Genomic DNA, 57,671 nt, shown 5'->3' with positions numbered 1-57,671 from the left:
CGCAGTTCATCGACGCGCCGGGGTTCTATCCGGCGGGTCGGCTCGATTACGATAGTGAGGGCCTCATGGTTCTCACCGACGACGGGCGGTTGCAGGCGCGCATCGCCGATCCGCGCTTCAAGCTCGCGAAGACCTACCTTGCGCAAGTCGAAGGGGAACCGGACGACGCTGCGCTGGAGGCACTGCGGCGCGGCGTGCGTCTCAAAGACGGCCAGACCCGGCCCGCGCAGGCCGAGCGGATAACCGAGCCCTCGCTTTGGCCGCGCGACCCGCCGATCCGGTTCCGCAAGTCCGTGCCCGACAGCTGGCTGCGCCTGACGATCACCGAAGGGCGTAACCGGCAGGTCCGCCGGATGACCGCCGCGGTCGGCCATCCCACCTTGCGCCTCGTCCGCTGGTCGGTCGGCGAATGGACTTTGGACGGGCTGGCCACCGGGGAATGGCGGCGGGCTTGACGGCGACCGTCAGTCGGGGTCGCTCACGGCCAGCGCGCCGCGATTGACGAGGTCGGCGATCAGGTGGACGATTTCCGGAGGCGCCAGGTCTTCGGCTTCCGCGACGAAGCACGGCCCGGCGCACAACCGCTCCGCAAACGCCGCCGCCGGGCCGTGGCAGTGATAGGAAGCGCCATCGACGAACAGGGTCACCGCTTCGCCCGCCTGCCGGACGAACGAGAACCGGCTTGCGGGATTGCGGTCGAGGGTGACGCCAGCGCCGCCCCCAGCCAGGTCGGCGGCGGTCATCTGCTCGTCGGGTGCCCAGTCCAGCCGATCGTCCTTTGGCTGCGTGACGTACCGGCCGAACCACGACGCGAACGCCGCCCGGTCCGCCAGCGCGCCCAGGGCCATGTCCTGCAAGCGCGCCAGCGCCGTGGCGGAAATCTCGCCGGGATGGGCATCGGCGGACAGGTCGGGATCGGTGTAGCGATCGTCCTCGCCAAGTGTGTCGATCACGTGATCGGCCCATGCGGAAACGAGATCGCCGCGCGACGGCGCACGGAAGCCGACCGAATAGGTCATGCAGTCGTCCTCCACCGCCACCCCGTCGTGCGCGAAGCCGGGCGGGACGTAGAGGACGTCTCCGGGTTCGAGCACCCATTCCTCGTGCGCCTCGAATTCGGCGAGCAGGCGCAAGCCGTCGTGCGGAAGCAAGGGAGCGGTATCGTCGCAGCGCGGACCGACCCGCCAGCGCCGCCGGCCCAGTCCTTGGACCAGGAACACGTCGTACTGGTCGAAATGCGGGCCTACCCCGCCGCCGGCGACCGCATAGCTGACCATCACGTCGTCGATCCGCCAGTCGGGGATGAAACGGAAGGGCTCGATCAGCGCGGCCACTTCGGGCACGTGGTGGTCGACCGCCTGGAGGAGCAGGGTCCACGGAGAGCCGCCGAGCTCGCCGAACCGGGTCGCAGCGATGGGGCCGTGCTCCAGTTCCCACTCGCCCGGACCCGGTTGCCGCACGAGCCGCGATTCGACCTCGGCCTCGCAAGCGAGGCCCGCCAGTTCGTCGGGCTCGAGCGGATTGGACCAGTCGGTGAAGGCATTGCGGATCAGAAGCGGGCGCTTCTGCCAGGTGTCGCGCAAGAACGCGGCAGCGTCGAAATCGCGCAAGGCGGGCATCAAGGCTCCAGCCGCTCGTCGGCCGCCGCCATCAGGTCCATGAAGTTGCGCGCGGCAGCGCGGTCGCTGGGGTCGGGAAACGCCACGTCGAGATCGGGCGACGCGCCGAGCATGTAGAGCACGGACCAGAGCGCGAACCGCTGACCGCGATCGCGCGACAGGCCGAAATCGACCTGCATCTTCTCGACCCCCGCATCGCGTGCGCCGGCAGGCAGGGTTTCGACGCTGTCGGTGCCGAAATAGCGGTAGAAAAGGTCGTCGAAATTCATCACATTCCCGCTACCACGACCGCGCGGCAGGGTCACGCCGGTGCGCTCGGCGATCACAATGAATGTAGTCAGGCCGCGGCCAGCACCAGCCTGAGCCGGTTTCGCCCTCCCTCGCGCGCATATGCGAATTCGCGGGACCACGCGCGGACGAGCGCAAGGCCGGTTCCTCCTCCGGATTCAGGATCCGGCCCTGCGAAACCGCGATCCGCCGTCGGATCGAAGGCGATTCCGTCGTCCTCGAGTTCGATCTGCACGCCGTCTGTCTGCAAGCTCAGAGTTAGCGCGATGGCCACACGTCCTTGTTTCGACCCGTGCCTCGCCACATTGCTCACGAGCTCTTCGATCACGATCGCCAGCCTGTCACGGTCGTCTTCCGGCAGGCCTGTCGCCTGGGCAAATTCGGCCGAGAACGCCAGTGCACTCAGGATGAGGGATTGCGGCTGGGCGCCCGGAGTGAGTTCCGACGAAAAGCGTTTTCCCGTTCCCATCGCGGTGGTATGACACACACGGTCGCATGCGGGGAGATATTCATGCGTACTTCGATCGTCGTCGCAGCCTTGGCGGTTTTCGTAACCGCCACGCCCGTCATGGCGGAGGTCGGCCGGATCAAGAGCCATGTCGGCGACGTGTCGGTGCAGCGCGGGAATCGCGTTCTGGCGGCTACCCCGGGTTTCCAGCTCGACCAGGGCGACGTGATCGTGACCGGCAAGACCGGGCGCGTCGGGATCGCTTTTCTCGACAACACCCGCATGGCGCTTGGACCCAACAGCCGGATCCGGGTGAACGAGTTCGCCTACGACCGCGCAAAGCAGACCGGTTCCTTCGTGACCAGCGTCGATCGCGGCTCGCTCGGGGTGGTTTCGGGCAATATCGCAAAGTCGAAGCGCGACGCGATGCGCGTGCGAACGCCGACCTCGATGCTCGGAGTGCGTGGCACCCGGTTCGTGGTCGAGGTCAAGTGATCCGCGGGGGGATCGCGCTGGGGGCGGCGCTGCTTGTCGGCGGCTGCGCGACCGACAGGGTGACTCTGCTCGAGAATGAAGGCGGCAACGAGACCGGATCGGTCGCGGTGCTCGCCTCCGACGGGCGGGAGACCGTGATCGATCGCGCCAACTCCCAGGCGGCCTTGCGTGACGGCGCGACGAGGGTCCGCTCGGTGAGCGAGATCAAGCCCGAGTACACCGCGGTCCTCGATTCCCTGCCGCCGCCGGTAAGGACCTTCAGCATTCCCTTCGAGTCCGGCCAGTCGGCGATCCGCGATGACCAGCGGCAGGTGCTGGAGGAGATTCGTACGGAGCTTGTCCGGCGCCCGGGCGCTCAGGTCGAGGTCGCGGCCTTCACCGATTCGATAGGGAGTGAAGAGCTCAACGCGAAGCTGTCGCTCGAGCGCGCGCAGAATGTCGCGGGCGAACTTCGCGGATACGGGTTTTCGATCGACGAAGCCGATGCCATCGGACGTGGCGAATACGAAGCCAAGGCGAAGTACGGCGACGAGGTCGAGCGCGCTGAGTTTCGCAGGGTAGACGTTATCGTCAGGTAAGGTCCGGCTTCCGACTGCCGCAGTAACGCAGCGCAACTATCGTCAGGTCGTCGCTTGGCACGGTATCGCCCTCAAATTCCCGCACCCGGTCGGCGAGGTCCTCTGCCCGCTCGCCGGCGCGCATATCACCTTCCTTCGAGAGAGCCGCGATTACCCCTTCGATGCCGAAGAACTCGAGCGCCTCGTTCTGTGCTTCGGTCGCCCCATCGGTCAGCAGCACGATGGTTTCGCCGGGGGAGAGTTTAACCGCTTCCTCGGGATAGGCGAAGTCGACGACGCAAAGCGGCGGGCCGCCGCGTAGCGGGACCGTCTCCACCGTACCGTTTGTCCGCACAAGCAAGGGATTCTCGTGGCCTGCGTTGACCAGCACGAGCGATCCGGTCGAGCAGTCAAGCATCGCGACGAGAAGGGTGACGCCCATCTCCTCGTCCGCTTCGTCCATCAGGTTGCGATTGAGCTCCTGCATCGCTTTGCCGAGTGCGCTGCCGCTGCGTCTGAGAATGCTCTTCGACAGGGCCTTCGACAGCGCCATGTAGAGCGCCGCCGGCACTCCCTTGCCAGTGACGTCCCCGATGACGATCAGCATCTGGTCCGGCCCTACCATCGCCGCGTCGTAGAAGTCGCCTCCGACCGACTTGGCCGGACGCAGGACCGCTCCCACTTCGACCCGCGGATCGAGTCCGGCGAGCCGCTCCGCGCTGGGCACCATGCCGAGCTGGATCCGCCGCGCCGCTCGCAATTCGCCTTCCTGTTCGGCGGCCGCGACCCGCTGGTCGACGAGGGCCGCCGCGAGCCGCGTGCGCTCCGCTCGGGCCAAAAGGTAGAGCGTAGTCCACATCGCGATCGTCGCGCCCGCACCGGTCAGCAGCGGCCAGACCGGGTCGAACAGCAGGTTGGCCCGATCGAACAGCAGGTAGGCGGCGAACGGGAGCGCGATCGCAATCGCGCCCGCCGGTGCGAGCAGCCAGTATCGCCGCGTGCCGCCCGCGAACAGGACGAGGACGAGCAAGGTGAGGGCCGCTCCCAGTTCGGCCCACCAGATCCACCCGGGGCGAGACAGCCAGCCTCCGGTCAATATCGCATCGACGGCCTGCGCCTGGACCAGGACGCCGATTTCCGTCGTCGACACAGGGGTTGGGACGATGTCCGAAGTGCCGTCCGCCGAAAGCCCGACGAGTACTACTTTGTTCCGCAATGCCTCGACGGGAACGTGGCCGGCCAGCACTTCGTCGGCGCGATATATCGCTGCGTCCGGAAACAGTCCCATCCTGAGTTGGAGCGAGCCCGACCGGTCGGCGGGGAGAACCTTTGGGCCGACGACGAGTGCGCCTCCCCGCCATTGCATCGCCGGGGCCTTGAGCGCGATCCTTGCGAGCTCGACGGCCATCCCCGCCATGGGGCGATCGCCCGCGACGACCGTCAGGGGAACGCGCCGCACGATGCCGTCGGAATCGGGCGGTCCGTTGATCAGAGCATGGGCGAGCGAGACATCGTCGAGTTGCGGCAGGCTGGTTAGGACCTGCGGGGTCCTGAGCGTATCGGGTGGGGGAGTGCCGGCAACTTCCGGATCGACCATCAGTTGTGCCGGGTCGATGCCGCCGGACTCCACGCCGACCCGCGGCAGCAGCACCGGTGCCGACCCCAAGACCTGCGCGAATGCCTCGTCCATGTCGGTCAGGCGTTCGATGCCTTCGACGGTATTCGCCGACAATTCGGGGTAGAGCGATGCGAATATGCGCGGCCCGAAAGCGTCCGGCGTGGGAAACAGGATGTCGAGCGCGATTGCCTTTGGTCCTGCGCGGGCGATCTGCTCGGTAAGGCGCGCCATGTGGTAGCGGGGCCAGGGCCAGGGTCCGACAGTCTCCAGGCTTGCGTTGTCGATCAGGACGACAGCCACCTGCTCGGCGGCTATCTCGCGCGGGGCCGTGCGCTGGAATGCATCGAACAGGGTCCGCCGGGTCCAGTCGCCGAGAGCCAAGCCGATCAGTAGCCCGGCGAGCCCTCCGACCAGCACGGCAAAGCCCGCCAGCCGACGGGCGCGCATCTCAAACCTCGACGCAGAGTCCGTCATAGGCGCAGACGACATCGAGAGGCGTGGTCTCGCGGGTCAGTTCCTCGTAGCGGATGCTTTCGGCGTGCATCCGTTCGATGTCGGCATCGGAGTAGGTCGGCTCGTGATGGAACAGGGCGAGTCGCTTGGCCTGCGCCTCGTGACACAGGTCGATGGCCACGACGTTCGACGAGTGGCCCCAGTCCTCCTTCATGGCGACGCTGTCGGCAAGGCTGTACATCGTATCGCAAACGACGAGATCGGCGTCGGCGAAGAAGGCCACGACATCGGCCTCGCCGTCCATGTGGTCGATCTTGTGCTCGCTGTCGGTGGAATAGACCGCAACCTTCCCTTTGCTGTCGGTAAACCGATAGCCGTAGCTGGAGTGGCTATGGTGCTGCCCAATCAGCGACACGGTCACGTCGCCGATGCGATAGTCCTGCCCGGGAGACAGCGTGCGAAACTCGATATCGGCCCGCAGGTAATCGAACGGCACGGGGAAAGAGATTTCCTCCTGCTGGCGGCGCAGCGCCTCCTCCGCATCGGCGTGACCGCCGTGGATCACGATCTTCGATCCGGGCACGAAGGCCGGCACGAAGAACGGAAATCCCATGATGTGGTCCCAGTGAAGGTGGGACATGAAGAAGTGCCATTCGCGCGCGTGGCCTTCCTGGCCGCACCGCCTGAGCGAATCGAGGCCGAACTCGCGCAGACCCGAACCCATGTCGCAGACGATGAAGGGACCGCTCCCGACGTCGACTTCGACGCAGCTCGTCGCGCCGCCATAGGTGTGCCCTTGTGCGAACGATAGTTCGCCCTCGATGAAAGCATGCGCGGCGGCAGTGTCGGCGAAAGATCGTCCCCCGGCTGCCACGAGCGCCTGAGCGATCTTGTCTCGGACGGTTTCGGCCCGGGCGGCGACCGGAAGCGAGCCTCGCGTACCCCAGAACCGTACCTGCATCGCCCCCCCTTCAAGCTTCGTCGACGAGCGCTTCTTCGACCGTCTCGAAGACGCGGAAGATCATGTCGTAACGGCTGATGGCGAGAATTTCGCGCATCGTCTCGTTCGGCCGGGCAAGCACGATCCGAGCCCCTGCTTCGCTGGCCTTGCGCTGCGCCAGCGTCAGGCCCCTGAGGCCGCGAGAGGACATGTAGGCGATTTCGGCAAGGTCGATGACGATCCGTCCGCCGTCCGCGACGCTCGCAGCAAGGCTTTCGGCGAAGAAAGTCGCCGTCGCTTCGTCGACACGTCCCGCCGGTGCGACGATGCGCGCACCGTCCCGATGCTCGGAGTTCCAGTCCAGAGAGCCCCCGCTCATGCGCCGACGTTAGGCGCTGGGCGGCGGGTTGCCTAGAGGGTCGTGTCAGCGCGGCTCAGAAAGAGCAGTCCGCACCTTCGGGCATGACTTCGCGAGCGATGGCGGAAATCTGCATCGTCAGCGATCCTTCCGACGCGAACGCGATGTTCGGTCCGAGGCCAGGCGCACAGGATTCGGTGATGATCATCTCGCGCCAGCCCTTGCCGGCGCTGAGCGCCAGTTGACGGGTCACGTCGATGGTGTTGGAGCCTACGGTCAGCTTCACTGGCTTTTCGGGTTGCGCAGGCAGATTGTAGGCGATGCGATAGGCACCGACACCGTTCCTGGGCTGGGCAAAGACGATGCTGGCGCCGGGAGCAAAGGCGATCTCGCGCGCATCCTCCTGACGCTTGCGATCGATGCCCTTGGCGGTGATGCCGCCGGCCGAGCCTCGCAGGTTGGGAAGCGCGCTGCCGCCGGCAGTCACCGTGATATCGCGTGCCAGCTTGCCGTCGACGAACCAGTCAGCCGACGGCCCGGCGCTCAGGTAACCGCACGTCTCGTCGAGCTTCGCCAACGCACCATTCGCAGTGAGCGGCAGGCCGTAGCCGACCTGGAAAAGCGCGCCTTCGGGTCCGTTGACCGGCTTGCCGTCGCACGCCGCAGGCCAGCTGAACGACAGGCGTCCGGTCGCCGGCCTCTTGCCGTAGAGTACGTCCGCGATTCCTGCGCCTTCGCTACCCGGAAGCCACGAGGCGACGAAGGCGTCCGCGGCATTGATCTCGCGATTGACCCACTTCGGGCGACCTGAAAGGAACAGCGCGACCGCGGGGATTCCCGCTGCCTCGAACTTGCGCAGGAGCGCGAGGCCTTTCTCGTCGTCGAACACGGCCGTCTTCCGGTCGCCTTCGAATTCGGCGTAAGGCGTCTCGCCGAACACGACGACGGCCACGTCGGGCTTGCTCGCGTAGCTGCCATCGGCCGAGAGCGTGGCTGAACCGCCTGCTTCGCGCGCCGCGGACGCAATTCCTGCCCAGATTGATGTCGCACCGGGGAAATAAGTTGCGTTGTCGAGCTCGAGCCCGCCCTGCCAGGTCAGCGTCCATCCTCCCGCAGCCTGCGCGATGCTGTCCGCCGCACTCCCGGCTACGAGCACTTTGGCACCGCGGGCGAGCGGCAGGACGCCGTCGTTCTTGAGCACTACCTGCGACTTCGCGACCGCCTCGCGCGCGACGGCGCGGTGTTCGGCCGAACCGAGCGTCGCATAGCGACCGCCCAGCCCGCGCATCGATGGTTTGAGCGCGCCCTTTTCGAGCAGGCCTGCGCGCAGCTTGACCCGGAGGACGCGGCCGACCGCCTCGTCGAGGCGCTCCATCGATATCGTACCGTCGCGGACCTGCCGGACGAGACTATCGTGCAGTCCCTTCCAGTCGTCGGGCACCATGTAGATGTCGAGCCCGGCATTGAGGGCCTGCGGACAGTCATCAACCTTGCAGCCGGCGATCTGGCCGTGGGCGTTCCAGTCCCCGACGACGAGCCCGGTGAAGCCCATTTCGCCACGCAGCACGTCGGTCAGCAGGGCCTTGTTCCCGTGCATCTTGACGCCGTTGATCGAGTTGAAGCTCGCCATGATCGTTTCAACACCGGCGGCGATGGCCGCGGGGTAGGGACGGGCGTGGAGCGCTTTCAATGCCTCTATGTCGCCGTTGACGTCGCCCTGGTCGACGCCTTGCGCCGTCCCGCCGTCGGCGAAGAAGTGCTTGGCGGTCGCGATCACGCGGCCATTGCCCAGGCGATCCGGATCGCCTTTCCCGCCCTGCAGTCCCTCGACCAGCGCGGCGCCAAGCTTCGCGACGATATCGGGATCTTCCGAGTAGCTCTCGTAGGTACGGCCCCAGCGGTCGTCTTGGGCGATGGCGACCGTAGGCGAGAAATTCCAGTCGATGCCGGTCGCCTCGATCTCCGCAGCGGTCGCGCTGCCGATCCGCCGGATCAGGTCGGCATCGCGCGTCGCGCCAAGGCCGATGTTGTGCGGAAAGATCGTCGCGCCGACGACGTTGGTATGGCCGTGGACGGCGTCGGTACCCCAGATCGTTGGAATGGCGGGCTCGCCCCCCGGCAAGGGCGCAACAGAGGCGTCCCACATCTCGTCGGCAAGCTTGAGCCATAGCGAGGCCGGGGCGAACTCGTCGCCATACGGTCCGCCATTGCCACCATTCAGGTAGCTGCCGAAGCGGTACCGCTCCATGTCGGCCGCCGTGAACGAGTTGATCTGAGGCTGGATGAGCTGCGCCACCTTGCGCTCGAGGCTCATGCGCGAAACGAGGTCTGCGATGCGCGCGTCTTCGTCCATCGGTGCGGCGGGCACGGCTACCGCGCTGCCGTTCTCGACCCGTGTCTGCGTACACCCTGCAGCCAGTGCCGCGAACGCGACCGCCGTCAACAAACCAACCCGCATGTGAACCTCTTCCCCGTTCTATGTGAACGTTCTCAAGCTGCCACGGCTGGGGAGGAGAATCAACCCGCGATGAGGAATTTCAGCCAGTTCGCCTGGGAACGAGGACTGCTGCCAGTGCAGCCAGTCCCGCGAGTATCGCGAACAGTCCGGGAAATCCGAACGTCGGCACCATGGCGAGCGCCAGCGCAGGCATGATCAGCGACGGCGTCGTGTTGGTAAGGTTGAACAGGCCGAGATCGCGACCGCGTCGCGCAGGCCTTGGCAGGATGCGGAGCGTCTGCGCGGAATGCAGCGCGAGAAAGACCGAACTCGCCACGCCAAACAGGCCATACGCCGCGATGGCCGGGAGCGTCCCCTGAGCGGCTGCCATCAGGCCGAGGCCAACGGCCGACACGACTGCGGAAATGGAAAGCGGTGCGAGCGGTCGGTCATGTCGGTCGGCCCAGCGCCCCACACCAAGCGCGATCGGGGCTGAAATCGCCAGCACGACACCGAACACGATCGCGGTGCTGCTGGCTCCCAGCGAGGGGTCGACCGCCCGGAACCAAAGATAAAGGAATGCAAAAAGCGCCGCTTCGGCGACCTGGAGCGACAGGCGGGCGAGCCACATGCGCGCGACCACCATCCGCGCCGGGGGCTTTGGACGAGAGTGCGTTTGGGGGTCCGCGAGGAGATCGGGATCGACCGGCGCAGGCAGCTTCGAGAAAAGGACGGGTGCAACGCAGACGGCGACAAGCACCGCAACGATCCCCGGCCTGATCTCCGCGCCTGCCAGCCCCGGCCAGGTCACGAGGGCGCCGCTGGCCGCACCCAGTGCGGGTGCGAAGGCCAGGAAGCCGCCGAGCGTTCCCTTGCGCTGGTCCGGGACGACGTCACCTGCCAGCGCCGCGAGGGGAGCAAGCATCATGTTGAGCCCGAACTGCCACAGCACGATCAGGCCGATGAGGGGCCAGAACCCGTCGACCAGGGGGAACAGCGCCAGCAACAGGCACGAAATCACCATTCCACCAGCAATCCAGCCGCGCCGGGTGCCGGTCAGGTCGCTGAGGTAGCCAAACGCGATATTGGCCACGCTCGCAGCAATGGCTCCGCAGAACGCGAGCGCCGACAGCCAATCGACAGCGCTTTCGGCACCCACCGCGTCCGCGATCCGTTCGGGCAGCAGGAGAGTGAGAAAAGGCGTGTAGGCGATGGCACCGCCAGCCCATGCGAGCGCGTAGACGGGTACGAAGCGATCGACCGACCGCAGTGAGGAGGCGGCGGTCACCGGTGCGTCAAGCGGGTGGTGCCACCGATGCCCGTTCGGCCAGCGAGCCGTGCACAGTGGTAACCCCGTCGGGCAAGGGTTCGCCCTTCTGCGCGCGAATGATCAGGTCGACTGCACAGGACACCGTTTCAGCGATCGGCTGGTCGACAGCGGTCAACGGGGGCTGCGTGAAATGCACCAGCGGGGTGTTGTCGAAGCTGATCAGCGACAGCTGTTCGGGCACCGCGATTTCCTTCGCCCGGGCGACCTCAAGAGTGGCGAGCGCCATCTGGTCGTTGCTGGCAATGATCGCGGTCGGGCGAGGCTGACGCTCGAGCAAGGCGATCGCGGCCCGCTCACCCGAGGCGTAACTGAAGTCGCCCTCGGCCAGCAGTCCGTCGGTCGATAGGCTCGCCTCGGCCATTGCTGCCTGCCAGCCGCTGACCCGCCGCGCACTCAGGCGATACTCGGGCGACCCGGCGATGAATCCGATCAGCTTGTGTCCGTGGTCGATCAGATGGCGCGTGGCGAGGCTCGCCATGCGGGTGTCGTCCATCGTGAGGGGGATTCCGTGCTTGTTCTCGCGCGAGCCGATGCGAACGAAGGGAATGCCCTGCTCGCCGAGAAATTCGACGATGCGCGGATTGTCGGAATGCGGGGGAGTAAGGATGATCCCGTCGGGCTGCAGCGCGGCGATTGCCGCCGCCAGTTCACGCTCGACGTGGTCGTCATGCGTGTCGACGAGTTCGATGATCATCCGGTAGCCGTGTTCGGCGCACTTGAGCATGCCGCCGAGCAGCATCTGGTCCACCCAGTCGGTGCCCTGCCGCGCTTGCCAGTCGGCGATGGTGCGTTCGCGGTCGTTGACGGCCAGGATGAGATAGGAGCGCGAGCCGCTCATGCGCTGGGCGGCGATCGACGGCACGTATCCCAGCCGGTCGATCGAGGCCTGAACCCGCTCCTGCATCTCGGGGCGGACGCTGGGCTCCTTGTTGATAACGCGGCTTACCGTCTGCAGCGAGACACCGGCGTCTGCTGCCACGTGCTTGATGGTAACGGCCTGGCGGCGGCGAGCCATGGTCAGGTAGTTCCCCAATTCATCGACGCGGCAAAGGCTTCGCGCATCCAAGCGTCCCTGTGCAGCGCCAACCCTAGGGCGTAGGGCCGCGTGAAGGCAACCCTGCACAACCCTCTGTCACAATCGACGGCGGGCCCGATCGTGATACGATCCGGGCCCGTCGCGATCAGTTCTGGCGTCCTCAGAAGTTGAAGCGCGCGAGGAAGGTGTAACGGCGGTCATTGCGGAACGCCGAGCGGGTTACGCGATTGCCGTCGAAGTCGATCACCTGGCTGGTCCTGGTGACCTGGTCGAGCAGGTTCACGCCTTGCACGCCGACCTTCAGGTTGTCGTTCACGGTGTAGAACAGCGATGCGTCGAGCTGTCCGCCCGATTCCTGCCAGATCGGCGAGAATGGGAAGATGTCGTCGCGCGGGGTGATCAGGAAGTCCGACCGCCAGTTGTAGGCCGCACGGGCCGAGATCGGTCCCTTTTCGTAGAACAACACCGCGTTGACAGTGTGCTTCGAGATGCCGGCCAAAGGCTGCTGCGCCGCGAACGAGCTTCGCTGACCTCCACCCGTCTGCGTATTTACGAAGTCTCCGCCGTCGACATAAGTGTATGTGAGCTGGGAACCGAGGCCGCTGAGCAGGCCGGGCAGGAAGTCGTAGGTCTGCTGGTAGGCGAGTTCCACCCCCTTCAGCGTACCGCCCGCGCTGTTGAGGGGGCCGTTGAATTCGGTCACGACCGTCGTACCGTTCGGGCTCGTGTACGAACGCAGCTCGGCACCGTTGCTCGGGATGCCCTTGATCTCCTTGAGGAACAATGACGCGGTCAGCGAGCCCACCCGGGCGAAGTACCATTCCACCGACGCGTCGTAATTCCACGAAGAGATCGGCCTCACGTTGCGGTTGCCGCTGAAGATCTGGAACAGCGGGCCGTTTGCGAGGGTACCCTCGGCGCGCAGGTCGTTGGTGTTGTCGCTGATCGAACCGCCCGAACCGAAGAGATTGAGCTCGGGACGCGTAATGCCCTTCGAGACCGCGACGCGCGCCAGCCATCCGCCACCGAAGTCGAGCTTGGCATTGAAGCTGGGCAGCCAGTGCTCGAATTCGATGTCGCGATCGTCGACCAGGGTCTCGCCGGTGAACGCTGCGACGAACTCCTGCAACCGCGCCGGGGTCAGGCCGCAATAGCCTGGCAGCGTCTGGCCGGGAGGCACGCGGGTACATGCATCCGCGACCTCGGCAACCTGCACCCGTCCGTCACGGTTTCCGCCGGGAGCCGTGTCGAAGAAAAGCGGGCTGGGGAAGCCGATCAGGCCCTGGGTGGGAACCCGGGTGCGCACGTATCGCAGGCCGATGTTGCCATCGAGCTTGGTGCCGCCTCCGAACTCGGTGCCGAAGTCGACCCGGGCATAGGCGGCCTTGGTCACTTCGCGAACGCTGTTGATTTCCGAAGGGCAGAACGGCGTGCAGGTCGGCCCGCGGCCATCGACTCCGAAGAAGGGGTTCGGCGTCTGCGAGAAGACGTTGATGGCCTGCGCCTGGCTCTTGGATGTACCCGAGAGATATTCGCCGAGGAAGTCGTCGCCGCCGAAGAAATATGCAGCTCCATTGGGAATCGGCGTGGGCGCATTGCCCCGCTGGAAGTTGTCGGCAAACGGATTGCGGACCTGCGAAAAGTTGGGGAAATCGCTGATGTAGGCACCGCCGCCGATTGCGCCTTCCTGACCCGGAAGCCCGGTGAAGAATCGGCCAGGTTGGAACGGGCAATTGGGGCCCGAATTCCAAGGCGCGCAGCCGGCGCGTCCCGCCCATGGGGCCGAAAGGTTGCCCCAGGTGCTGAAGGCCGTGTCCCGCGTCGTGCGTTCGCGATCGGACCACCGCCCGCCGACGCGCACGCTCTTGATGAAGCCGGTGTCACTGACGTCGTACTCGGCATCGAAGCGCAGGCTGTCGAGTTCGCCGTCATTGCGTTCGATGCTGTCGAGCAGGAACCAGTAGTAGGTGTAGAAGCCGCTCGAGAAGTAATCCGAGGGAGACCCTTGCGGAGCAAGAAATTCGATCTGCGGGGTCTTGCCAGTGGCATCGATCGATACGTCGGCCCAGGTGTTCATCGCACCGATGATCGAGTTGCGAGAGAGGTCGGACTTGATCCGCTGGGCCTCGAAGTTGAACCGCAGGCGGTCGCTGGCCTGCCACGTGGCGTCGAACGAGAAATCTTCGGTGACCGATCGGGCGCCGCGCTGGAAGCGGAGCGATTCCATGCCAATGCCGCCGCGTCCGAACGGATTCGCGTAGGCATCGCCGGGGCGCTGGGTCAGCACGCCGCTCTGGAAGATACCGTTCTCGTCGAACTGCCAGGTGGTGCCAGGCCGAGGCACCGGGAACAGCGCGTCGTCGTTGACTAGGGCGAGGATGGCATATTCGTCGGTGAAGAACTTCGTTTCCGAGCGCAGCCACTCGAAAGTCATAAGGAAGTCGCCGGTGGGGTCCTCGTACTGGAGCGCCGCAGACCAGGCTTCGCGATCGCGGGTGAGGTCGGTCGTGCGCACGCCTGCGCCCTTGGGCGCGACAACGGTGTTGGCCGGCGGGAAGTTGCTCGCGTCAAAGACCGGGGCACCCACGCCAGCCGATGAAGTCGGCGACACGCGGACGCAGGGACCGTCGAGCGTCCGCGCGCGATAGCACGGGTCGGTCAGCTGCGTCGCGTCGGTCCGGGTCTTGAGCTTGGACGTGGTGTAGCCGAGCTGGACGCCGATCGTGCCGCCGTCCGTCTCGAAAGTGTTCGAGCCGAGGATCGAGAAACCGCCGGTCCAGTCCTTCTGGAGGTCCCCATAGTTCGCCTCGACCGACCCGGCGAGGTTGAACCCACGCTTGTCGAGCGGCTTCCGGGTGACGAGATTGACCGTACCGGCGATGCCGCCGTCGATCATGTCGGCGGTGACGTTCTTGAAGACCTCGACGCGGCCGAGCAGTTCGGGCGAAACGTCCTCGAAACTCAGCGAGCGGCCCCCGTTTGCCGAGAAGATGTCGCGGCCGTTGAGCTCGGAGCGGACGAAGGGCAGGCCGCGGATGATCACGCCAGTTCCTTCGACCGAGAAACGGTCGGGATCCGACGTCTTCTCGAAGCGGCCGATGTTCACGCCGGGAACGCGCTGCAGTGCCTCCGCGACCGAACGGTCGGGCAGAGCGCCGATATCCTCGGCAGTAATCACGTCGACGAACGTGTCGGCGTTTTCCTTGATGTTCTGGGCGTTCTGCAGCGATGCACGGAACCCGGTGACGACGATCCCGTCGTCTTCATCCGTTTCGGCATCTTCCGCAGCGGGTTCCTCGGCTGCATCCTGCGCCCAGACCGGCTGGGCGGCGAGGAGTGCGAGACCCGACGCTGTTGAGAGAGCGAGAAGCCGGCGGGCAGCCGTGCTGGAGCGGTGACGACGAATCAAGCGATCCTCCCAAGATCAATAGGTCTTACGACGGGAATCGGGTCCCGTTCAGGGGTCCCGATAAGCGATTGCGTGAACGTTCACAAGCAAATATTGAACGTTCACATTTGGAGATACGAATGCACCGTGGCACACGCCGCGGAAATCGGGAGAGAGTGCGTGAAACCGATACGTCGGATCGTGATCGTGGGCGGTGGAACTGCTGGCTGGATGGCGGCGGCTGCGCTTTCCCGCCTGCGTGAGGGCAATGCGCTCGATATCACACTGATCGAGTCCGAAGAGATCGGCACGGTCGGAGTCGGTGAGGCGACGATCCCGCCATTCGTCGAGTTCAACCAGCTCCTCGAAATCGACGAGCGCGAAATGATGGCGGCCACCCAGGCCAGCTTCAAACTGGGCATCCAGTTCGTCAACTGGGGCAAGCAGGGTGACAGCTATATCCATCCCTTCGGCAACTACGGCCTGCCGATCAACGGGGTCGGATTCCACCAGCACTGGCGCCGCGCGCGGGTCGAAGGCGATCGGCGGCCGATCCAAGCCTTCAATCTCGAGACGATGGCAGCTTATTTCGGCAAGTTCGCACGGACCCCTGATTACAACCGCTCGGGAGACTATCCGCCGGTCAATTACGCCTACCATATCGACGCCACGCGTTACGCCCGGTTCCTGCGCGGCTATGCCGAAAAACGCGGTGTCGTACGCAGCGAAGGCAAGGTGGTCGACGTCACACTCGATGGCGAGAGCGGCTTCGTCACTTCGGTGACCAAGGCCGACGGGTCGGTCATCGAGGGCGACCTTTTCATCGACTGCTCCGGCTTTCGCGGGCTTCTGATCGAGCAGGCGCTCGAGACCGGGTACGAGGACTGGCGTCACCTGCTCCCGTGCGACCGTGCGGTGGCTCTGCCGTGCCAGCGCGAGGACGGCTCCCCGCCGCCGCCCTTCACCCGGGCGACCGCGCATTCCGCAGGCTGGCAATGGTGCGTCCCCCTCCAGCATCGCAACGGCAACGGCCACGTCTATTGCAGCCAGTTCATGTCGGACGACGAAGCGCACGACATTCTCGTCAACAACCTCGCCGGAAAGCCGCAGGCCGATCCCAATTTCCTGCGCTTCGTCACCGGGCGGCGAAAGAAGTTCTGGAACAGGAACGTCGTAGCGCTCGGCCTCGCGGCTGGATTCATGGAACCGCTCGAATCGACGTCGATCCACCTGATCAATACCGGGGTGAACAAGCTGATTGCACTCCTGTCCCTTCAGGGCATCACGCAAGCGCAGGAAGATGCGTTCAACCGGTTCACGACGAAGGAGTACGTCCGCATCCGTGACTTCCTCGTGCTGCATTACAACGCCACCGCACGCGACGATTCGGAGTTCTGGAACTACGTTCGCACGATGGACGTGCCGGACTCGCTGACCGAGAAGGTCGCACTGTTCCGCCTCAACGGGCAGATCTTCCGCGAGGAGGACGAGCTTTTCACCGAGACGAGCTGGGCAGCGGTAATGATGGGGCAGGGGATCGCCATGGAAGGCCACAATCCGATGGCCGACCGGATCTCCTCGCCGGACCTCAAGACCGAACTCGACGGGATCGAGCGATCAGTCCGCCACGTGGTCGACCGCATGCCGGGGCATCACGATTACCTGAAGCGGTATTGCCCTGCACCGGCTGCCTAGACAGCGGTCCACTCTTGCGCGACTAGTCGCTTTCGAAGGAGAGGCACGGCGATGAACATGCGCGACAACGATCGGGTACGGATCGAACTGGGCGAGGACGGGGTCGCGCAAGTGCGCCTGATTCGCGCCGACAAGATGAACGCACTCGATGGAGAGATGTTCGCCCGGCTGATAGAGGCAGGGCAGGCGCTGCACGACATGAAGGGCCTGCGTGCGGTGGTCCTGTCGGGCGAAGGCCGCGCGTTTTGCGCAGGGCTCGATCTTTCGAGCCTGGGCCGTGACCGCTCGAACGAACCGCCGCTGACCGAGCGCACTTATGGCAATTCGAACGGCCCGCAACAGGTCGCGATGCAGTGGCGCAAGCTGCCCGTCCCGGTGATCGCAGCGGTCCACGGGGTCTGCTTCGGCGGGGGTCTGCAGATTGCGAGTGGGGCCGATATCCGCGTGGTCGCGCCCGACACGCGCATGGCGATCATGGAGATGCGCTGGGGCCTCGTTCCCGACATGGGCGGCTATGCGCTGTGGCGCGGCATGATCCGCGACGATTTCCTGCGCGAGCTAACCTATACCAACCGCGAATTCACCGGCGAGGAAGCCTATGCCTTCGGCCTCGCGACCCATGTCGATGCGGATCCGCTCACGAAAGCCACCGCGATCGCCGCGACCATCGCCGACCGCAGTCCGCACGCCATCCGCGGCGCCAAGCGGCTGGCCAACGCCATGCACGATAAGGCGACGAACGACCTGCTGATGGACGAAAGCCTCGAGCAGATGAAGGTCATGCGGACCAGGAACCAGATCGAGGCCGTGATGGCGGGGATGGAGAAGCGCCCCGCACGCTACGAAGACGTTTGAAGTCCCCGGTCAGCCGAAAATCGCCGCCGCCTGCATCCCGGCGAGTATCTGCTCCCCGTCGGCGTTCCACAGGCGCAGCCGCTCGCTCGAATAGCCGTGGTCGGCGTGGTCGCTCGCCGCTTCGGTAAGGAACCAGCCGTCGCGCGTGCGCGCCTGGGGATCGAGCACGTTGAAGCTCCAGTTGATCGATGAGAACGGCCCCTGGCGCCGCATCGCGCGCATCGATCCGGGCGGCATCGCGTCGCCGAGCACGACCGCCTGCACCACGGGGTCGAGGCCTTCGCGCTCCCTCAATCGCACCCACCGACGGACGATCGGAACGCCCTTGCCGGTTTCCTCCTGCGCGCGGCGGATGTCGAGATTGTCGGTGAAGAACCCGGTCGGGGTTCCGTCTCGACGGACGTCCTCGGCCTCCTCGGGCGGCCCCGGCCAGGGATCGGCCTTGCCGGCGGGGTGCACCGCATTGGGCTCCCGCTCGTCGCCGAACAGCATGAGCGCAGTCAGAGCGAGTTTGCCGTCGCAGGCGATGTCGCTGCGCACCTGGGTCACGTTGCGGCCCTGCCGGACCATAGAGACCGAAAAGGCAAGGTTCTCTCCCACCGGCGCGACGAAGCCGACCTGGGCTCCGCGGAACGGAGGCAAGTCGGGCATGGCCTTGCGCGCGGCGACCAGCGCCAGCGCGGCCGACGCACCGCCGAACAGGGTGCGCCCCTGCATCCAGTTGGCGGCGCCGGGAAGGATGATCGGGCGATTGTCGGAAGGCACAGCTTCGACGAGAGAGGCGAAGTTCATAGAGCTGGGTTGATAGCAGTCTTGCTCCACGCGTCCAGAAGGCGCGGTATGCCGAGATAACTCTTTTTGTACGGGGCTTGCCCGGCGCTCCGCATTGGGCTCTCATCGGCAGGGTACGGCCATCAGGAGAACAGCATGATCATCTTTCGGCTCTGGATGGGACGGGTCCTGGCAATCGCGGCTGCGATGGCGCTGTCCGTCCCTGTGCCGGCATCGGCGCAGAGCCGGCACTTGCTCGAATATCCGTCGATCCATTCGCCCACGGTCGGCACGCGCGGCATGGTCGTCTCGCAAAGCGCACGGGCGAGCGAGGTCGGCGCGCAAGTGCTCGCCGACGGCGGCAATGCGGTGGATGCAGCGGTTGCTACCGCTTTCGCGCTCGCGGTCACGTTGCCCCGCGCCGGCAACATCGGCGGCGACGGGTTCATGATGGTCCACGACGCGAAGACTAACGCCACGCGCGTGGTCGACTTTCGCAGCGTCGCCCCTGCCGCTGCGACCCCGGCGATGTTCGTCGACGAGCACGGGAAGGAGCGCGAAGAGGCGAACTACGGCTACCTTGCACCGGCTGTGCCGGGCACCGTGGCGGGACTTTCCCACGCACACGCCAAGTGGGGCCGCGCGAAGTGGCGCGCGCTCGTCGATCCGGCTCGCAAGCTCGCCCGCGACGGGGTGGCGCTGACCGCGGACGAGGCCTTCGTCTTCGGCTGGGGCAAGGAGCGGCTGTCGAAGAGCGCGTCGGCCCTCGCGACCTTCACCAAGCCGGGCGGCGCGCTCTACGCCAAGGACGAGGTCCTGCGGCAACCGGCGCTCGCCTGGACGCTCGGGCAGATCGCCCGCAAAGGTGCGGACGGGTTCTACAAGGGAGAAGTCGCCCGCCGTATCTCTGCCGACATGTCGGCCAACGGCGGCCTCGTCACGGAAGCGGATCTTGCCGCATATCGCCCCATCGAGCGCGATCCGCTGGTCGGCAGCTACCGGGGGCTGGCGATTTACACCACGCCGCCGGCGAGTGCTGGCGGGGCTACCTTGCTCAATATCCTCAACCAGCTCGAGCATTTCGACCTCAAGTCGAAGGGTGCGGGCAGCGCGGCTGCGCTCCACCTGATGGCCGAGGCGATGAAGCTCGGCTATGTGGATCGCTACGAGGTGCTCGGCGATACGGGCTTCGTCAGCGTCCCGCTCAAGGGCTTCGTGTCGAAGGACTACGCGGCCCAGCGGGCCAGGCTGATCGATCCGAAAAAGGCGCAACCGGTCGAGGACCTAGCGCCGGGCGACCCGCTGGCATTCGAAAGCCCATCGACCACGCATCTTTCGGTGGTCGATCGGGAGGGCAACGTCGTCAGTCTGACCTACACGCTGGGGTCCGACTTCGGTTCGGGTGTGATGCCCGCAGGCACGGGGGTGCTGCTCAACAACCAGATGAACAATTTCAGCCACGAGCAGGCTTACGAGGCGCGCCGCACCGGCACGCCGCCGCCGAAGAACGCGCTCGCACCCGGCAAGCGCATGCTTTCGACGATGATGCCGACCATCGTGATGAAGGACGGCAAGCCCTGGCTCGTTACCGGAACTCCCGGCGGCAGCACGATCATCGACACTGTGGTGCAGGTGGTGGTGAACACGGTCGATTTCGGCCTCAACGTGGCTGAAGCGACGCACCAGCCGCGCATATACCAGGGTTCGTCCGGCCCGCTCGACGTGGAGCCCAATTTCAACCCCGACACCGTCGCGGCGCTCGAGGCGCTCGGGCACCGAGTGGTGACGGGCGAGACCAAGGGAAGTGCTCAGTCGATCATGATCGAGCGCGGGCTCGTGCTGGGCGCTGCGGACCCAAGGCGCCCAGGCGCGCTGGCGGTGGAGCCGAAGAAGTGAAGCCGTTTGAACGGGCGATTGCCTTCGCGAAGGCAAGGCGCTAGGGGGCCGCTTCTTCGCTCGGGCCACGTGTCCGGGTGGGGACGAGGCCCGATGGCGGAGTGGTTACGCAGAGGACTGCAAATCCTTGCACGCCGGTTCGATTCCGGCTCGGGCCTCCACTTTTTCGCCTCTCGGCGCGGATTGCGGCATGACCCTTCCGCGGCTAGAGGCGCCGGAGTGCCGCTTTAGCTCAGTTGGTAGAGCACATCATTCGTAATGATGGGGTCACAGGTTCGAGTCCTGTAAGCGGCACCAGAGCTTCCTTCGCCATTCGTAGTCCTCGCGCGGCTCTCTTTGCGCGCATCACGACAAGCGGCGTCTGCGCCCGATATTGGCCATCGCCGTAGCTATTTTCGGCGACGAATGGTTCACGTTGCTGTCATGTCGCCGCCGACAAAACTGATTACGATTGAAATTTTTTCGGCGACCCGCACGTTTTTTGGTCGCAATGCGCGGAGAGGTGTGGTGTGCTGCATGGCGTCAAGGAGCCGCACTCTTGAATAGTTTGATGTCCTGCGTGGCGCGCATTCTGCTTGCCGTCTCGCTTCTCGGAGTACTCGGATCGTGCGGTTCGCGTGAGCGCGAAAGCACCATCGCGGCGCGCGAAGGCATCCTGCTGTTCGGCAACGGTACCGAACCAAAGGCGCTCGATCCGCACATCGTCACCGGCGTTCCTGAAAATCACGTCATATCGGCGCTCATCGAAGGCCTCGTGGCGTACCACCCGACGAGCGACCTGGAATCCTCCCCGGGCATGGCCGAGCGCTGGGAATCGAATGCCGATTTCACCAAGTGGACGTTCTACTTGCGCGATGCGAAGTGGACCAACGGCGATCCGGTTCGGGCCCAAGACTTCGTGTACAGCTGGCAGCGCATTCTCAGCCCGGAGCTCGGCGGCGAATATGCGCCCATGCTCTACGTGATCAAGAACGCAGAGGCATATAACACCGGCAAGCTGAAGGACTTTTCGCAGGTCGGGGTTAAGGCGCTCGACGACAGGACCCTTGAAGTCACTCTGGGCGGGTCGACATCCTATTTCCCGTTGATGCTCCAGCATTACAGCTTTTTCCCCGTCAATCCGCGAGCGGTTGAGGCGCATGGCGGGATGACCGATCGCCAGAGCGGCTGGTCCACGATCGACAATTTCGTTGGCAATGGACCCTTCCGCCTCAAGAAGTGGGTCACGAACCAGGTGATCGAGGTGGAGCGCAACCCCGATTACTGGGATGCCAAGACGGTCAAGCTCAACGGGATCAGGTTCTTTCCGATCGACAACGTCAACGCGGAAGAGACGATGTTCCGCAACGACCGGCTGCACCTCACGAACACCGTCTTCCCCGACAAAATCCCCGTGTTTGCCGAGAAGATGCCCAACAACCTGCGCAATGACCCCTATCTCGGCACTTACTTCTACCGCATCAACGTGACCCGCAAGCCGTTCGACGATGTCCGGGTCCGCCGAGCTCTTGCGCTGGCAATTGACAAGAAGCTGCTTGTCGAGAAAGTCAGCAAGGGTGGCCAGGCCCCGGCCACCGGTTTCGTACCGCAAGGCATACCGGGCTACACGGCATCTCGAGCCGTGCAGTTCGATCCGGACGAAGCGAGGCGCCTGCTTGCCGAGGCCGGCTACCCGGGAGGCAAGGGCTTTCCCAAGACCGAGATCATGATCAACACCAACGAAGCCCATCGCAAGATCGCGGAGGCCATACAGGAGCTCTGGCGGCGCGAACTCGGTATCGATGTCGGCATCTACAATCAGGAATGGAAGGTCTATCTCGATAACCAGGCCAACCTCAATTACGATTTGGCACGCGCGGGCTGGATCGCCGATTATGCGCATCCCTCGACGTTCGTAGACATGTTCACCACGGGGAACGGAAACAACGATACCGGCTGGAGCAACCGCCGCTACGACGCCCTGATCGAGGCTGCGCGCAAGGCTGGCAACGAGGAGGAGCGGGTCGGTCACATGCTCGCGGCCGAGGAGATCCTTCTGGCCGATATGCCGATCATCCCGATCTATTGGTACACTCGCGTGTACCTTCTGGATGAACAGGTGAAGGGCTGGCATCCCAAGCTGCTCGACAACCATCCCTACAAGCACGTCTGGCTCGAGCCCGATGCTGCGACGGCTCGAAAGTGAAACGATGCAAGTGAGCACCACAGGACCGTCTCCGGCATGCTGAAGTTCGTCTTGTTCCGCCTTTTCCAAGGACTGATCGTGCTGGTGGCGATCTACGCGGTCACGTTTTTCCTGGTCGCCGCGACGCCCGGCAGTCCATTCAGCACCGAGCGGGCCATCGCGCCTGAGATCCTCGCGCAGATCGAGGCATTCTATGGCTACGACCGGCCGACCAGTGAGCGCTTCGTCACTTCGCTGACCAATGCCGTGCAGGGCGAATTCGGGCCGTCCGCTGTCTATGCCAACCGCACTGTGACGCAGATCATCGCCGAATCTTTCCCCGTGTCGCTTCTCCTCGGCTCGCTGGCCCTGGTAATGGCGCTGGGCATCGGCATCCCGGCGGGCATCCTTGCTGCGGTGAAGCGCAACACGTGGCTCGATTACGTGCCGATGTCGGTGTCGATGGCGGGCATCTGCCTGCCGACCTTCGTGATGGGCCCGCTGCTGGCGCTGGTGTTCGGCCTGATCCTGAACTGGCTTCCCGCAGGCGGATGGTTCGGTCCCGAGTTCGTCATCCTGCCTACCGCCACGCTGGGCCTGTACTACGCGGCCTATTTCGCCCGCCTGACGCGCGGTGGCATGCTCGAGATGCTCAACCAGGATTTCGTGCGGACCGCTCGCGCGAAGGGTGTCAAGGAAAGCACTATCGTCCTCAAGCACTGCCTCAAGGGCGGCCTGATCCCGGCAATCACGTTCCTCGGGCCCGCGCTTGCCGGCATCATCTCGGGCTCTTTCGTCGTCGAGACGATCTTCCAGGTTCCGGGCCTCGGCCAGTGGTTCGTGCGCGCTGCACTCAATCGCGACGACTTCCTCGTCCTCGGGCTGACGGTCCTGTTCGCGACGCTGATCGTGATCATGAACCTCCTCGTCGACATCGCGCAGGTCGCGCTCAACCCGCGGCTCAAGTATGACTGACCATTCCGAAACCGCCGTACTGGGCAACGAGCCGGTGCCGCCGCCGATCAGCGCCGCCGAGATTGCCGATGAGGAACTCGTCGAAGGCTCCTCGCTGTGGAAGGATGCGTGGGCGCGGCTCCGCAAGAACCGCCTAGCGGTCGGCAGTCTCGTCACCTTCGTGGTCATTGTCCTGTTCTGCCTTGTCGGCCCGTTACTGTCGCCCTGGGATGCGAACACGCAGGACCTGTTCCTCGGTGCGACCGGACCATCCGCGCAGCACTGGTTCGGAACGGACACCCTGGGGCGCGACCTGATGGTGCGGGTCATGTACGGCGGGCGCATCTCGCTGCTGGTCGGACTGGTCGCAACGCTCGTCGCGCTTTCGATCGGCGTGGTCTACGGCGCGACCGCGGGTTACGTCGGCGGGCGGACGGATTCGGCGATGATGCGCTTCGTCGACCTTCTCTATGCCCTGCCGTTCACGATCTTCGTGATCCTGCTCATGGTCGCCTTCGGCCGGTCGCTCTGGCTCATGTTCGTCGCCATCGGGGCGGTCGAGTGGCTGTCGATGGCACGCATCGTCCGCTCGGGCGTTATCGGTCTGAAGAAGCAGGAATTCGTCGAGGCGGCAGTGTCACTTGGCTATTCGCACAAGCGGATCATCCTGCGTCACCTCATTCCCAACGTGCTAGGTCCGGTCATCGTCATCGCCACTCTGACAGTGCCCGCGGTCATGCTGCTGGAGGCGTTCCTCAGCTTCCTCGGGCTCGGTGTCCAGCCGCCCGACGCGTCGTGGGGCGTGCTGATCAACGAGGGCCAGCAGAACATGGAGATCTATCCGTGGCTGCTCATCTTCCCCGCGGCATTCTTCGCGACGACGCTGTTCTGCCTCAACTTCATCGGTGACGGTCTGCGCGACGCGCTCGATCCCAAGAGCGCAAAGGATTGATGGCGATGCCATTGCTCGAAGTCGAAGACCTGACCACCTACTTCCACACTCGCGACGGTGTCGTGCGCGCGGTCGACGGGGTGAGTTTCCAGCTCGACAGGGGCGAGACCCTCGGGATCGTCGGCGAGTCCGGTTCGGGCAAGTCGGTGACCTGCTATTCCCTGTTGCGCCTGATCCCCGAGCCGCCCGGCCGGATCGAGCGCGGCACGGCGATGTTCGACGGGCGCGACCTTCTGCAAATGGGCAAGGAGGAACTGCGCCAGATTCGCGGCAAGCGAATCTCGATGATCTTCCAGGATCCGATGACCTCGCTCAATCCGTTCCTTCGGATCTCGACCCAGTTGATCGAGGCGCTGCAGACCCATCAGGATATCTCGCACAAGGACGCGCTGAAGAAAGCGACGGCCGCGCTTGAGGAAGTGGGCATACCCGAAGCGAGCAAGCGCGTTACCAGCTATCCGCACGAATTTTCAGGCGGCATGCGCCAGCGCGTGATGATCGCGATGGCTCTGATCACCGAGCCCGACCTGCTGATCGCCGACGAGCCGACGACCGCGCTCGACGTCACCGTGCAGGCGCAGATTCTCGACATCATCAAGCAGCGCCAGAACGATCTCGGCACCGCGGTCATTCTGGTGACCCACGACCTCGGCGTAGTGGCGGGAACCTGCGACCGGGTCTTGGTCATGTACGGCGGGCAGGAGATGGAAAGCGGCACGGCCGAGCAGATCTTCTATGCGCCCCGCCACCCCTACACCCGCGCGCTGCAGAAGACGATTCCCTCGCTGCAGACCAAGGGACAGGAACTCTACACGATCCCCGGCCTTCCGCCTGACGCCTCCAAGCCGGCGACCGGCTGTGCGTTCTACCCGCGCTGTCCCTATCCCAAGGTTCGCGAACCGATGGGCGAGCGGCCGGACCTCGTCGATCTCGGCGAAGGGCATTGCTGGGCTGCCTGCGGATATTGCGACAGCAACGCTCCGATCGAAAGCGTGCTGGCCAAGGCTGACGCCGTCGTCGACGATCCCTTGCCCGTAGAGACGGGAGCCGAGCGATGAGCGACACCATCGGCCAGCCAGGCGAGGACTTCCTCGTCCTCGATGACGTGCACACCCACTTCGACATGGGCCGCAACCTGCTGACGCGCGAAAGCAAGGGCGTGGTCAAGGCGGTGGACGGGGTTTCGCTCTCGATCAAGCAGGGCGAGATCCTCGGCCTGGTGGGCGAGTCCGGGTGCGGCAAATCCACGCTCAGCCGCACGATCCTCCAGTTGATCCGGCCGACTTCCGGCAAGGTATGGTTCCGGGGCCAGGAACTCACCGCAATGAGCGACGCGGAGGTTCGCCGCGAGCGGATCGAGTTCCAGATGATCTTCCAGGACCCCTATGCGTCGCTCAACCCGCGCATGACGGTCCTCGATACCCTCTCGGAAGCGGTGCGCACGCGCCATCCCGAATTGAAGGGTGACGCGCTGCGCGCGCGCGTCGCGGAACTGCTGCGGACCGTCGGCCTCAACCCCGCGCACATGAAACGCTATCCGCACGAGTTTTCGGGTGGTCAGCGGCAGCGCGTGGCGATCGCCCGTGCGCTTGCGCCCGAACCGAAGCTGATCATCGCGGACGAGCCCGTCTCCGCACTCGACGTCTCGATCCAGTCCCAGATCCTCAACCTGCTCAAGCGGCTGGTTCGCGAACTGGGTCTGACGATGATCTTCATCTCGCACGACCTGTCGGTGGTGCGGTATATCTCGGACCGGATCGCGGTGATGTACCTCGGGCGGATCATCGAACTCGGCAGTGCCGAGGACATCATCGATCACCCGCTCCATTTGTACACCAAGGCGTTGATGAGCGCGATCCCCGAGCCGGACCCGCGCGCCGAACGCGTACGCGAAAGGATCGTGCTGCGCGGCGATCCTCCTTCTCCGCTCAATCCGCCGCAGGGCTGCAATTTCTGGCCGCGCAGCCCCGTGCCTCATGACGATCGGATGAAAGAGGTGGAACCGCCCTTCGAGCAAATGCAGCCCAATCACTGGGTTGCGGCATGCCCGTTCTGCGTTTCGAGCCCCGCCTAGGTTCGACGAGCCGATCCTGCGCGGGATAGCCGGATTGCCCTTGCGGGGGCCGTCCGAAGATTTTCATGTGCAGCGCCCGCAGGGTGTGAAACAATCGTGCCGAACACTGTCCTCGCGGGGGGATTGCGATGGCACCGACTGCATTGCTGCCCGATGGGCGCTCGGCTGCCCTCCGGTTGGTCTTGTCCCGCTTGGGCGCGGCCCTCCTGCTTATCGGTGTCTTGGCCGCGCTCTGCGCTCCGTTTCTCATCAGCCCGCTGGCATCGGGCGCACCGCAGGCACGTCAAGGCCTCGTCGATTTCAGCGGTTGGAGCGACCTTGATCGGCCCGTCCGGCTATCGGGTGAATGGTCGTTCGCGTGGAACGCCGGGGTAGGGGAAGGGGAGGTACCCCCTGAGCGGATGCGGGTGCCGGGGGAATGGATCGAGCAGGGGACGGGCGCGGGCGAAAGTCTTGGACCCGGCGCAGGCACGTACGGTCTCCGCATCGAAGGGCTTCCGCCTGGCAAGTATGCGATGCACGTTCCGCTGCTCTACTCGGCGACCGAGGTGTCCGTCGACGGAGAGCGCCTCGCCGGTTACGGGCAGGTTGGAACGACCGCACAGACGACCGTCCAGCACCCCCGCTCCGGAAACGTCATGTTCACGACCGAAGGCGGTCCGGTCGTCATCGCGGTCCAACTGGCGTCATTCCATCACCGGGAAACGGGTCTGAACTCGGCACCCGTGCTGGGACGGCCGGCCGCCGTCGACCAATGGCTGACGTGGGAGGCGGCGCAGGATTTCGTCTTCGTGGTGTCCCTGCTGATCCTCGCGGCATACGGGATCGTCGTCTACATCTACCGGGGAGAGGAACTGCCGGCGCTTTACTTCGCCGCAAGCTGCATCTTCTTCGTCCCGACCGCGCTGGCCATGTCGTTCGACAACCTGCTGCTCGCCGCGTTCCCGAGCTTCGGCCTCGGCGGGATGATGGCGGTCCAGTACGGGACCTTCGGGCTGACGGCGCTGTTCTTCCTCGGCTACGCCCATCACCTGTTCCCGCAGGAAAGCTTCCGGATCGCAGTGCGGCTTCTCGCTGCTGCGATCGGCCTGCTGACCCTCGCAGAGATCGTCCTGATCGCCATGGGCGACACGATGACCGCTTCGCTCCTGTCGCCTTACTCGATGGGCGTCACCGTCCTCATCTGCCTCTACGTCGTCGTCGTCGTGGCAAGGGCGGCCTATCGCGGCCGGTCGGGTGCCTGGGTGCTGTTCGCAGGGATGGGGCTGTTCGTGGCGCTGATGACCCTGGTCGCTGTCGTGCAGGTCGACATCCTGCCCCGCGACCAGGTAGTCGGATCGGACCTGGCGCCGGTCGGAATCCTCATGTTGCTGTTCTCGCATGTGGTGGTCTTCGCCAAGCGCTGGTCGCAGGCGACCCATGCGGCTGAACGATCCAATGCCGAGCTCAGGACGCTCCTCGACGTGAGCACGGCGATCAGCACCGAGATCGATCTCCACCCGCTGCTGGCGAAGATCGTCGAGGCGACCACCCAGGTAGTCCATGCCGATCGAAGCTCCCTGTTCCTCTACGACCCGAGGACGAACGAGCTGTGGTCGCTCTTCGCACAGGGACTGGCCACGCAGGAGATCCGCTTTCCGGCGGACCAGGGGATTGCGGGGCACTGCTTTGCCGCTGGAGAGCCGGTTGTGGTGGCGGACTCCTACGCCGATCCGCGCTTCAACCCAGCCGTCGATGCCGCCACGGGATATACGACGAAGACGATCCTTTCGGTGCCGATCACGACCCGCGAAGGAAGGCGTCTCGGCGTGCTGCAAGCCCTCAATCGCATCGGCAAGGACGAATTCAACCGGCACGACATTCGCCAGATGACCGCCTTCGCATCGCAGGCCGCCATCGCGATCGAGAACGCCAATCTGTTCTCGGAGGTCGTGGCGGCGCGCAATTACAACGAGAGCATCCTCGGCTCGATGTCGAGCGGGGTCGTGACTCTCGACGACGACGGCAAGGTGGCGAAGCTCAACACGGCTGCCTGCGACATCCTCGGGTATTCGTCTGCAACGATCGAGGGCACGCGGCCCGCGGATACGATCGCCAAGGAAAACCCCGCCCTGCTGGAGGAAATAGAGACGGTCGCTTCGGACAACACCGCGCGCAACCTGATCGATTTCGACGTCGTCACGGGCCGCGCGGACCACATCTCGGCCAACATCAGCATAGTGCCCCTGCAGGGCGACAAGGGTCCGACCGGCGTGCTGATCCTTCTCGACAACATCACCGCAAGCAAGCGGCTGCAGGGCGCGATCGGCAAGTTCCTGCCGCAGAGTGCGGTCCAGGAGATACTCGAGAGGGACGAGAACCTGCTCTTCGGCACGTCGTGCAAGGCGAGCGTGATGTTCGCCGACATACGCAACTTCACCGCTGCGGCCGAAACGCTCACGCCGCGGCAGACCGTCGACATGCTCAACGACGTCTTCACCAGCCTGTTCGAGGCGGTGGCCAGCAACGAGGGAGTCCTCGACAAGTTCATCGGCGACGCCCTGATGGCGGTCTATGGTGCACCGCTGCCCACGGGCAACGATGCGGAGAACGCGGTCAGGAGCGCGCTCCAGATGCAGGCGCTGCTGGGCGAATTCAATCGCGCGCGGGAGGGCAGCGGCCTGCCCGTCCTTGCGCTCGGGATCGGGATAGCCACGGGCGAGGTGATCGCCGGCACGATCGGTTCGCCCAAGCGGATGGACTACACGGTCATCGGCGATTCGGTGAACCTCGCTTCGCGCCTTGAAGCGATCACCAAGACGTACAAGGTGCGGACGATCCTGTGCGAGGATACCGCGGTCGCCAGGTCCGACTTCGCGCTGCGCGAGCTCGATACCGTCCGTGTGCGCGGGCGCACGCGGCCGACCCGCATATACGAAGTTCTGACCTTGGCGGAGGCGGACGCAAACGGTGAGCTGCTGCAAGCCTACGCCGAGGCGCGCGACCTCCTTCTTCGCCGGGATTGGGCTGGAGCGGTACGAGGGTTCCAGCGGGCGCTTACGATCGCCCCCGACGACAATCCTTCCGGCCTCATGTTAGCACGCGCGCAGGCGCTGTCGGCCGCACCTCCCGGTCCGGACTGGGACGGCGTCTGGTCGGGCTAGCGGCCGAGGGGCTCGGTTCGGCCACATAATGAGCACTCGAAAGTTCGCGAGCGGGCGTGTTACCGGTTGACTTTCAGATATAAAGATACCTTTATATCCCTGATGTCGATTGAAGCAGTCATGCGCGCGCTTGGCGATCCTACCCGCTTGCGCATCATGCGCCTGATCGGGGCGATGGAGCTTGCGGTGGGTGAACTGGCGCATGTCCTCGCGCAGAGCCAGCCACGCGTCTCGCGTCACGTGGCGATCCTTGCCGACGCCGGTCTCGCCGAGCGCCGGCGCGAGGGGAGCTGGGTGTTCCTCCGCCAGTCGACTGCCGCTGGCGAACAGGTAGCGCGTGCGGTCGCGCGGCTTCTCGCGGTGGCCGAAGACGAGGACGCCGCTTTCGCGCGCGTTTGTGCGGACGATCGCCGTCAGCTTGCCGCCATCCGCGATGCGCGCGAAGCGAGCGCGGCGGAGTTCTTCGCGCGGCACGCAGGCGAGTGGGACCGGCTGCGCGCCCTGCTGGCGCCGGCGGACGCGGTCGAAGCGGCGCTGGTCTCGGCGCTCGCCGGGGAACCGCTCGGGGAAATGCTCGACATCGGCACCGGCACGGGGCGGATCGCCGAATTGCTCGAGCCGTATGCCGGCCATGTGACCGGGCTCGACAAGAGCCCCGAAATGCTTCGTTTGGCGCGCGCACGCCTGCAGAAACTTCCCGCCGACCGGGTCGAGCTGATCCAGGGGGATTTCGCCGCGCTGCCCTTCGAACCCGAGACGTTCGATACCGTCGTGTTCCACCAGGTGCTGCACTATGCGCAGCAACCCGAAAAGGCCGTCGCCGAGGCGGCGCGCGTCTGCCGTCCGGGCGGACGGCTCGCGATCGTGGACCTTGCCGCGCACGCCCGCGAAGACATGCGGCGGACCTACGCGCATGTCCGCCTGGGCTTCGGAGACGAACAGATGGGCACGATGCTTTCGCACAACGGGTTCGCTCCCGCGCCGCCGACGGCAGTCGAAGGCGGCGAGCTGGAAGTAAAGGTCTGGACGGCGCGCCGCAGCGCATCGCCGGTTGCCCGGATCGGCAACGCATCGCCAGGCCATCCCTCCAGCCGCAGGGCCGCACAGTCATGAATGCCGAAATCGCCCTGGGCGAACCCCTCTACGCCTCGCTTCCCGGCGACGTCGGCGTCAGCTTCGAATTCTTCCCGCCGAAGACCGAGAAGATGGCCGAGACACTGTGGTCCAGCGTGCAGACGCTCGCGCCGCTCGGACCGGACTTCGTCTCGGTGACCTACGGCGCAGGCGGTTCGACGCGCGAGCGTACGCACGCCGCGGTGGAGCGGATCATCCGCGAGACCGGCATTCCGGCTGCAGCGCACCTCACTTGCGTGGACGCGACGCGCGACGAAATCGACGCCATCGCGCGCGACTATTGGGACATCGGCGTGCGCCATATCGTGGCGCTGCGCGGCGACGTGGCGGAACCCGGCGCGGCCTATGCTCCGCATCCGCAAGGGTACGCTAATGCCGCCGAGCTCGTCGCAGGGCTTCGGAAGATCGCGCCCTTCGAAATCTCCGTCGGCGCCTATCCCGAGAAGCATCCCGACAGTGCCGACGAGGCGGCCGATCTCGAGAACCTGAAGCGCAAGATCGACGCCGGCGCGACCCGCGCGATCACGCAGTTCTTCTTCGAGCCCGATTGCTTCTTCCGCTTTCGCGACAAGGCCGCGGCGGCCGGCATCGACGCCGAGATCGTGCCCGGCATCATGCCGGTGATGAGTTTCGCCAGCGTCCAGCGGATGAGCGGGCTGTGCGGCACCGCGATACCCGGGTGGATGGAGACGCTGTTCGAAGGGCTCGACGACCGCCCGGCGGCGCGCCAGCTGGTTTCGGCGACGGTCGCCGCCGAGCTGTGTCGCCGCCTCTACGCGGGCGACGTCCGGCATTTCCACTTCTACACCCTCAACCGGGCCGAGCTCAGCTACGCGATCTGCCACCTGCTCGGCCTGCGTCCCAAGGACCCGTCATGACCAAGCGCGAACAATTCCTCGCCGCGTGCGCGGAACGTATCCTCATCACCGATGGTGCTTTCGGAACGGAGATCCAGAACTGGAAGCTGGCCGAGGCGGATTATGCCGGATCGCTCGGACTAGGGCACGACCAGAAGGGCAACAACGACATCCTCGCGCTGACGAAGCCGGAAGTGCCCGAGGCGATTCACCGCGCCTATTTCGAGGCCGGGGCCGACATCGCGGAGACAAATACCTTTTCCGCCAACAGGATAAGCCAGGCGGACTACGGCGCCGCACACCTAGTGCGCGAGATCAACGTCGAGAGCGCGAAGCTGGCAAGACGGCTGGCTGACGAGTTCGAAGCGAAGGACGGTCGCCCGCGCTTCGTGGCGGGTGCGATCGGGCCGACCAACAAGACGCTGTCGCTTTCGCCCGACGTCGAGGACCCGGGTTATCGCGAGATCGACTGGGACACGCTGGTCGACGTCTATGCCGAACAGATGAATTCCCTCGTCGAAGGCGGTGCTGATTTCATCCTCATCGAGACCATTTTCGACACCCTCAACGCCAAGGCGGGGATCATGGCGGCCAAGCAGGTCGAAAAGGCGCTGGGCCGCGAGGTCCCGGTGATGCTGTCGATGACGCTGACCGATCTTTCGGGGCGCAACCTGTCGGGTCACACGGTCGAGGCGTTCTGGCACGCGGTACGGCATGCCAAACCGCTGACCATCGGTCTCAACTGCTCGTTCGGTGCGACGCAGCTGCGCCCGCATGTGAAGACCCTGGCCGAGATCGCCGACTGCCCGATCATGGTCTACCCGAACGCTGGTCTGCCCAACGAGCTAGGCGCGTACGACGAGCGGCCCGACCAGACCGCCGGGTTCGTCCACGAGTGGGCGGAAGCAGGACAGGTCAATGTGCTGGGCGGCTGCTGCGGTTCGACGCCCGCGCACATCAAGGCAATCGCCGACAGCGTTCGCGGCGTGGCGCCGCGCGTGTTGCCCAATCCGCCCGTCGCCACCCGCCTCGCGGGCCTCGAGCCATTCACGCTCGCCGCCTGACCGACAGGAAATCCGCTTGAACACCGCTGCATCATCCCGCTTCGTCAATGTCGGCGAGCGCACCAACGTCACCGGGTCGGCGGCGTTCAAGAAACTCATCATGGCGGGCGACTACCCGGCCGCGGTCGAGGTCGCGCGCCAGCAGGTCGAGAACGGCGCGCAGGTGATCGACGTCAACATGGACGAAGGGCTGCTCGACGCGGTCCACGCGATGACCACGTTCCTCAAGCTGATCGCCGCCGAACCCGACATCGCCCGCGTGCCGGTCATGATCGACAGCTCGAAGTGGGAAGTAATCGAAGCGGGCTTGAAGTGCGTTTCCGGCAAGCCGATCGTCAATTCGATCAGCATGAAGGAGGGCGAGGCCGCCTTCCTCGAGCATGCGAGGCTGTGCATGGACTACGGCGCCGCCGCGGTCGTCATGGCCTTCGACGAGACCGGGCAGGCCGATACGAAAGAGCGCAAGGTCGAGATCTGCAAGCGCGCCTACGATCTGCTCACCGGCATCGGCTTTCCGCCGGAAGACATCATCTTCGACCCCAACGTGTTCGCGGTCGCGACGGGGATCGAGGAGCACGACCGCTACGCGCTCGACTTCATCGAGGCAGTGGCGGAGCTGCGCGAGTTGTGCCCCCACGCACACTTCTCGGGCGGCCTATCCAACCTCAGCTTCAGCTTCCGCGGCAACGAGACCGTGCGCCGCGCGATGCACTCGGTGTTCCTCTACCACGCGATCCCCGCCGGGCTCGACATGGCGATCGTCAACGCCGGCCAGCTCGACATCTACGACCAGATCGACCCCGTGCTGCGCGAGGCGTGCGAGGACGTGATCCTGATGCGCAGGCCCGATGCAACGGAACGTCTCATCGCGCTTGCCGAAAGCTACAAGGGCAAGTCCGCCGCCGACGAAAAGGCCGCCGAGGAATGGCGCGGCTGGCCGGTCGAGCGCCGGCTGGAGCACGCGCTGGTCAAGGGCATCGACGCGTACGTCGTCGAGGACACCGAGGAGGCGCGGCAGCTGAAAGACCGCCCGATCGAGGTGATCGAAGGCCCGCTGATGGACGGCATGAATGTCGTCGGGGACCTGTTCGGATCGGGCAAGATGTTCCTGCCGCAAGTGGTGAAATCGGCCCGGGTCATGAAGAAGGCCGTCGCCCACCTCATCCCCTTCATCGAGGCGGAAAAGGAAGCCTCGGGCCTTGCCGACCAGTCGAAGGGCCGGATCGTGATGGCGACCGTAAAGGGCGACGTCCACGACATCGGCAAGAACATCGTCGGCGTCGTGCTCCAGTGCAACGGCTACGAGGTGATCGACCTCGGCGTGATGGTGCCGTGGGCCAAGATCCTCGAGACGGCCAACGACAACAAGGCGGACATGATCGGCCTGTCGGGCCTCATCACCCCCTCGCTCGACGAGATGGTGACGGTGGCCGAGGAAATGGCGCGCGCCGGGATGACGATGCCGCTGCTGATCGGCGGCGCGACCACCAGCAAGGTCCATACCGCGCTCAGGATCGACCCGAAGTACGAGGGGCCGGTGGTCCACGTGCTCGACGCGAGCCGCGCAGTGGGCGTCGCCAGCCGGCTCCTGTCCGATACCCAGCGCGACGAGTTCGTCGAGACCACCGCCGCGGAGTACGAAAAGGTCCGCGAGGCGCGCGAGGGCAAGGCGCAGAGCGTGCTGCTGACGATCGAGGAAGCGCGCGCGAACTTCTACGACCCCAACTACGCCGACAAGCCCGCGCCGCCGCTCCAGCCGGGTGTCCATGCGTTCCCCGACTGGGACCTTGCGGACCTGCGCGACTACATCGACTGGACACCGTTCTTCCGCGCGTGGGAACTGCACGGCAACTACCCCGCGATCCTCGACGACGAAGTGGTCGGCGAAACCGCGCGGGCGCTGAAGGCCGATGCCGACGCGATGCTCGACCGGATCGTCTCGGAAAAGTGGCTAACGGCCAAGGGCGTCGCCGGTTTGTGGCCCTGCGCGCGCGACGGCGACGACGTGACCGTCCATCTGGTCGAGGAAGAGCGCCACGTGCTGCTCCCGTTCCTGCGCCAGCAGGTGAAGAAAAGCCGCGACCGGGCGAACATGTGCCTTGCCGACTTCATCGATCCCGCTGGCGACTGGATCGGCGGTTTCGCGGTCGGCATCCACGGGATCGAGCCGCACTCGAAGGCGTTCCTCGAAGCGAAGGACGACTACTCGGACATCCTGCTCAAGGCGCTGGCCGACCGCTTCGCCGAGGCCTTTGCCGAACGGCTGCACCAGCACGTGCGCACCGACCTCTGGGGTTATGCGCCGGGTGAGCAGCTGACCAACCAGGCGCTCATCAGGGAGGAATATCGCGGCATTCGGCCTGCGCCCGGCTATCCGGCCTGTCCCGACCACAGCCTGAAGCCGGTGCTGTTCGACCTGCTCAAGGCGACCGAGCAGACGGGGATCACGCTGACCGAGAGCTTTGCGATGTACCCCACCGCGGCGGTCAGCGGGTTCTATTTCGGACACCCCGAAAGCGAATACTTCGGCGTCGCCCGCATCGGCCGCGATCAGGTGCAGGATTACGCCTCGCGGCGCGGCGTGGACTTGGCTACGGCCGAGCGGTGGCTACGACCCAACCTCGACTGAGCGCCTTGCCGCCGGGCCGCATTGTCGTATGCGGAGGCGTCGTCCTCGCGGCGCTCTGGTGTGCGATCTGGGTCGCCACGGCGCCCGATCCTGCCCTGATGCGCCAGCTCGCGTTCCTGCCCGGCGTGGGGGTGATCGGGGCGATCATCGCCAACACCTCGGGGACCGGGGGCGGGGTGGTTTTCGTGCCCGTATTCAACGGATTGCGCGAGCACGGCGTGATGGCGCTCGACCCGTTGCAGATCACCGCCGCATCGATGGGTATCCAGTGCTTCGGGATGACCATGGGCGCGCTGCGTTGGACCGACCGCCTTATGCACCAGGCTCCGCCGCCCGACGCGCTGCACAGCGGAGTGCGCCCCCGCGACTACGCGCTTGCCGCAGTGGCGGTGCTGGCGATCTCGCTGCCGGCGATGCTGGCGGTCCAGCGAATGGGGCCGATCGACAACCAGGCCATTCTCGTGACCTACAAGGCGTTCTCGATCCCCCTCGGCCTCGCGCTGATCGCGGCGACGTGGACGGTCAATCGCAACGTGCGCGAGCGCGAGCGGCTGGAGCCGGTCGACCTGGCGGTGCTCATGCTGCTGGCGGCGCCGGGCGGGGCGATCACCGCGCTGCTTTCGGTCGGGATCGGCGAACTCGTCGCGCTCTACCTGTTCATTCGCCACTATCCGGTCCTCCTCTCGACCGGGGTCGCCTGCGTGGTGTCGTCGGTCAGCGTGCTGTCCGGCATGGTGTGGCACACGCAGGCGGGGACGGTGCAGTGGGAGGTCGTCCTTCTGGCGGGACCCGGAGCCGCGCTCGGCGGGTTTCTCGCGCGCAGCATCGCACACTGGCTCGGGGCGCGGCGCCTGAAGACGCTCGACGGTCTGTGGATTGTCCTGTCGGCAAGCTACCTGGTCTGGCTCAACTGGCGGTGAAAACCGCGCGTTTCGTGCGCCTTCGCGATTGACCGAATCCTTCCGCTCGCGCAGGGCGTGCGCGTCGCCGGGGGAAACCTCGACGTCCGCCATGGGAGAGAGCGGGTCCTCGCATCCGCCGCCGAAGGAGCAACCGCCCCGGAAACTCTCAGGCCAAAGGACCGTGGCGGGCCGTGCGATACTCTGGAAAGCGCTCCTTCCGGCTGGGTTGGAGCCACCGACGGTGTAAGCCGGAGCGATCCGGCCAAACTCTCAGGTTTCCCGACAGAGGGGGTAGCGGTTCCAAGGTGTCCCGTCCGGGCGCCGGCCGCGCTGTCGGGGTATGCACGCTTGAGCGAAACCGAAGACCAGGTCGAAACCCAGATGCTGCCGCTCGACGGCTGGCACCGCGCCCGCGGGGCGCGCATGGTCCCGTTCGCGGGCTACGAAATGCCGATCCAGTATGAGGGCATCATGGCCGAGCACGAATGGGCCCGCACGCACGCGGGGCTGTTCGATGTCAGCCACATGGGTCAGCTCATCGTCGAGGGCGATGGTGCGGCCGAAGCGCTCGAGGCGATCATGCCGGGGGACTTCAGCGCGCTGAAGCCCGGCCGCATCCGCTATTCGCTGCTGCTGGCCGAGGACGGCGGGATTCTCGACGACCTGATGGTGACCAACGTCACCGAGAGCGAGGGTGCCACCCCGCGCTACTACGTCGTGGTCAACGGCGCGACGAAGTGGGACGACATCGGCTTCCTTCGCGAGCACCTGCCCGACGAGATTACGCTGAACCATCTCGATGATCGGGGCCTGCTTGCCTTGCAGGGTCCGGAGGCTGCTGCGGTGCTCGACACGCTGGTTCCGGGCGTCGCCGACGAGCTGTCGTTCATGCAGGGCACCAGCCGCGAATGGAACGGCGCGCCGCTCGGCATCGGGCGCGGCGGCTATACCGGCGAGGACGGCTTCGAGCTGTCCTACCCGGCCGACAAGCTCGAAGACCTCGCCAATGCCCTCGTCGCAGACGAGCGGGTCCGCCCGATCGGCCTCGGCGCGCGCGACTCGCTGCGGCTCGAGGCCGGGCTTCCACTCTACGGGCACGACCTCGACGAGTCGGTCGACCCGGTCGAAGGCAGTGCCGCGTTCGCGATCTCCAAGGCGCGGCGCGAGCAGGGCGGCTTCCACGGGGCGGAGCGCATCCTCGCCGCGCTTGCGAATGGTCCGGCGAAGAAGCTGGTCGGCTTCTCGGTCGAGGGCCGCATGCCGGTGCGCGAAGGCGCGCCTGTGTTTGCCGGCACCGAGGAGGTCGGACGGGTGACCTCAGGCGGCTTCGCGCCGACCGTCGGCGCGCCGATCGCGATGGGCTACGTCGCTGCCGCGTACACCGCGCCGGGCACCGCGCTCGAGGCCGAAGTCCGGGGCAAGCGCGTGCCGCTCACCGTCGCCCAAATGCCGTTCGTGCCACATCGCTATCATCGCAAAGGAGCTGCGAAATGACGCGTTACTTCACCGAGGATCATGAGTGGATCGAAGTCGACGGCGATACCGCCACCGTCGGCATCACCGACTATGCGCAGGGCCAACTCGGCGACATCGTTTTCGTCGAGGTGCCCGCCGGGGGCACCGCGCTGTCCAAGGGCGGCGAGGCCGCGGTGGTCGAGAGCGTCAAGGCGGCGAGCGACGTCTATTCGCCCGTCAGCGGCACCGTGACCGAGGGCAACCCGGCGCTCGAGGACGATCCCGCGCTCGTCAACACCGCGCCCGAAGGCGACGGCTGGTTCTTCAAGCTGACGATCACCGACGCCGGTGAACTCGACGGCCTGATGGACGAGGCCGCCTACAAGGCTTTCTGCGACACCCTCTGACGGGAAAACCGATGCGCTATCTTCCCCTGACCGACGCCGATCGCGGCGAGATGCTGAACGTGATCGGCGCGCCGTCGATCGACGCGCTGTTTGCCGACGTGCCGGATGGCCTGCACCTCGACGGCCCGATCGAGGGCCTGCCGCTCCACGCGAGCGAGATGGCGGTCGAGCGGCACATGCGGGCGCTGTCGAAGAAGAACCTCGCCGCGGCCGATGCGGCGTTCTTCTGCGGGGCGGGGGCCTATCGCCACCACGTGCCGGCGACGGTCGACCACCTGATCCAGCGTGGCGAGTTCCTGACCGCCTACACCCCCTACCAGCCCGAGATCGCGCAGGGCACGCTCCAGATGCTGTTCGAGTTCCAGAGCCAGGTCGCGCGGCTCTACGGCTGCGCAGTGGCGAATGCTTCGATGTACGACGGCTCGACCGCGTGCTGGGAAGCGGTCGCGATGGCGGGGCGGGTGACGAAGAAGAAGCGCGTGGTCCTGTCTGGCGCGCTGCATCCGCACTACGCCGAGACCGTCCGGACGATGGCCAAGTTCACCGAGGATGAGATCGCGGGCGCGCTACCCTCGATCCAGGGCGCTCCGGACCTGGAAGGCCTGATCGCGCGGATCGACGACGCCACCAGCTGCGTGGTGGTGCAATACCCCGACATCCTCGGGCGCGTCTTCGACATGACCCCGCTGGCGGAGGCAGCACACGCGAAGGGCGCGCTGCTGATCGCCGTGAACACCGAGCCGGTCGCGCTGGGGGCGGTGAAGTCGCCCGGCGAGATGGGCGCGGACATCGTGGTCGGCGAGGGGCAGTCGCTCGGCGTGGGCCTCCAGTTCGGCGGGCCGTACCTCGGCCTGTTCGCGGTGCGCGATCCCAAGCACGTGCGCCAGATGCCGGGCCGGCTCTGCGGCGAGACGGTCGATGCCGAGGGTAAGCGGGGGTTCGTGCTGACGCTTTCCACCCGTGAGCAGCACATCCGCCGCGAGAAGGCGACGAGCAACATCTGCACCAACTCGGGGCTGTGTGCGCTGGCGTTCACGATCCACCTGACGCTTCTCGGCGAGAAGGGGCTGCGGCAACTCGCTGCGGAGAACCATCGCTTGGCGTGCTTGGCCGCGGACAAGCTCGCCACTGTGCCGGGCGTGACCGTCCTGAACGATGCGTTCTTCAACGAATTCACCGTCATGCTGCCGGCCGATGCACGGCAGGTCGTCCGTACGCTGGCGGAACGCAAGGTGCTGGCGGGCGTCTCGCTCGGCCGCCTGTTCCCGGGCGTGGACGCGCTGTCGAACGGCCTCGTGGTCGCGGTGACCGAAACGACATCAGAGGAGGATATCGAAACCCTCTGCTCCGCGCTCAAGGAGGTGCTGGCATGAACGCGCCCAATAAGAGCGGCTGGCGGCCCGCGCTCACCCTCGACCGCCGCGAAGGCCAGACGACCGCGACCGGCAACCGCGCGCTCATGCTCGAGGAACCGCTGATCTTCGAGATCGGCACATGCGAGACGACCGGCGTCGACCTCCCCGAAGCCACCGCCGGCGCCAATCGCCTTGGCGGGATGGCGCGCGAGGCGGAGATCGGCCTCCCGGGCCTGTCGGAGCCCGAAACGGTGCGCCATTACACTCGGCTCAGCCGCCAGAACTATGCCATCGACCTCGGGCTGTTCCCGCTCGGGTCGTGCACGATGAAGCACAATCCGCGCCTGAACGAAAAGGTCGCCCGGATGCCCGGCTTCGCCGATGTCCATCCGCTCCAACCGATCGACACCGTGCAGGGCGCGCTCGGCGTCATCAACGAGCTCGCAAGCTGGCTGATCCGGCTCACCGGCATGCGCGGCGTGGCGATGACGCCCAAGGCCGGCGCGCACGGCGAGCTGTGCGGCATCCTGTGCATCCGCGCCGCGCTGGAGGCCAAGGGCGACGCGCGCGAGGTGATCCTGGTGCCCGAGAGCGCGCACGGCACCAATCCCGCCACCGCCGCCTTCGCCGGTTACCGGGTGGAGGACATTCCCGCCACCGCCGAGGGGCGCGTCGACCTGGCGGCGCTGAAGGCGCGGCTGGGGCCCGACGTTGCCGGGGTGATGATCACCAACCCCAACACCTGCGGGCTGTTCGAGCGCGATCTCAAGGAAATTTCCGACGCGGTCCACGCGGCGGGCGGCTACGTCTATTGCGACGGGGCGAACTTCAACGCGATCGTCGGCCGGGTGCGCCCGGGCGACCTCGGTGTCGACGCGATGCACATCAACCTGCACAAGACCTTTTCCACCCCGCACGGCGGCGGTGGGCCTGGATCCGGGCCGGTGGTGCTTTCAGAGGCGCTGTGCCCCTACGGCCCGCTGCCCTTCACCGAGCTCCACGCCGACGGCACGCTGACGCTGGTGGAGGAGGAAACCGGCGGCGAGCGCCAGCCCCACGCCTTCGGTCGCCTGTCGGCGTTCCACGGCCAGATGGGCATGTTCACCCGCGCGCTGGCCTATATCCTCAGCCACGGCGCCGACGGGCTGCGCCAGGTCTCGGGCGACGCGGTGCTCAACGCCAACTACCTGCTGCGCAGCCTGGAGGATGTGCTCGATGCGCCGTTCGGCCACAGCGGACCGTGCATGCACGAGGCGCTGTTCTCGGACAAAGGCTTCGCCGAAGGTCTCACGACGCTCGATCTCGCCAAGGGGATGATCGACGAGGGGTTCCACCCGATGACGATGTACTTCCCGCTGGTCGTCCACGGCGCGATGCTCGTCGAACCGACCGAGACGGAAAGCAAGGCCGGCCTCGACCAGTTGGTGCTCGCGATGCGTTCGCTGGCCGAGCGGGCGAGGGCGGGCGACGAAAGCCTCAAGAACGCCCCGATCCACGCGCCGCGCCGCCGTCTCGACGAGACCCTCGCGGCGAGGAAGCCGGTGCTGGCGTGGAGCGAGCCCCAGGTGCCCGCGGGCACGCCGACGCTGAGCGAACAGGGCGGGAGCTGACCGGTCATGTGGCAGGGCGTCTTCGGCTTCACCAACGTGGTCGCCCTGCTGGCATGGGCGGTGCTGGTCCTCGCGCCGCGCAAGCCATTGCCGCTCGCCTACGTGCTCTACGGCGGCGTGGCGATGCTGTGTCTTGCCTATGCCGCCATGTTCGTCGGGCTGGTGACCATGCTGGTCGACCCCGTGCGCGATCCGGGGCTCGCGGAGCCGGACCTCCTAAACTATTCCGTCGTCGGCCTGAAGGACCTGTTCCGGTCCGAAGGTGCGATCGTCCTGGGGTGGACGCACTACCTTGCGCTCGACCTCTTTACGGGTCTTTGGATCGCTCGCGATGCCGACGCGAAGGGATTTTCGCGCGTTTTCCAGGCGCCGTTCCTTGTGCTGACCTTCATGGCCGGCCCGCTGGGGTTACTTGTCTGGCTGCTCGTCCGCGAACGCCGCGCACGCAAGAGCGGCTGGACCCGCTCAGGAAAAACGCCCGCCGGCTGAACCGACGGGCGCCTTTTGCGACCACGAGAGGCTTTTGCCCTGTCTTGCGTGGCTATCGTTCGTCAGATGGCGCGATCGCCAGCCTCGCCGACCGACTCGATGTCGCGGCCCAGGCCCTTGACGGTGTTGCAGGCGGTAGCGGTGAACGTGATCGCCGCGACGCCGAGAGCGATGATCAGTTTCTTCGCCATGTTGGTGTCCTTCTTGTCAATTCGGATCGCCAATGCTCGACCGAATGAACGGCGGGGTCAAGCGCAGGTTCCCTAGCTTCCGGTAATCGCCTGTCCGCGCTCGATGGCGAGGCGGTGCTCGCGCCATGCGATGACGAGCCCGGCGCCGACGATCAGCGGCGCTCCGAACCAGGTGGCGGCCGGCGGCAGCCGGTCGAAGACCCACCACCCGAACAGCGTGGCCCACACCAGCGACGAGTAATCCATCACGATCACGCTGGCGACCGCACCATAGCGGAGCGCGGCGGTGAGCAGGAACTGGCCGAGGAGGCCGAAGAGGCCGAGCCCGGCGAGGAGCATCCACTGGTATGGCGTGTGCGACGTCATCACGAACGGCATCGCCAATGCCAGGATCGGCAGGCTGAAGGCGGAGAACCAGAACACGATGGTCAGGGGGTGCTCGGTCCTGGAGAGATCGCGGATCTGGATCGAGATCAGGGCGATCGTGAACGCCGCGCCGAGCGACACCGCTGCCCCCAGCGGCGGTATGTGGCTCTGCCCCGGCTGGGCGATCACGAGCACGCCGGCAAAGCCAAGCAGCACCGCCGACCAGCGCCACAGGCCGACCCGCTCGCGCAGGAGCAGCGCGGACAGGATGACGGCCCAGATGGCAGTCGTGAAGCCGAGCGTCGTCGCTTCGGCCAGCGGCAACAGGGTCACCGCGCCGAAATTGAGGAACATGCCGGTAAGGCCCAGTACCGCGCGCCGGAAGTGGGCCCCCATCCGCTCGCTCCTGAGCCTCGTAAGCTCTCGCCGCATGCCGAACCACAGGAGAAGAACCGGGATCGTCGGCAGTTGCCGCCAGAACAGGGTCTCGGTCAGCGTGACGCCGGATTCGGTCACCAGCTTGACGAAGACCAGCATGACCGACAGCACGAAGGCCGCACCGAGGCGGATGAGCAGCGCCAGCTGCGGTCTCTGCGCGGATGGCGGATGGCTCACACGGACGCTCTAGGCCCTCTGGCAGCGGGCGCAACGCATCCCATATTGCGGGCCATGAAGCTGCCCGATGTCCTTTTGTTTGCCAGCGACGCGGAAGTCGCCGCGCTCGCGGGGGCGGCCTCGCTCGTCCTTGCGATCGGTTGCCTGCTTATGGAGCGCAGGCGCGTGAAGCGCGCCGCGATCGACCGCGTGGGATGGGTGCCCTGGACGGGCCTCTTCCTGATGTTCGCAGTGGTGGGCGGCGGCCTGATCGCGCTCGGCCTGCCTGCTTGGATCAGGGGTTAGTGCACCTGCCTCAGGCGGCCGTTTCGGTCCGCTCGCGCGACTTGCGGTGGGAGCTCATGTAGAGCGCCTCGAAGCGGCTCTGCTTGTCGCGTTGCCGACGCGAACCCCGCTGCTGTCGTTTGAGGTCAGCCTGCCAATTGAATATCCGAAGCATTGGTCCCATCCTTGATGGACCATCCTATACCACTCCGCGCGGACCGGAGATTGTAGGAAGCCGACGCTTCGCTTGTAAGATTCCGACCGACCTGTGGAAAAACCTAGAGGCACGCCTCGAGGTATGCCTGGTCGAAGCCGAACTGGCGGGCCTTTTCCAGCGTGTAGGGGCGCAGGCCTGAAGAGCGGAACTCGCCGAGGATCTTCCCGTCCTCGCTCTCGTCGAGATACTCGAACTTGAACAGTTCCTGCGTCACGATCACGTCGCCTTCCATGCCGATCACCTCGGTCACGTTGGTCGTGCGGCGCGAACCGTCGCGAAGGCGCTTGACCTGCACGATCAGGTCGACCGATTCCGCGATCTGGCGGCTGATGGCTTCCTTCGGGATCTTGATGTCGCCCATCAGGATCATGTTCTCCATACGGCCGAGGCACTCGCGCGGGCTGTTGGCGTGGAGCGTACACATCGAACCGTCGTGACCGGTGTTCATCGCGGCGAGGAGGTCGAAGCACTCAGCGCCGCGGATTTCGCCCAGGATGATCCGGTCCGGGCGCATACGCAGGGCGTTCTTCACGAGGTCGCCGATGGTGATCGCGCCCTGGCCCTCGAGGTTCGGCGGGCGGGTTTCCAGCGGCAGCCAGTGCGGCTGCTGCAGGCGGAGTTCCGCCGCGTCCTCGATCGTCAGCACGCGCTCGCCCGGGTCGATCATCTTCGACAGGGCGTTGAGCATGGTCGTCTTGCCCGAACCGGTACCGCCCGAGATGACGATGTTCATCCGGCACGCTCCGGCGATCTTGAGCGCGGTCGCCATCTTGTCGCTCATGCTGCCGAAGTCGCGCAGCATGTCGATGGTAATCGGCTTTTCGGAAAACTTACGAATCGAGATCGCGGTGCCGCGCAAGGAGAGCGGGGGGACGATCACGTTGACGCGGCTGCCGTCCTTAAGGCGGGCGTCGGCGAGCGGCGTGGTCTGGTCGACGCGGCGGCCGACCTGGTTCACGATGCGCTGGGCGATCTGGAACAGGTGCTGCTCGTCGCGGAACCGGATCGGCGCGATGATCAGCTTGCCCTTCTTTTCGATGTAGGTCTGGTCGGGCCCGTTGACCATGATGTCGCTGACGTCGGGGTCGTTGAGCAGCTCTTCCAGCGGACCGAAGCCGAGCAGCTCGTCGATCAGCACCTTTTCCAGCGCGAACTGTTCGCGCCGGTTGAGGGTGACCTTGAGCTCGGCGAGCACCTCGAGGATGATCGGACGGAATTCTTCCGACAACTCGTCCTTGGTCAGCGTGGCCGCCGCTTCGGGGTCGACGCGCTCGAGCAGGCGCGGGAGCACCTGTTCCTTGATCTTGTGGACGCTGGCTTCGAAGCCGCCGACCTGCTGCTGCTCGTGGACCGCGTTGGCGCGATCCGCGAGGCGGGTCATGGCGTCCGATTGCTTGGCCTCGGCGCCTTGCGGCGAGAACGATTCTTCGGCGGGAAGTGGCGGGAACTGATCGCCGCCGCCGGGCACAGGCGCATTTGCGGCGGGAACTGCCCCCTTCATCGGGCGCGCGACGCCGAACGAGGGACGGGCTCCCGGGTTCATCCCGGCGGGACCGTTCTTTCGTCCGAATGCACTCATCGATGAATTCCTTAAGCCATGTAGGTCGCGTCGCTCGCCAGCACCGGTACAAGGGGCCAACGCCGCACTTCCTGGGAACGTGAATATCCCGGAAAGGTTGTTTTTTCCCTAAGTCGCGGCGTTCAGGGAAGCCGGGTGAACGGGCGACGCCCCGGCACGCAGGGGGGTAAGGAAACGGGCCGTTCGGGTTCGTTAGGACCGACCTGATAGATGCGGAACGACAATCCGTCGTATCCACGCGGGATGAACGCGACGGGCTTCAGGATGTCGTCCCTGATCGGGTCGAGATTCAGTTCGGTTAGTAGGTAGTGCTTGCCGCGCAGCACGCCCATTCGCCGGAAATACCGGGCCACCTGCCGCGGGGTCTCCAAGTCGCTGTATTTGTTCCATCGCACGAAGCTCTGCATGCAGTGCAGCTCGGTGCGCTCGAATTCCATTCCCGTCATCGCCGAGATGCCCTGGGCGCGGTTGACGGTGAAGACCGTCCAGTGCTTGTCGCGCAGGCCCAGACGTTCGATTTCGCGGGCGGCGAGATGGGCGGTGTCGAAGGGCCAGACGAAACTGATCGCCGCAACCGCGAGTCCGCACGCCGAGGCGACCGCGAGCCACAATCTGAAAGCCGGGCCCGGCCGCTCGCCCCTGGCCCGCATGCGCCACTTGAGCGCGATGAACAGGATCGCGATCAGCATCAGGTGACGCGCGGACAGCTGATACACGAGCTGCGAGAAGACGGCGGTCAGCAGCACGAAGGCGAACAGTATGATGCGGTACAGTGCCTCGCGCTCGGTTTCCCTCCACGCCCAGTAGAGAAAGGCCACTCCGCCCCACGATGCGACTAGGAAATTCGGTGCGGCATCCCACTGCGGGATGACGGCACCCTGGAACGGCACCAGCAGAACGCCCATGGTGAACAGCCACTGCGCGAACGACTGGAACGGCGCGAGCAGGGCAATCGCCGGCTCCATGTCGGCGGCGGGGATGACGGACCATGCGGCGGCCGCTCCGCTGATCGCCCAGAGCGCCAGTCCGGGCACCCAGATGTCGCGTTCCTTGAGCTTCATGGCGACGAATGCGACGGAGAACACGCCGAAGAGGAAATCGCACATCGGCAGAATGGCGATCGGCAGCCACACCCACCGGCGCCGCCAGGTGCCCATGGCGATGACGATGGCGGCGACCCCGAGCGAAAGGCTGCGCGAGATCGTCATGTATTCGAACATGATGAATTCGCTGGTACACAACAGCAGCTTTTCGGCCCGGGTGAACGGACTGCCGAACAGGATCGCCGCGTGTGCCGCCACCGCGCAGCCGATCGCGGCTACCTTCAGCGTGGTCATCGGCTCCATGAAATAGGCGAGGCCGCGCAGGATGAAGTACCACAGCGGCGGATGCCCTTCGTAGCGCAACCAATCGAGCAACGTCGGGATGTCGGGCGCCTGCACAGTGAGCTGGATCGACTGGTACTCGTCGACGTGCGCGCGGTGCGTGAGGATGAGCGCAAGCTGCAGCGCCGCGAGCCCGGCAATCGCCAGCGCCCATGTCCGCGGATTCGCGAGACGCCGGTCGGCACCCCTGATTCGGCGGGTGACTTTCGCCCGTATGCCACGGATGCGGCGCGAACGCCGGATCGACTGTACGATACTTGTCAATTCTGCCCCCGACCCACTAACGTCGGCTACCCTGAAGATTTTCGGTTAATAGCCGGTTACCGGCGCTTCATCCGGGCAGGCGGGTGGAGGCGTCAAGTCGCGCCTTAGCACCGAATTAAGCTTTCCCGGCGATATCCGGGCGCATGATCGCGTTAACCAATAACTCGCCGCAGGAAGCATGCCCGCCCGTAGGGCCGGCGACGCTGCCGCGCGAGCGGCTGGCCTACATGGACGCATTCCGCGCGATGGCGATAGTTCAGGTGATCGCGGCGCATGTCTACGGCCTCGGCCTCGACGGGTCGCCCGTCAGCCCGATGACGCTGACAGTCCTTTCGCTTTTCAGTGGCGCGACGGCGCTTTTCGTTTTCATCTCGGGCTTCCTGTTCCAGATCGTCAACGCCGCGCGGTTCGACTACGGCCCGTACGTCATCGGAAAATGGCGCACGGTGTTCGTGCCGGCGCTCGCATGGATATTCGTCATCGGGCTGCTCGGGCTGGCTTTCGCCCCGGAGCGGGCAGCCGCCGTCCCGGGCGTGGGCCCCACGACGGGGTTGGTCGACCTGCTGAGCGATGCTTTCCTCTATGCGGTGTCGGACACGCCGATGTGGTACATCCCCTATCTGGCGGTGATCGTGGTGTTGGGGCCGGTCTTCGCGCTGACGGGGCGCCTCGGCCCGCGGGAAAAGGCGCTCGCCCTGCTGGCCGCGCTTGCGCTGGGCCTCGTGATCAACCGGCCGGTGAACGGGGCCCCGGGCGTCCAGAACTTCGCCTATTTCCTCTTCTACCTTCTCTTCGGAATCTTCGCGGCGCAGGAACGCGGCTGGCTGCTGCCCCGCCTCGCCCGTGCTGACGCCATCTGGGCGAGCGGGCTGGCCGCTGCGGCACTGGCCTGGCTCCAGGCCTTCGCGCACGGCCATACGATGCACGCGGGTGCCCCTTTCGAACCGATGGGGATCAATTTCCAGTACCTGCAGAAGGTCGCCCAGACCTGCTTCTTCCTGGGCTTGTTCTCGCGCTATTCCGGGCGGGTCGGGGCCCGCACGAAGATGCTCGCAGGGGTCAGCTTCGGTCTCTTCTTCCTGCATTACCCCTGGATCATGCTGCTCGAGCGTGGCGCGGTCGACCTGCGGGTGGATGGCTGGCCGCTGCTTTCGGTCTTAATCTCGACGGCGGTCGTCTTCGCGCTATCGTTCGCGTCGGTCCTCGGCCTGCGCAAGGGGCTCGGGAAACGGTCGAAATGGCTGGTCGGCGCATGACAGGCCCACGGCCATCGGGAGGTCAGCGGATCGAGACGATCCAGGTGCTCCGCGGGCTCGCGGCGCTCCTCGTGGTGTGGGTCCACGCGACCAATGTCGTGCAGTACCGGCCCGACATGGGCGCGTATGGCGAATGGCTGTCCCTGCCCGGTGTCAACGACCTCGGCGCGATCGGGGTGGATGTCTTCTTCGTCATCTCCGGATTCGCGATGGGATCGGCTGTGATGGCTGATCCGCAGCGGGGTGCCGCCCGCTTCCTGGCCGAACGCTTCGTACGGATCGTGCCCCTGTTCTGGCTGCTGAGCGTGGCTGCCGGGCTGGTGCTGTGGGCGATCGGAAGCCCCATCGAATGGATGGCGGTCGTCAACACGCTGACCATGCTGCCTATCGTGTTCCAGGAAACCTACGAACACCCTGTCCTCGCCGTCGGGTGGACGCTGGCGTTCGAGTGGATGTTCTACTGCATGCTGGCGGCCTGTCTGCTGGTGGCCCGCCGGCATGCCCTGGCTGCATGCTGCCTCGCGGCACTGGCGAGCGCGGCGATCGCGTTCCGCGGCGAGCAGCTGCTGCCGCTCGACAACCTCATGTTCAATGCGCTGTTCGCGGAATTCGCGGCCGGGTTGCTGCTCGCGTGGATCTTCCGCTCGGGCTGGCTGACACGGTCCGGAGTGACCGGGCCGGTCCTGCTGATCGGCGCCTTGGCGGGTGTCGGGTGGGCCGTGTGGAACGGCATCGGCGATGTCGCAAAGTCCGAGCTGATGTTCGTCGGCACGACGGACCGGGCACGATTGATATGGTGGGGCCTCCCCGCGATGGCGTTCACCGCCGGTGCGCTCGCGATGGGAGAGCGATGGCTCGACCGTCGGGGCGGCCGGGGACCGGGCTGGCGCTTCGCGCGCCTGATCGGCGATTCATCGTATTCGCTCTATCTCGTGCATTGGCCGCTGACGATGGCGGCCGAAAAGTGGCTCCCCGCGACCAGCCTACACGGGGAATGGACCATCGCCATCCTCACCGTGGTCAGCCTCGCCCTGGGGCTCGCGACCTATCGATTCCTCGAGCAGCCGCTGCTCTCGCTGTCGCGCAGGGCCGTGTTCGGGCCGGTCTGGCCGAGGGCGGCGGCGGTTCCCGCCTGACCGCGACGGATTTTTCGATGGCGGATGCGGTGCCGCTGCCATAGGGGCGGGCGCCGAGATGACCGCCGCCCGATCTTCGACCAACGATCGCAGCGGGTTGCTCGTGGCGCTTGCCGGCTTTGCCTTGCTGTCGGTCGGCGACGCGGTCGTGAAGTCGATCGCCGGCGAATGGCCGCCCACCGCTATTGCTGCGCTGCGCTATGTCCTTGGTGCAGCGGGGCTTTCGGCGATGCTGCTGGCGACCGAAGGGAGGGCGGCGTTCCGCTTCGTCCGCCCGGGCGCCCAGCTCGTGCGCGGGGCGAGCGTGGCGGTTGCGACGGTCGCGTTCTTCGGGTCGCTGCAGCTGATGCCGCTTGCGGAAGCCACCTCGATCGTGTTCGCCAGCCCGATCATCACAGCGGCGCTCGCACCGCTGGTGCTCCGCGAGCGCACCGGCCCGGCGACGTGGGCGGCGTGCCTGGTGGCTTTTGCCGGCGTGCTGATCGTGCTCCGCCCGAACCTCGCCCCGCTCGGGATCGCTGCTCTCCTGCCGCTGGTCTCGGCGTTCGCGATGAGCGCGCTGTTCATGGCGAACCGATCGGTCGCGGGCAGTGCCAGCGCGCTGGCGATGCAGGCGGTCCTGGCGCTGATCGCCGCACCCATCCTCATCCTTGCTGCAGCGGCAGGACATGCGTCCGGATTGCCGGCGCTCGCGATTTCCACCCCGTCGCTCGAGGTCGTGGCGAAATGCGCGTTTGTCGCGCTCAGCGCGAGCAGCGCGCACTGGCTGATCTACCTCGGTACGACGCGCGCGGGGGCCTCGCGGATCGCGCCGATGACGTATGTCCAGCTTCTGGTCGCCACTGCGCTCGGCTGGTGGTGGTTCGGCGACCGCCCCGACGCCATGGCAGTGGGTGGTGCCGCCCTGATCATCGGCGCGGGGTTGCTCCTGTGGCGGTGGGGCGGCCCCGAGCGACGCGCTTGACGGGCGTTGATATCATGATATGATATCGCGATATCATGACGCGAATCCTTGCCGACCTCCCCGACGACGACATCAGGTGGCTCGACCGCATCGCGGAAGAGCAGGGGCGATCGCGCGCCTCGGTCCTCCGGGATGCGGTGCGTGCCTATAAAGCCGAAGCCGAGGCCGACGATGACCTTGCGTGGCTCAAAGATGGGTTTGGAGCGTGGAAGCATCGCACGGATATCGGTGACGCCGTGAAGTGGCAGCGCCGCGAGCGGGCTGCCTCGACCCGTCCGTGGGATGACGACTACGAAGAGGTAAAGGCCGAATTTCCCGACCTGTTCGACGAGGAAGACGATCGTCAGCGCCAGATTTATCTCGACATGATCGCCGGCAAATATCCCGAACCGAAATCATCCGGTGGCCGGTGAGCGGTTTTTCGTTCGATACCAATATCCTTATCGACGCGCTTGCCGGACACGAACCGGCGGCGGCGGAAATCCGGCGTGCGGTGGCGTTCGGCTCGCGGGCATGGATCAGCCGGATGGTCTGGATCGAGGTGCTGTCGAAGGGCACGCCAGCCGAACTCAAGATGGCGGAACGCTTGTTATCGGGTTTCGCTATCGATGAGATCGACGCCGAGATCGGCGCACGTGCCGCGGCACTGCGACGCGAACGGTCCCGATTGCGCGCTGCCGATGCCATAATCCTTGCCAGTGCGCTCGTTCGCGGCCGCGTACTGGTGTCCCGCAACGTCAAGGATTTCCCGGCAAACATGCCGGGCATCCGCGTTCCCTACATTCTCTAGAACAAGGTCCATCGTCCATGTGCGGAATCATCGGTATCGTCGGAAAGGAAGAGGTCGCCGACCGGCTCGTCGACGGCCTCAGGCGCATGGAGTACCGCGGCTACGACAGTGCCGGGGTCTGCACGCTGTCCGGCGGCGAACTCGTCCGCCGCCGGGCCGAAGGCAAGCTGGCCAACCTCGTCCGCGAGCTCGAGCGCAATCCTGCACCCGGCACCGTCGGCATCGCCCACACGCGCTGGGCGACGCACGGCGCGCCGACCGCCAACAATGCCCACCCGCATGCCACGGGGCACGTCGCACTCGTCCACAACGGCATCATCGAGAACTTCAAGCCGCTGCGGGACGAGTTACTCGCCGCAGGTCGCACTTTGGAGAGCGAGACCGACAGCGAGGTCGTCGCGCATCTGATTTCCGCGGAAGTCGAAGGCGGCGCCGCTCCCGAAGAAGCGGTGCAGGCGGTCCTTCCGCGCCTGCGCGGGGCCTTTGCGCTGGCGATCGCGTTCCGCGACCATCCGGACATGCTGATCGGCGCGCGCCTCGGCTCGCCGCTGGTCGTTGGTTACGGCGAGGGCGAAACCTACCTCGGTTCCGATGCTCTCGCGCTGGCGCCTCTGACCCAGCAGATTTCCTATCTGGAAGAGGGCGACTGGGTGGTCGTCACCCGTGACGGCGCGCAAGTCTACGATGCCGAGAACACGCCGGTAGAGCGTGCGATCACCACCTCGGGCGCTTCGGCCGCGGCGGTCGAGAAGGGCAATTACCGGCACTACATGCAGAAGGAGATCTTCGAGCAGCCGACGGTGGTCGCCCAGACACTCCAGAGCTACATCCACCAGGCCGACAACAGGGTGGCGCTGCCCCAGATCGATTTCGACCTGTCGGCGGTCCGGCGGATCACCCTCGTGGCCTGCGGCACCTCGTTCTATGCCGGGATGGTGGCGAAGTACTGGTTCGAGACCTTCGCCCGCGTCCCGGTGGACATCGATGTCGCGAGCGAATTCCGTTACCGCGAGCCGCCGCTCGAGGAGGGCGGCCTTGCGCTGTTCATCAGCCAGAGCGGCGAGACTGCGGACACCCTTGCCGCGCTCCGGCATTGCAAGGCCAACGGCCAGACCATTGCGGTCGTCGTCAACGTGCCGACGAGTTCGATGGCGCGTGAGGCGGACCTATTGCTGCCGACGCATGCCGGGCCCGAGATCGGGGTGGCCAGTACCAAGGCATTCACCTGCCAGCTCGCCGTCCTCGCCGCGCTTGCCGCGCACCTCGCCGTCAAGAAGGGGCGGATGGACCGAGCCGAAGAACAGGAAGTCGTCCGCCACCTGCTCGAAGCCCCCGCCTGCCTCAACGCGGCGCTCGATCACGACGAGGACATCGCCGGCATGGCGCACCTGATCGCCCCGGCACGCGACGTGCTCTACCTGGGCCGCGGCCCGGACTACCCGCTAGCCTTGGAAGGGGCACTGAAGCTCAAGGAAATCAGCTACATCCATGCCGAAGGATATGCATCGGGCGAGATGAAGCACGGGCCGATCGCGCTGATCGACGAATCGGTCCCGGTCATCGTGCTCGCGCCGTCCGGCCCCCTGTTCGAGAAGACCGTTTCCAACATGCAGGAAGTGCGTGCGCGCGGCGGCAAGATCGTCCTGATCAGCGACGAGCAGGGTCTGCAGGAGGCCGGCGAGGGCTGTCTTGCGACGATCCAGATGCCCCGTGTCCACCCGCTCATCGCGCCGCTGGTCTATGCCGTGCCGGTCCAGCTGCTGGCGTACCACGTCGCCTGCGCCAAGGGCACCGACGTCGACCAGCCGCGCAATCTCGCCAAGTCGGTAACGGTGGAGTAAACTGCTCGGCCAGCTTTCGCTACTCCGGCGACTCGCGCGCCGGGGCCCCTCGAACGCTTGATTGGATCGTTCGATCTAACGAATTGATTTCGTTTGGCGACCGCTTCGGCGGGCCCGGATAGTTAATTTCAGGTTTCGTCAAAAGCCCGAATTCTGCTTTTCTTCTAGGGATTTACCGCCGTATAACCTTTATCGGATACGGCGGATGCGTGAACGATCGCAGCAAATCCGCATTCGAGCTTCCAGCCGAGGCGCCGATGCTCGCCCTGCTGGGGTTGCGCGACCCCGACGGTGGCGATTGGAACCGGCTGCGCGCGCTGCAGTTCTCGCAGGTCAACCAGACCGCGCGACTACGGGTAGTGGTTCACGCCGTCTGCGCGTCCATCGCCATTCTGCTCTATGCCGGCCAGGCCCCCGTCGCCTTGCTTGCGTCGTTCGCAGTCGCGCTGGCGGCCGCGTTGCATTTCACGCTTCGGATCGACCGGCTTCTGTCGGTCGATGAGCGCCCCCGGATAACCCGCGCAGAAATCAACCGAAAGGCTGCCGCGACCGCGACCGTCGCGCTTGCATGGTGTATCCCCGTTCTGGCGTTCACATCTTTCGCGGGTGACACCGAGAGGGCCGGCACGGCCCTGCTGCTTGCGGCCCTCATCGTCGGATCCACCCTGGCGCTCGGGGTTGCACCGTTCATTACGGTCGTCTTCGGGTCGATCACCGGATTGGCCATGATAGCGTCGTTCCTGTGGTTCGGGCAGTTCGGCATGGCGATCGCGGTCGCGGTGCTTTTGGTCGTGGTCCTCATCGGCGTGGCGAACGTGGCGCGAATTCACATGAACGCCTGCCTTGCCGAGGCCGGCAATATCGAGAAGAGCGAGGTCGTGTCGCTCCTCCTCCGCGAATTCGAGGAGAACCAGGCCGACTGGTTGTGGCAGGTCGACGTCAACCGCCTCGTCCGCTCGGCTTCGCCCCGTTTCGCCTTTGCCCTGGGCAAGTCGATCGAAGAAGTAGAGGGCAAGCCGTTCCTGGAGCTGATCAGCGGAGAAGGCTGGTCGACGGGGCAGTTTTCGACGAGCCTTCACGACCTCGCCGAGCGGCTGAAAAGGCGCGAAAGCTTTTCGAACCTCCTGGTCAAGGTTTTCATCGGCCGCGAGCAGCGGTGGTGGGAATTGTCCGGCACGCCCATGCTCGACGACAACGGCGCCTACGCGGGTATCCGCGGTGTTGGTTCGGACGTGACAGAACAGCGGGAATCGAGCGAGAAGATCGCCTATCTCGCACGCTACGATACCCTGACCGGCCTCCCCAACCGCCTTATGCTGACCGAAGCGCTGGGCGATGCCTTGCGCTATGCCGAACAGTGGCGGACACGCTGCGCGTTCCTGATGATCGACCTCGACCGCTTCAAGTCGGTGAACGATTCGCTCGGGCATCAGGTGGGCGACAAGCTGCTCGCACAGGTCTCCGCGCGTTTGAAGGAGGTGCTGGGGGATAACGAGTTCTGCGGCAGGCTGGGCGGCGACGAGTTCGCGATCGTCATCCGCGATGCGACCGACCGCAGTTGCATCGAGCGCGTCGCGAAGAGCGTGATCGCGCGCCTTTCGCAACCCTACGAAGTCGACCACCACACACTCTATGTCGGGGCCAGCGTCGGCTCCGCGGTCGGTCCGCGCGACGGCAGGACCGTCGAGGACCTGATGCGCAACGGCGACCTTGCCCTCTATCGCGCAAAGGACGATGGCGGCGGCGAGCATCGTGGATACGAACCGGCCCTGCATGCCAACGCGGAAGAGCGGCGCCAGCTGGAATTCGCCCTGCGGCGCGCCCTCGAGAATCGCGAGATGGAGCTCAATTTTCAGCCCGTCGTGAACGCTCAGTCTGAAGAAGTCGTCAGTTTCGAGGCGCTGGTCCGCTGGAACAGCCCGGAGCACGGCCCTGTCCGACCCGACAAGTTCGTGCCCATCGCAGAGGACACCCGGCTGATCGTTCCGATCGGGACCTGGGTCATGGAACAGGCCTGCCGCGAAGCGACCAACTGGCCCGACCATGTCCGTATCGCCGTCAACGTCTCGCCCGAACAGCTGTTCGAACCCGATTTCGCCTCGACCGTTGTCCAGGCCCTCACGGTCAGCGGACTGGATGCGCAGCGACTCGAGCTGGAAGTGACCGAGTCGATATTCCTTCGGGACGCGAGCGTGGCACGTGCCTCGCTCGAGCAGTGCCTGGCTCTCGGATGCACGATCGCGCTCGACGACTTCGGGACCGGCTATTCTTCGCTCGGGTACCTGCGCAAACTGCCGTTCTCCACGATCAAGATCGATCGCAGCTTCGTCCAGGGTGCGGCGCAGTCGAGCAAGGAGAGCCTCGCGATCATCCGCGCCGTGGTCGCCATGGCCGATGCGCTCGAAATGACCACGACCGCCGAAGGGGTGGAAAGCGCCGAGGAAGCCGAGCTCATCCGCAAGCTCGGCTGCACCAAGATACAGGGCTACTATTTCGGCCGACCGATGCGCGCGCCGGACGCCTTGCAGTTGTTTCGCCGTCGCCAGTCCGACGCGCCCGATCGGCTGCGCGCATAGGCTTCAGCGGGCAGACGCGCCATCGGCCGCGCACTGCCGTCTTCAGATGGGGTCAGGCGTCGGCGAGAGCGCGGATGGCGCTTTCGAACAGCACCCGCCCATCGGTCCCGCCCAGTTCGGGTTCGATCGCCCGCTCGGGGTGCGGCATCATGCCGAGTACGTTGCCGGCCGCATTGAGCACGCCCGCAATCCGACGCTGCGAGCCGTTGATCTCCTCGGCATAGCGGAACGCCACACGTCCTTCGCCTTCGAGCCTGTCGAGAGTGTCCTCGTCGGCGAAGTAGTTGCCGTCGTGGTGCGCGACCGGGAAGCTGACGATCGCTCCGGTCTCGAAGCCGCTCGTGAAGAGAGACTGCCCGTTCTCGACCACGAGCGGGGCATCGCGGCAGGTGAAATTGAGCTGCGCATTGCGCATGAGGGCGCCGGGCAGGAGCTCGCTTTCGGTAAGGACCTGGAAGCCGTTGCAGACGCCGAGCACGGGCACGCCGCGCCCGGCGGCAGCGATTACGGCCCGCATCACCGGGCTGCGGCTGGCAATGGCTCCGCAGCGCAGGTAGTCGCCATAGGAGAAGCCGCCAGGTATCGCGATAAGGTCGAGCCGCTCGGGCAGGTCCGCATCGCCGTGCCAGACCCGCAACGCTTTCGCGCCGGATACCTTTTCCAGTGCGACCGCCATGTCCCGGTCGCAGTTGGAGCCGGGAAAGGTGATCACCGCGCCGCGGAATGCCATCACGCTGTCTCCAGCTTCTCGATCCGGTAGTTTTCGATCACCATGTTGGCGAGCAGCTTGCGGCACATTTCGTCGAGCGCGGCATCAGGAGTGCCGTCTGCCACGTCGAGCTCGATCAGGCGGCCGACGCGGACGTCTTCGACACCGGAAAAACCGAGGCCTTCGAGCGCATGGTGTACCGCGCGGCCCTGCGGGTCGAGGACGCCTGGCTTGAGGCTGACGTGGACGCGGACTTTCATGGGCGGGTCTCTCGTCGAAACGATGGGATCGGGATGGTTGCGCCTATGCCGCCGGTCCGCTGGCAGGGCAAGCGCAAGCTGGTGGGCGCTGGTGGACGAGCGACGGCGCGGTCGTCTCCATTTGGCAACACCGCGAACACATTCATGCCGGAAAAGCGAGAGCGATATCCGGTTTGCCTCTTAGCTTTTGTAAAGGACCTGGACCTGCCCATGTGGTCGCACCGTCTCTCCAAGGACCCGGATTCATGACACAGACTCACACCCGCCCGACCATCCACCTTCTGGCCGGAAGTGCTGTCGCACTCGCATTGGCCGCCTTCGCGGCGCCTGCACAGGCCCAGGATGCGGCCGCCGATGCCGGCACCGCCGCCGAAGAAGGCCAGCTCGACGCGATCATCGTCACCGCCAACCGGCGCGAGGAGAACCTTCAGGATGTGCCCGTGTCGGCCGCGACGCTGTCCGCCGATGCGGTGCAGTCGATCCTGGCAGCCGGCGGCGAGATCACATCGCTCTCGGGGCATGTCCCGGGCCTGTTCATCGAAAGCTCGAACGGCCGCGCGGCACCTCGGTTCTACATCCGTGGCCTCGGCAACACCGATTTCGACCTTGCCGCTTCTCAGCCTGTTTCGGTGGTCATGGACGATGTCGTCCTCGAGAACGTGACGCTCAAGGCGTTTCCGATTTTCGACGTCCAGCGGGTCGAGGTCCTGCGCGGCCCCCAGGGCACGCTGTTCGGTCGCAACACCCCCGCAGGTATCGTCAAGATCGATACCGTGAAGCCGGGCGACGAGGCAGGGTTCGATGGCTCCTTCAGCTTCGGAACCTTCAATACGGTCTCGGGCGAAGCGGCGGTGAATGTGCCTCTGGCTCCCGGCAAGGTATCCCTTCGCATCTCGGGCATGCTCCAGCGCCGCAGCGACTGGATCGACAACGGATTCACCGGTCAGGACAACACCATCGGCGGATACAGCGACCGCGCAGGTCGCCTCCAAGTACTGCTGACGCCGACGGCGGATTTCAGCATCCTGGGTACCGTCCAGCACCGCAATTTTCGCGGCACATCGACCCCGTTCCGCGCCAATATCCTTGGTCCCGGCAACAACGACCTGAACGCGAATTATGATCGCGACACGGTGTTCTACGATGCCGGGGGCGGCAACGAGGCACGCTACAAGACCACTCTGGCCTCGATCAACACCGCATACGACTTCGGCGGCGTGACGCTGACATCGATCACCGCGTGGGCGCACGGTTCGGGCCGCAGCCGCGGCGATATCGATGGCGGCAACCTCGTCACCGGTCCGGGTTTCATCCCGTTCCCCTCGGACACGCAGGATTCGATCATCCTCGACCAGTTCACGCAGGAAGTGCGGCTGGCTTCGGACGCGAGCGGGCCGCTCACGTGGCAGATCGGCGGCTTCTACTTCAACAGCGACTTCGACGTGACCACCGTCGGATTCAACTTCCCGCCGCCGGTTACCGTGAATCACCGCAACGAGAGCTGGGCACTGTTCGGCCAGACGACCTTCGCCCTGTCCGACCGGGCGAAGATCACCGCGGGCCTGCGCTATACCGACGACGAGAAGGACTTCGTGGTCGTATCGGGTGCCGCCCCGCAGCCGCGCAACGTGCAGGACGACCGGTTGAGTTGGGACCTGTCGGCTTTTTTCGACGTGACCGACGATGCCAGCGTCTATGCCAAGGTCGCCAGCGGCTTCCGCGCACCGACGATCCAGGGGCGCGACGTGGCCTTCTTCGCGCCGCCATCGGTCGCCACGAGCGAAAAGATCATGAGTTACGAAGCCGGCTTCAAGTCGGAATTCGCCGGGCGCACGATCCGCATCAACGGCGCGGCATTCTACTACACGATCGACGATCCGCAGTT

General features: G+C 65.7%; 49 protein-coding genes, 2 tRNA genes and 1 riboswitch (2 of these 52 only partly in view). Of the genes, 33 read left to right on the top strand and 18 right to left on the bottom strand.

The features are described from left to right. Positions 1-455, top strand: partial view of a pseudouridine synthase gene (locus A6F68_RS14385; RefSeq protein WP_067681653.1) — the 3' portion only. 88 nt of this gene lie to the left of the window's left edge; the window shows 455 of its 543 coding nt (coding positions 89-543); the start codon falls outside the window, past its left edge; its stop codon occupies positions 453-455. A gap of 9 nt (positions 456-464) precedes the next feature. Here the strand turns inward: A6F68_RS14385 and A6F68_RS14380 are convergent, their stop codons facing one another. The 3 genes from A6F68_RS14380 to A6F68_RS14370 form a co-directional block, all read right to left on the bottom strand. Beyond that, the gene (locus tag A6F68_RS14380; RefSeq protein ID WP_067681650.1) at positions 465-1,619 is read right to left on the bottom strand and encodes a cupin domain-containing protein; all 1,155 of its coding nucleotides are present in this window, start codon (positions 1,617-1,619) and stop codon (positions 465-467) included. After that, complete coding sequence (locus A6F68_RS14375; protein ID WP_067682778.1) at positions 1,619-1,888, bottom strand: hypothetical protein; 270 nt, start codon at positions 1,886-1,888, stop codon at positions 1,619-1,621. The genes A6F68_RS14380 and A6F68_RS14375 overlap by 1 nt, the downstream gene beginning before the upstream one ends. A 68-nt stretch (positions 1,889-1,956) precedes the next feature. Further along, a complete protein-coding gene (locus A6F68_RS14370; protein WP_067681647.1) occupies positions 1,957-2,376 on the bottom strand; it encodes an ATP-binding protein in 420 nt (139 codons plus the stop codon). A gap of 42 nt (positions 2,377-2,418) precedes the next feature. Between A6F68_RS14370 and A6F68_RS14365 the strand changes: the two genes are divergently transcribed. Together A6F68_RS14365 and A6F68_RS14360 are read left to right on the top strand one after the other, a co-directional pair. After that, positions 2,419-2,850, top strand: coding sequence for a FecR family protein (locus tag A6F68_RS14365; protein WP_067682775.1), 432 nt, complete (start codon positions 2,419-2,421; stop codon positions 2,848-2,850). Continuing rightward, positions 2,847-3,428, top strand: coding sequence for an OmpA family protein (locus A6F68_RS14360; protein ID WP_067681644.1), 582 nt, complete (start codon positions 2,847-2,849; stop codon positions 3,426-3,428). Before A6F68_RS14365 ends, A6F68_RS14360 begins: the two co-directional genes overlap by 4 nt. Here the strand turns inward: A6F68_RS14360 and A6F68_RS14355 are convergent. From A6F68_RS14355 to A6F68_RS14325, 7 genes are all read right to left on the bottom strand, one after another. Then, a complete protein-coding gene (locus A6F68_RS14355; protein WP_067681641.1) occupies positions 3,421-5,472 on the bottom strand; it encodes a CHASE2 domain-containing protein in 2,052 nt (683 codons plus the stop codon). The genes A6F68_RS14360 and A6F68_RS14355 overlap by 8 nt on opposite strands. A 1-nt stretch (position 5,473) precedes the next feature. Then, positions 5,474-6,439 (bottom strand): MBL fold metallo-hydrolase, encoded by a 966-nt coding sequence (locus A6F68_RS14350; protein ID WP_067681636.1) that lies wholly within the window; start codon positions 6,437-6,439, stop codon positions 5,474-5,476. 10 nt (positions 6,440-6,449) lie between these two features. Next, positions 6,450-6,797, bottom strand: a complete 348-nt coding sequence (locus A6F68_RS14345) for an STAS domain-containing protein (protein WP_198152630.1) — start codon at positions 6,795-6,797, stop codon at positions 6,450-6,452. Between the two features lie 55 nt (positions 6,798-6,852). Next, positions 6,853-9,234 (bottom strand): glycoside hydrolase family 3 protein, encoded by a 2,382-nt coding sequence (locus A6F68_RS14340; RefSeq protein ID WP_067681633.1) that lies wholly within the window; start codon positions 9,232-9,234, stop codon positions 6,853-6,855. 79 nt (positions 9,235-9,313) lie between these two features. Next, positions 9,314-10,501, bottom strand: a complete 1,188-nt coding sequence (locus A6F68_RS14335; RefSeq protein WP_067681630.1) for an MFS transporter — start codon at positions 10,499-10,501, stop codon at positions 9,314-9,316. A 7-nt stretch (positions 10,502-10,508) separates the two neighbouring features. Then, the gene (locus tag A6F68_RS14330; protein WP_067681627.1) at positions 10,509-11,558 is read right to left on the bottom strand and encodes a LacI family DNA-binding transcriptional regulator; all 1,050 of its coding nucleotides are present in this window, start codon (positions 11,556-11,558) and stop codon (positions 10,509-10,511) included. Positions 11,559-11,739: 181 nt separating this feature from the next. Further along, entirely contained in the window at positions 11,740-14,988 is a 3,249-nt protein-coding gene (locus A6F68_RS14325) for a TonB-dependent receptor (protein WP_232308160.1), read from the bottom strand. 159 nt (positions 14,989-15,147) lie between these two features. Here A6F68_RS14325 and A6F68_RS14320 point away from each other — a divergent pair, with 159 nt between their 5' ends. Both A6F68_RS14320 and A6F68_RS14315 read left to right on the top strand, forming a co-directional pair. Then, on the top strand, positions 15,148-16,662 hold the full coding sequence (locus A6F68_RS14320; protein WP_257784453.1) for a tryptophan halogenase family protein: 1,515 nt from the start codon (positions 15,148-15,150) through the stop codon (positions 16,660-16,662). A gap of 51 nt (positions 16,663-16,713) precedes the next feature. Then, the gene (locus A6F68_RS14315; protein WP_067681621.1) at positions 16,714-17,517 is read left to right on the top strand and encodes a crotonase/enoyl-CoA hydratase family protein; all 804 of its coding nucleotides are present in this window, start codon (positions 16,714-16,716) and stop codon (positions 17,515-17,517) included. 9 nt (positions 17,518-17,526) lie between these two features. Here the strand turns inward: A6F68_RS14315 and A6F68_RS14310 are convergent, their stop codons facing one another. Then, positions 17,527-18,309: an acyl-CoA thioesterase gene (locus A6F68_RS14310; protein ID WP_067681618.1), complete on the bottom strand. Its 783-nt coding sequence runs from the start codon at positions 18,307-18,309 to the stop codon at positions 17,527-17,529. Positions 18,310-18,444: 135 nt separating this feature from the next. Here A6F68_RS14310 and ggt point away from each other — a divergent pair, with 135 nt between their 5' ends. The 19 genes from ggt to A6F68_RS14215 all read left to right on the top strand — a co-directional run bounded on the left by ggt (position 18,445) and on the right by A6F68_RS14215 (position 41,373). Continuing rightward, complete coding sequence (ggt, locus tag A6F68_RS14305) at positions 18,445-20,184, top strand: gamma-glutamyltransferase (RefSeq protein ID WP_067681615.1); 1,740 nt, start codon at positions 18,445-18,447, stop codon at positions 20,182-20,184. Positions 20,185-20,271: 87 nt separating this feature from the next. Then, positions 20,272-20,345 (top strand) — tRNA-Cys (locus tag A6F68_RS14300). A 60-nt stretch (positions 20,346-20,405) separates the two neighbouring features. Beyond that, positions 20,406-20,481 (top strand) — tRNA-Thr (locus A6F68_RS14295). 241 nt (positions 20,482-20,722) lie between these two features. Then, the gene (locus A6F68_RS14290) at positions 20,723-22,369 is read left to right on the top strand and encodes a peptide ABC transporter substrate-binding protein (protein WP_198152629.1); all 1,647 of its coding nucleotides are present in this window, start codon (positions 20,723-20,725) and stop codon (positions 22,367-22,369) included. 36 nt (positions 22,370-22,405) lie between these two features. After that, positions 22,406-23,323, top strand: coding sequence for an ABC transporter permease (locus A6F68_RS14285; RefSeq protein WP_067681609.1), 918 nt, complete (start codon positions 22,406-22,408; stop codon positions 23,321-23,323). Continuing rightward, complete coding sequence (locus tag A6F68_RS14280) at positions 23,316-24,254, top strand: ABC transporter permease (RefSeq protein WP_084001856.1); 939 nt, start codon at positions 23,316-23,318, stop codon at positions 24,252-24,254. Before A6F68_RS14285 ends, A6F68_RS14280 begins: the two co-directional genes overlap by 8 nt. A 5-nt stretch (positions 24,255-24,259) precedes the next feature. Next, complete coding sequence (locus tag A6F68_RS14275) at positions 24,260-25,312, top strand: ABC transporter ATP-binding protein (RefSeq protein ID WP_157096759.1); 1,053 nt, start codon at positions 24,260-24,262, stop codon at positions 25,310-25,312. After that, positions 25,309-26,328 carry an ABC transporter ATP-binding protein gene (locus A6F68_RS14270; RefSeq protein ID WP_067681604.1) on the top strand — a complete coding sequence of 340 codons (1,020 nt, stop codon included), beginning with the start codon at positions 25,309-25,311 and terminating at the stop codon, positions 26,326-26,328. The genes A6F68_RS14275 and A6F68_RS14270 overlap by 4 nt, the downstream gene beginning before the upstream one ends. Positions 26,329-26,456: 128 nt before the next feature. Next, a complete protein-coding gene (locus A6F68_RS14265) occupies positions 26,457-29,471 on the top strand; it encodes an adenylate/guanylate cyclase domain-containing protein (protein ID WP_067681601.1) in 3,015 nt (1,004 codons plus the stop codon). Between the two features lie 102 nt (positions 29,472-29,573). After that, positions 29,574-30,584: an ArsR/SmtB family transcription factor gene (locus tag A6F68_RS14260; RefSeq protein ID WP_067681596.1), complete on the top strand. Its 1,011-nt coding sequence runs from the start codon at positions 29,574-29,576 to the stop codon at positions 30,582-30,584. Further along, on the top strand, positions 30,581-31,483 hold the full coding sequence (gene metF, locus A6F68_RS14255; RefSeq protein WP_067681593.1) for a methylenetetrahydrofolate reductase [NAD(P)H]: 903 nt from the start codon (positions 30,581-30,583) through the stop codon (positions 31,481-31,483). The genes A6F68_RS14260 and metF overlap by 4 nt, the downstream gene beginning before the upstream one ends. Beyond that, the gene (locus A6F68_RS14250; protein ID WP_067681590.1) at positions 31,480-32,526 is read left to right on the top strand and encodes a homocysteine S-methyltransferase family protein; all 1,047 of its coding nucleotides are present in this window, start codon (positions 31,480-31,482) and stop codon (positions 32,524-32,526) included. The genes metF and A6F68_RS14250 overlap by 4 nt, the downstream gene beginning before the upstream one ends. A 16-nt stretch (positions 32,527-32,542) precedes the next feature. Beyond that, a complete protein-coding gene (gene metH, locus A6F68_RS14245) occupies positions 32,543-35,155 on the top strand; it encodes a methionine synthase (RefSeq protein WP_067681587.1) in 2,613 nt (870 codons plus the stop codon). Continuing rightward, complete coding sequence (locus A6F68_RS14240; RefSeq protein WP_157096758.1) at positions 35,131-36,075, top strand: sulfite exporter TauE/SafE family protein; 945 nt, start codon at positions 35,131-35,133, stop codon at positions 36,073-36,075. Before metH ends, A6F68_RS14240 begins: the two co-directional genes overlap by 25 nt. An 82-nt stretch (positions 36,076-36,157) precedes the next feature. Further along, a riboswitch (glycine riboswitch) is annotated at positions 36,158-36,249 on the top strand. Positions 36,250-36,405: 156 nt separating this feature from the next. Continuing rightward, positions 36,406-37,551, top strand: a complete 1,146-nt coding sequence (gene gcvT / locus A6F68_RS14235; RefSeq protein ID WP_074428327.1) for a glycine cleavage system aminomethyltransferase GcvT — start codon at positions 36,406-36,408, stop codon at positions 37,549-37,551. Beyond that, complete coding sequence (gene gcvH / locus A6F68_RS14230) at positions 37,548-37,919, top strand: glycine cleavage system protein GcvH (RefSeq protein WP_067681583.1); 372 nt, start codon at positions 37,548-37,550, stop codon at positions 37,917-37,919. The genes gcvT and gcvH overlap by 4 nt, the downstream gene beginning before the upstream one ends. Positions 37,920-37,930: 11 nt before the next feature. Continuing rightward, positions 37,931-39,292, top strand: coding sequence for an aminomethyl-transferring glycine dehydrogenase subunit GcvPA (gene gcvPA, locus A6F68_RS14225; RefSeq protein ID WP_067681580.1), 1,362 nt, complete (start codon positions 37,931-37,933; stop codon positions 39,290-39,292). Continuing rightward, positions 39,289-40,884: an aminomethyl-transferring glycine dehydrogenase subunit GcvPB gene (gene gcvPB, locus A6F68_RS14220; protein ID WP_067681577.1), complete on the top strand. Its 1,596-nt coding sequence runs from the start codon at positions 39,289-39,291 to the stop codon at positions 40,882-40,884. Before gcvPA ends, gcvPB begins: the two co-directional genes overlap by 4 nt. A gap of 6 nt (positions 40,885-40,890) precedes the next feature. After that, complete coding sequence (locus tag A6F68_RS14215; RefSeq protein WP_067681574.1) at positions 40,891-41,373, top strand: ABA4-like family protein; 483 nt, start codon at positions 40,891-40,893, stop codon at positions 41,371-41,373. Between the two features lie 62 nt (positions 41,374-41,435). Here A6F68_RS14215 and A6F68_RS14210 read toward each other — a convergent pair whose 3' ends face one another. Next, positions 41,436-41,564: an entericidin A/B family lipoprotein gene (locus tag A6F68_RS14210; RefSeq protein WP_067682755.1), complete on the bottom strand. Its 129-nt coding sequence runs from the start codon at positions 41,562-41,564 to the stop codon at positions 41,436-41,438. A 72-nt stretch (positions 41,565-41,636) separates the two neighbouring features. After that, a complete protein-coding gene (locus A6F68_RS14205; RefSeq protein ID WP_067681571.1) occupies positions 41,637-42,545 on the bottom strand; it encodes a DMT family transporter in 909 nt (302 codons plus the stop codon). A 54-nt stretch (positions 42,546-42,599) separates the two neighbouring features. Here A6F68_RS14205 and A6F68_RS14200 point away from each other — a divergent pair, with 54 nt between their 5' ends. Beyond that, on the top strand, positions 42,600-42,830 hold the full coding sequence (locus A6F68_RS14200) for a hypothetical protein (protein WP_067681568.1): 231 nt from the start codon (positions 42,600-42,602) through the stop codon (positions 42,828-42,830). A gap of 10 nt (positions 42,831-42,840) precedes the next feature. On the opposite strand, the gene A6F68_RS15115 is transcribed toward A6F68_RS14200, so the two are convergent. The 3 genes from A6F68_RS15115 to A6F68_RS14190 form a co-directional block, all read right to left on the bottom strand. Further along, the gene (locus A6F68_RS15115) at positions 42,841-42,984 is read right to left on the bottom strand and encodes a hypothetical protein (protein ID WP_157096757.1); all 144 of its coding nucleotides are present in this window, start codon (positions 42,982-42,984) and stop codon (positions 42,841-42,843) included. A gap of 103 nt (positions 42,985-43,087) precedes the next feature. After that, positions 43,088-44,605, bottom strand: coding sequence for a CpaF family protein (locus A6F68_RS14195; protein WP_198152627.1), 1,518 nt, complete (start codon positions 44,603-44,605; stop codon positions 43,088-43,090). Between the two features lie 122 nt (positions 44,606-44,727). After that, a complete protein-coding gene (locus A6F68_RS14190; RefSeq protein WP_067681561.1) occupies positions 44,728-46,254 on the bottom strand; it encodes a hypothetical protein in 1,527 nt (508 codons plus the stop codon). 143 nt (positions 46,255-46,397) lie between these two features. On the opposite strand from A6F68_RS14190, the gene A6F68_RS14185 reads away from it, so the two are divergent. From A6F68_RS14185 to A6F68_RS14155, 7 genes are all read left to right on the top strand, one after another. Continuing rightward, on the top strand, positions 46,398-47,510 hold the full coding sequence (locus tag A6F68_RS14185; protein ID WP_067681558.1) for an acyltransferase: 1,113 nt from the start codon (positions 46,398-46,400) through the stop codon (positions 47,508-47,510). Further along, complete coding sequence (locus A6F68_RS14180) at positions 47,507-48,646, top strand: acyltransferase family protein (RefSeq protein ID WP_074428326.1); 1,140 nt, start codon at positions 47,507-47,509, stop codon at positions 48,644-48,646. Before A6F68_RS14185 ends, A6F68_RS14180 begins: the two co-directional genes overlap by 4 nt. Before the next feature lie 58 nt (positions 48,647-48,704). Then, positions 48,705-49,610 (top strand): DMT family transporter, encoded by a 906-nt coding sequence (locus A6F68_RS14175; protein WP_067681553.1) that lies wholly within the window; start codon positions 48,705-48,707, stop codon positions 49,608-49,610. A 35-nt stretch (positions 49,611-49,645) separates the two neighbouring features. After that, complete coding sequence (locus tag A6F68_RS14170) at positions 49,646-50,023, top strand: ribbon-helix-helix domain-containing protein (RefSeq protein ID WP_067681550.1); 378 nt, start codon at positions 49,646-49,648, stop codon at positions 50,021-50,023. After that, positions 50,020-50,400 (top strand): PIN domain-containing protein, encoded by a 381-nt coding sequence (locus A6F68_RS14165; protein WP_067681547.1) that lies wholly within the window; start codon positions 50,020-50,022, stop codon positions 50,398-50,400. Before A6F68_RS14170 ends, A6F68_RS14165 begins: the two co-directional genes overlap by 4 nt. Before the next feature lie 17 nt (positions 50,401-50,417). Continuing rightward, on the top strand, positions 50,418-52,241 hold the full coding sequence (glmS, locus tag A6F68_RS14160; RefSeq protein WP_067681544.1) for a glutamine--fructose-6-phosphate transaminase (isomerizing): 1,824 nt from the start codon (positions 50,418-50,420) through the stop codon (positions 52,239-52,241). 257 nt (positions 52,242-52,498) lie between these two features. Further along, positions 52,499-54,817: a putative bifunctional diguanylate cyclase/phosphodiesterase gene (locus A6F68_RS14155; RefSeq protein ID WP_067682751.1), complete on the top strand. Its 2,319-nt coding sequence runs from the start codon at positions 52,499-52,501 to the stop codon at positions 54,815-54,817. Positions 54,818-54,869: 52 nt separating this feature from the next. Here A6F68_RS14155 and purQ read toward each other — a convergent pair whose 3' ends face one another. Both purQ and purS read right to left on the bottom strand, forming a co-directional pair. Then, on the bottom strand, positions 54,870-55,547 hold the full coding sequence (gene purQ, locus A6F68_RS14150; RefSeq protein WP_067681541.1) for a phosphoribosylformylglycinamidine synthase subunit PurQ: 678 nt from the start codon (positions 55,545-55,547) through the stop codon (positions 54,870-54,872). Continuing rightward, entirely contained in the window at positions 55,547-55,786 is a 240-nt protein-coding gene (purS, locus tag A6F68_RS14145; protein WP_067681538.1) for a phosphoribosylformylglycinamidine synthase subunit PurS, read from the bottom strand. The genes purQ and purS overlap by 1 nt, the downstream gene beginning before the upstream one ends. Positions 55,787-56,031: 245 nt before the next feature. Between purS and A6F68_RS14140 the strand changes: the two genes are divergently transcribed. Further along, positions 56,032-57,671, top strand: partial view of a TonB-dependent receptor gene (locus A6F68_RS14140; protein WP_067681536.1) — the 5' portion only. The gene runs 580 nt beyond the window's last position; the window shows 1,640 of its 2,220 coding nt (coding positions 1-1,640); the start codon lies at positions 56,032-56,034; the stop codon falls past the right edge of the window.

The organism is Tsuneonella dongtanensis, assembly GCF_001698205.1.
GTDB lineage: Bacteria > Pseudomonadota > Alphaproteobacteria > Sphingomonadales > Sphingomonadaceae > Tsuneonella > Tsuneonella dongtanensis.
The sequence above is the reverse complement of the archived record's forward strand: the minus strand, read 5'-3'. Positions and strand labels throughout refer to the sequence as shown.

Coding starts and splice junctions, on each gene's coding strand:
- A6F68_RS14180 (WP_074428326.1), top strand. CDS start 47,507: ATGACAGGCCCACGGCCATCGGGAGGTCAGCGGATCGAGACGATCCAG.
- ggt (WP_067681615.1), top strand. CDS start 18,445: ATGATCATCTTTCGGCTCTGGATGGGACGGGTCCTGGCAATCGCGGCT.
- A6F68_RS14310 (WP_067681618.1), bottom strand. CDS start 18,309: ATGAACTTCGCCTCTCTCGTCGAAGCTGTGCCTTCCGACAATCGCCCG.
- A6F68_RS14155 (WP_067682751.1), top strand. CDS start 52,499: ATGCTCGCCCTGCTGGGGTTGCGCGACCCCGACGGTGGCGATTGGAAC.
- A6F68_RS15115 (WP_157096757.1), bottom strand. CDS start 42,984: ATGCTTCGGATATTCAATTGGCAGGCTGACCTCAAACGACAGCAGCGG.
- A6F68_RS14350 (WP_067681636.1), bottom strand. CDS start 6,439: ATGCAGGTACGGTTCTGGGGTACGCGAGGCTCGCTTCCGGTCGCCGCC.
- purS (WP_067681538.1), bottom strand. CDS start 55,786: ATGAAAGTCCGCGTCCACGTCAGCCTCAAGCCAGGCGTCCTCGACCCG.
- A6F68_RS14200 (WP_067681568.1), top strand. CDS start 42,600: ATGAAGCTGCCCGATGTCCTTTTGTTTGCCAGCGACGCGGAAGTCGCC.
- gcvPA (WP_067681580.1), top strand. CDS start 37,931: ATGCGCTATCTTCCCCTGACCGACGCCGATCGCGGCGAGATGCTGAAC.
- A6F68_RS14330 (WP_067681627.1), bottom strand. CDS start 11,558: ATGGCTCGCCGCCGCCAGGCCGTTACCATCAAGCACGTGGCAGCAGAC.
- A6F68_RS14345 (WP_198152630.1), bottom strand. CDS start 6,797: ATGAGCGGGGGCTCTCTGGACTGGAACTCCGAGCATCGGGACGGTGCG.
- A6F68_RS14365 (WP_067682775.1), top strand. CDS start 2,419: ATGCGTACTTCGATCGTCGTCGCAGCCTTGGCGGTTTTCGTAACCGCC.
- A6F68_RS14215 (WP_067681574.1), top strand. CDS start 40,891: ATGTGGCAGGGCGTCTTCGGCTTCACCAACGTGGTCGCCCTGCTGGCA.
- A6F68_RS14265 (WP_067681601.1), top strand. CDS start 26,457: ATGGCACCGACTGCATTGCTGCCCGATGGGCGCTCGGCTGCCCTCCGG.
- A6F68_RS14375 (WP_067682778.1), bottom strand. CDS start 1,888: ATGAATTTCGACGACCTTTTCTACCGCTATTTCGGCACCGACAGCGTC.
- A6F68_RS14355 (WP_067681641.1), bottom strand. CDS start 5,472: ATGCGCGCCCGTCGGCTGGCGGGCTTTGCCGTGCTGGTCGGAGGGCTC.
- A6F68_RS14195 (WP_198152627.1), bottom strand. CDS start 44,605: ATGAGTGCATTCGGACGAAAGAACGGTCCCGCCGGGATGAACCCGGGA.
- A6F68_RS14370 (WP_067681647.1), bottom strand. CDS start 2,376: ATGGGAACGGGAAAACGCTTTTCGTCGGAACTCACTCCGGGCGCCCAG.
- A6F68_RS14280 (WP_084001856.1), top strand. CDS start 23,316: ATGACTGACCATTCCGAAACCGCCGTACTGGGCAACGAGCCGGTGCCG.
- A6F68_RS14275 (WP_157096759.1), top strand. CDS start 24,260: ATGCCATTGCTCGAAGTCGAAGACCTGACCACCTACTTCCACACTCGC.
- A6F68_RS14270 (WP_067681604.1), top strand. CDS start 25,309: ATGAGCGACACCATCGGCCAGCCAGGCGAGGACTTCCTCGTCCTCGAT.
- purQ (WP_067681541.1), bottom strand. CDS start 55,547: ATGGCATTCCGCGGCGCGGTGATCACCTTTCCCGGCTCCAACTGCGAC.
- A6F68_RS14250 (WP_067681590.1), top strand. CDS start 31,480: ATGACCAAGCGCGAACAATTCCTCGCCGCGTGCGCGGAACGTATCCTC.
- metF (WP_067681593.1), top strand. CDS start 30,581: ATGAATGCCGAAATCGCCCTGGGCGAACCCCTCTACGCCTCGCTTCCC.
- gcvH (WP_067681583.1), top strand. CDS start 37,548: ATGACGCGTTACTTCACCGAGGATCATGAGTGGATCGAAGTCGACGGC.
- A6F68_RS14380 (WP_067681650.1), bottom strand. CDS start 1,619: ATGCCCGCCTTGCGCGATTTCGACGCTGCCGCGTTCTTGCGCGACACC.
- A6F68_RS14260 (WP_067681596.1), top strand. CDS start 29,574: ATGTCGATTGAAGCAGTCATGCGCGCGCTTGGCGATCCTACCCGCTTG.
- A6F68_RS14185 (WP_067681558.1), top strand. CDS start 46,398: ATGATCGCGTTAACCAATAACTCGCCGCAGGAAGCATGCCCGCCCGTA.
- A6F68_RS14285 (WP_067681609.1), top strand. CDS start 22,406: ATGCTGAAGTTCGTCTTGTTCCGCCTTTTCCAAGGACTGATCGTGCTG.
- A6F68_RS14175 (WP_067681553.1), top strand. CDS start 48,705: ATGACCGCCGCCCGATCTTCGACCAACGATCGCAGCGGGTTGCTCGTG.
- A6F68_RS14340 (WP_067681633.1), bottom strand. CDS start 9,234: ATGCGGGTTGGTTTGTTGACGGCGGTCGCGTTCGCGGCACTGGCTGCA.
- A6F68_RS14210 (WP_067682755.1), bottom strand. CDS start 41,564: ATGGCGAAGAAACTGATCATCGCTCTCGGCGTCGCGGCGATCACGTTC.
- A6F68_RS14315 (WP_067681621.1), top strand. CDS start 16,714: ATGAACATGCGCGACAACGATCGGGTACGGATCGAACTGGGCGAGGAC.
- glmS (WP_067681544.1), top strand. CDS start 50,418: ATGTGCGGAATCATCGGTATCGTCGGAAAGGAAGAGGTCGCCGACCGG.
- gcvPB (WP_067681577.1), top strand. CDS start 39,289: ATGAACGCGCCCAATAAGAGCGGCTGGCGGCCCGCGCTCACCCTCGAC.
- A6F68_RS14170 (WP_067681550.1), top strand. CDS start 49,646: ATGACGCGAATCCTTGCCGACCTCCCCGACGACGACATCAGGTGGCTC.